General features: G+C 55.8%; 46 protein-coding genes (2 of these 46 only partly in view). 18 read left to right on the forward strand and 28 right to left on the reverse strand.

The features are described 5' to 3' along the window. From mgtE to OGX84_RS11220, 6 genes are all read right to left on the reverse strand, one after another. On the reverse strand, positions 1 to 741 hold the 5' portion of the coding sequence (gene mgtE / locus OGX84_RS11195) for a magnesium transporter (RefSeq protein ID WP_049009135.1). The gene continues 696 nt to the left of window position 1, outside the view; only the first 741 of its 1,437 coding nucleotides appear in the window; the start codon lies at positions 739 to 741; the stop codon falls past the left edge of the window. Between the two features lie 179 nt (positions 742 to 920). Further along, a complete protein-coding gene (locus OGX84_RS11200; protein WP_104868425.1) occupies positions 921 to 2,564 on the reverse strand; it encodes a multidrug ABC transporter permease/ATP-binding protein in 1,644 nt (547 codons plus the stop codon). 75 nt (positions 2,565 to 2,639) lie between these two features. Then, the gene (gene alkB, locus OGX84_RS11205; protein ID WP_112001895.1) at positions 2,640 to 3,290 is read right to left on the reverse strand and encodes a DNA oxidative demethylase AlkB; all 651 of its coding nucleotides are present in this window, start codon (positions 3,288 to 3,290) and stop codon (positions 2,640 to 2,642) included. Beyond that, positions 3,290 to 4,354 carry a bifunctional DNA-binding transcriptional regulator/O6-methylguanine-DNA methyltransferase Ada gene (gene ada, locus OGX84_RS11210; RefSeq protein WP_101744033.1) on the reverse strand — a complete coding sequence of 355 codons (1,065 nt, stop codon included), beginning with the start codon at positions 4,352 to 4,354 and terminating at the stop codon, positions 3,290 to 3,292. The genes alkB and ada overlap by 1 nt, the downstream gene beginning before the upstream one ends. Before the next feature lie 79 nt (positions 4,355 to 4,433). Further along, a complete protein-coding gene (gene apbE, locus OGX84_RS11215; RefSeq protein WP_112001894.1) occupies positions 4,434 to 5,489 on the reverse strand; it encodes an FAD:protein FMN transferase ApbE in 1,056 nt (351 codons plus the stop codon). Positions 5,490 to 5,604: 115 nt separating this feature from the next. Further along, entirely contained in the window at positions 5,605 to 6,732 is a 1,128-nt protein-coding gene (locus OGX84_RS11220; protein ID WP_012131537.1) for a porin OmpC, read from the reverse strand. A gap of 740 nt (positions 6,733 to 7,472) precedes the next feature. Here OGX84_RS11220 and rcsD point away from each other — a divergent pair. Together rcsD and rcsB are read left to right on the forward strand one after the other, a co-directional pair. Then, on the forward strand, positions 7,473 to 10,142 hold the full coding sequence (rcsD, locus tag OGX84_RS11225) for a phosphotransferase RcsD (protein WP_112001893.1): 2,670 nt from the start codon (positions 7,473 to 7,475) through the stop codon (positions 10,140 to 10,142). A gap of 16 nt (positions 10,143 to 10,158) precedes the next feature. Further along, positions 10,159 to 10,809 carry a response regulator transcription factor RcsB gene (rcsB, locus tag OGX84_RS11230; RefSeq protein ID WP_001061917.1) on the forward strand — a complete coding sequence of 217 codons (651 nt, stop codon included), beginning with the start codon at positions 10,159 to 10,161 and terminating at the stop codon, positions 10,807 to 10,809. A 93-nt stretch (positions 10,810 to 10,902) separates the two neighbouring features. On the opposite strand, the gene rcsC is transcribed toward rcsB, so the two are convergent. Then, on the reverse strand, positions 10,903 to 13,749 hold the full coding sequence (gene rcsC / locus OGX84_RS11235; protein ID WP_200073644.1) for a two-component system sensor histidine kinase RcsC: 2,847 nt from the start codon (positions 13,747 to 13,749) through the stop codon (positions 10,903 to 10,905). Positions 13,750 to 13,917: 168 nt separating this feature from the next. On the opposite strand from rcsC, the gene atoS reads away from it, so the two are divergent. The 6 genes from atoS (at position 13,918) to OGX84_RS11265 (ending at position 21,170) form a co-directional block, all read left to right on the forward strand. Further along, positions 13,918 to 15,744, forward strand: coding sequence for a two-component system sensor histidine kinase AtoS (atoS, locus tag OGX84_RS11240; protein ID WP_112001891.1), 1,827 nt, complete (start codon positions 13,918 to 13,920; stop codon positions 15,742 to 15,744). Beyond that, positions 15,741 to 17,126: an acetoacetate metabolism transcriptional regulator AtoC gene (gene atoC / locus OGX84_RS11245; RefSeq protein WP_012131530.1), complete on the forward strand. Its 1,386-nt coding sequence runs from the start codon at positions 15,741 to 15,743 to the stop codon at positions 17,124 to 17,126. The genes atoS and atoC overlap by 4 nt, the downstream gene beginning before the upstream one ends. Positions 17,127 to 17,323: 197 nt before the next feature. Beyond that, positions 17,324 to 17,986, forward strand: a complete 663-nt coding sequence (gene atoD / locus OGX84_RS11250; protein ID WP_024130160.1) for an acetate CoA-transferase subunit alpha — start codon at positions 17,324 to 17,326, stop codon at positions 17,984 to 17,986. Further along, on the forward strand, positions 17,986 to 18,636 hold the full coding sequence (locus OGX84_RS11255; protein ID WP_012131528.1) for a 3-oxoacid CoA-transferase subunit B: 651 nt from the start codon (positions 17,986 to 17,988) through the stop codon (positions 18,634 to 18,636). The genes atoD and OGX84_RS11255 overlap by 1 nt, the downstream gene beginning before the upstream one ends. Then, positions 18,633 to 19,955 carry a TIGR00366 family protein gene (locus OGX84_RS11260; protein WP_012131527.1) on the forward strand — a complete coding sequence of 441 codons (1,323 nt, stop codon included), beginning with the start codon at positions 18,633 to 18,635 and terminating at the stop codon, positions 19,953 to 19,955. The genes OGX84_RS11255 and OGX84_RS11260 overlap by 4 nt, the downstream gene beginning before the upstream one ends. Positions 19,956 to 19,985: 30 nt before the next feature. Then, positions 19,986 to 21,170, forward strand: a complete 1,185-nt coding sequence (locus OGX84_RS11265) for an acetyl-CoA C-acetyltransferase (RefSeq protein ID WP_012131525.1) — start codon at positions 19,986 to 19,988, stop codon at positions 21,168 to 21,170. Positions 21,171 to 21,278: 108 nt separating this feature from the next. On the opposite strand, the gene gyrA is transcribed toward OGX84_RS11265, so the two are convergent. Continuing rightward, positions 21,279 to 23,915, reverse strand: a complete 2,637-nt coding sequence (gyrA, locus tag OGX84_RS11270; protein WP_058667737.1) for a DNA topoisomerase (ATP-hydrolyzing) subunit A — start codon at positions 23,913 to 23,915, stop codon at positions 21,279 to 21,281. 159 nt (positions 23,916 to 24,074) lie between these two features. On the opposite strand from gyrA, the gene ubiG reads away from it, so the two are divergent. The 4 genes from ubiG (at position 24,075) to yfaE (ending at position 29,169) form a co-directional block, all read left to right on the forward strand. Further along, positions 24,075 to 24,803 carry a bifunctional 2-polyprenyl-6-hydroxyphenol methylase/3-demethylubiquinol 3-O-methyltransferase UbiG gene (ubiG, locus tag OGX84_RS11275; RefSeq protein ID WP_275374823.1) on the forward strand — a complete coding sequence of 243 codons (729 nt, stop codon included), beginning with the start codon at positions 24,075 to 24,077 and terminating at the stop codon, positions 24,801 to 24,803. 593 nt (positions 24,804 to 25,396) lie between these two features. Further along, the gene (gene nrdA, locus OGX84_RS11280; RefSeq protein ID WP_012131522.1) at positions 25,397 to 27,682 is read left to right on the forward strand and encodes a class 1a ribonucleoside-diphosphate reductase subunit alpha; all 2,286 of its coding nucleotides are present in this window, start codon (positions 25,397 to 25,399) and stop codon (positions 27,680 to 27,682) included. A gap of 102 nt (positions 27,683 to 27,784) precedes the next feature. Further along, a complete protein-coding gene (nrdB, locus tag OGX84_RS11285; protein WP_012131521.1) occupies positions 27,785 to 28,915 on the forward strand; it encodes a class Ia ribonucleoside-diphosphate reductase subunit beta in 1,131 nt (376 codons plus the stop codon). After that, a complete protein-coding gene (gene yfaE, locus OGX84_RS11290; protein WP_012131520.1) occupies positions 28,915 to 29,169 on the forward strand; it encodes a class I ribonucleotide reductase maintenance protein YfaE in 255 nt (84 codons plus the stop codon). The genes nrdB and yfaE overlap by 1 nt, the downstream gene beginning before the upstream one ends. A gap of 83 nt (positions 29,170 to 29,252) precedes the next feature. Here yfaE and glpQ read toward each other — a convergent pair whose 3' ends face one another. Both glpQ and glpT read right to left on the reverse strand, forming a co-directional pair. Further along, positions 29,253 to 30,323, reverse strand: coding sequence for a glycerophosphodiester phosphodiesterase (gene glpQ / locus OGX84_RS11295; RefSeq protein ID WP_286458009.1), 1,071 nt, complete (start codon positions 30,321 to 30,323; stop codon positions 29,253 to 29,255). Positions 30,324 to 30,327: 4 nt separating this feature from the next. Beyond that, positions 30,328 to 31,686: a glycerol-3-phosphate transporter gene (glpT, locus tag OGX84_RS11300; RefSeq protein ID WP_047462375.1), complete on the reverse strand. Its 1,359-nt coding sequence runs from the start codon at positions 31,684 to 31,686 to the stop codon at positions 30,328 to 30,330. Positions 31,687 to 31,959: 273 nt separating this feature from the next. Between glpT and glpA the strand changes: the two genes are divergently transcribed. The 3 genes from glpA to glpC are packed head-to-tail and all read left to right on the forward strand — an operon-like array spanning position 31,960 to position 36,024. After that, the gene (gene glpA / locus OGX84_RS11305) at positions 31,960 to 33,588 is read left to right on the forward strand and encodes an anaerobic glycerol-3-phosphate dehydrogenase subunit A (protein WP_286458010.1); all 1,629 of its coding nucleotides are present in this window, start codon (positions 31,960 to 31,962) and stop codon (positions 33,586 to 33,588) included. Further along, the gene (glpB, locus tag OGX84_RS11310; protein ID WP_047462373.1) at positions 33,578 to 34,837 is read left to right on the forward strand and encodes a glycerol-3-phosphate dehydrogenase subunit GlpB; all 1,260 of its coding nucleotides are present in this window, start codon (positions 33,578 to 33,580) and stop codon (positions 34,835 to 34,837) included. Before glpA ends, glpB begins: the two co-directional genes overlap by 11 nt. Next, a complete protein-coding gene (gene glpC, locus OGX84_RS11315) occupies positions 34,834 to 36,024 on the forward strand; it encodes an anaerobic glycerol-3-phosphate dehydrogenase subunit GlpC (RefSeq protein ID WP_058667751.1) in 1,191 nt (396 codons plus the stop codon). The genes glpB and glpC overlap by 4 nt, the downstream gene beginning before the upstream one ends. 63 nt (positions 36,025 to 36,087) lie before the next feature. On the opposite strand, the gene OGX84_RS11320 is transcribed toward glpC, so the two are convergent. Together OGX84_RS11320 and OGX84_RS11325 are read right to left on the reverse strand one after the other, a co-directional pair. Continuing rightward, complete coding sequence (locus tag OGX84_RS11320; protein ID WP_012131514.1) at positions 36,088 to 37,284, reverse strand: nicotinamide mononucleotide deamidase-related protein YfaY; 1,197 nt, start codon at positions 37,282 to 37,284, stop codon at positions 36,088 to 36,090. Positions 37,285 to 37,420: 136 nt separating this feature from the next. After that, positions 37,421 to 37,963 carry a YfaZ family protein gene (locus OGX84_RS11325; protein WP_286458011.1) on the reverse strand — a complete coding sequence of 181 codons (543 nt, stop codon included), beginning with the start codon at positions 37,961 to 37,963 and terminating at the stop codon, positions 37,421 to 37,423. Positions 37,964 to 38,235: 272 nt separating this feature from the next. On the opposite strand from OGX84_RS11325, the gene OGX84_RS11330 reads away from it, so the two are divergent. Beyond that, the gene (locus OGX84_RS11330; protein WP_286458012.1) at positions 38,236 to 39,684 is read left to right on the forward strand and encodes a catalase; all 1,449 of its coding nucleotides are present in this window, start codon (positions 38,236 to 38,238) and stop codon (positions 39,682 to 39,684) included. Positions 39,685 to 39,722: 38 nt separating this feature from the next. Here the strand turns inward: OGX84_RS11330 and menE are convergent, their stop codons facing one another. From menE to OGX84_RS11370, 8 genes are all read right to left on the reverse strand, one after another. Further along, positions 39,723 to 41,138, reverse strand: a complete 1,416-nt coding sequence (gene menE / locus OGX84_RS11335) for an o-succinylbenzoate--CoA ligase (RefSeq protein WP_286458013.1) — start codon at positions 41,136 to 41,138, stop codon at positions 39,723 to 39,725. Then, positions 41,135 to 42,097, reverse strand: coding sequence for an o-succinylbenzoate synthase (menC, locus tag OGX84_RS11340; protein ID WP_012131510.1), 963 nt, complete (start codon positions 42,095 to 42,097; stop codon positions 41,135 to 41,137). The genes menE and menC overlap by 4 nt, the downstream gene beginning before the upstream one ends. Then, the gene (gene menB, locus OGX84_RS11345) at positions 42,097 to 42,954 is read right to left on the reverse strand and encodes a 1,4-dihydroxy-2-naphthoyl-CoA synthase (RefSeq protein WP_012131509.1); all 858 of its coding nucleotides are present in this window, start codon (positions 42,952 to 42,954) and stop codon (positions 42,097 to 42,099) included. The genes menC and menB overlap by 1 nt, the downstream gene beginning before the upstream one ends. Before the next feature lie 14 nt (positions 42,955 to 42,968). Continuing rightward, positions 42,969 to 43,727 (reverse strand): 2-succinyl-6-hydroxy-2,4-cyclohexadiene-1-carboxylate synthase, encoded by a 759-nt coding sequence (gene menH / locus OGX84_RS11350; protein WP_114848249.1) that lies wholly within the window; start codon positions 43,725 to 43,727, stop codon positions 42,969 to 42,971. Continuing rightward, complete coding sequence (gene menD / locus OGX84_RS11355; RefSeq protein WP_130028618.1) at positions 43,724 to 45,394, reverse strand: 2-succinyl-5-enolpyruvyl-6-hydroxy-3-cyclohexene-1-carboxylic-acid synthase; 1,671 nt, start codon at positions 45,392 to 45,394, stop codon at positions 43,724 to 43,726. The genes menH and menD overlap by 4 nt, the downstream gene beginning before the upstream one ends. Positions 45,395 to 45,522: 128 nt before the next feature. Further along, positions 45,523 to 46,821 carry an isochorismate synthase MenF gene (menF, locus tag OGX84_RS11360; protein WP_199976240.1) on the reverse strand — a complete coding sequence of 433 codons (1,299 nt, stop codon included), beginning with the start codon at positions 46,819 to 46,821 and terminating at the stop codon, positions 45,523 to 45,525. A 95-nt stretch (positions 46,822 to 46,916) separates the two neighbouring features. Beyond that, on the reverse strand, positions 46,917 to 47,222 hold the full coding sequence (gene elaB, locus OGX84_RS11365; RefSeq protein ID WP_012131505.1) for a stress response protein ElaB: 306 nt from the start codon (positions 47,220 to 47,222) through the stop codon (positions 46,917 to 46,919). A gap of 53 nt (positions 47,223 to 47,275) precedes the next feature. Then, positions 47,276 to 47,737: a GNAT family N-acetyltransferase gene (locus OGX84_RS11370; RefSeq protein ID WP_012131504.1), complete on the reverse strand. Its 462-nt coding sequence runs from the start codon at positions 47,735 to 47,737 to the stop codon at positions 47,276 to 47,278. Between the two features lie 65 nt (positions 47,738 to 47,802). Between OGX84_RS11370 and rbn the strand changes: the two genes are divergently transcribed. After that, positions 47,803 to 48,720 (forward strand): ribonuclease BN, encoded by a 918-nt coding sequence (gene rbn / locus OGX84_RS11375; RefSeq protein ID WP_275165853.1) that lies wholly within the window; start codon positions 47,803 to 47,805, stop codon positions 48,718 to 48,720. A 64-nt stretch (positions 48,721 to 48,784) separates the two neighbouring features. Next, complete coding sequence (locus OGX84_RS11380) at positions 48,785 to 49,789, forward strand: chemotaxis protein (RefSeq protein ID WP_012131502.1); 1,005 nt, start codon at positions 48,785 to 48,787, stop codon at positions 49,787 to 49,789. A gap of 62 nt (positions 49,790 to 49,851) precedes the next feature. Here the strand turns inward: OGX84_RS11380 and nuoN are convergent, their stop codons facing one another. The 8 genes from nuoN to nuoG form a co-directional block, all read right to left on the reverse strand. Then, positions 49,852 to 51,309 carry an NADH-quinone oxidoreductase subunit NuoN gene (gene nuoN, locus OGX84_RS11385; protein WP_012131501.1) on the reverse strand — a complete coding sequence of 486 codons (1,458 nt, stop codon included), beginning with the start codon at positions 51,307 to 51,309 and terminating at the stop codon, positions 49,852 to 49,854. A gap of 6 nt (positions 51,310 to 51,315) precedes the next feature. Continuing rightward, complete coding sequence (gene nuoM / locus OGX84_RS11390; RefSeq protein WP_012131500.1) at positions 51,316 to 52,845, reverse strand: NADH-quinone oxidoreductase subunit M; 1,530 nt, start codon at positions 52,843 to 52,845, stop codon at positions 51,316 to 51,318. Between the two features lie 184 nt (positions 52,846 to 53,029). Next, positions 53,030 to 54,871, reverse strand: coding sequence for an NADH-quinone oxidoreductase subunit L (gene nuoL, locus OGX84_RS11395; RefSeq protein WP_012131499.1), 1,842 nt, complete (start codon positions 54,869 to 54,871; stop codon positions 53,030 to 53,032). Beyond that, entirely contained in the window at positions 54,868 to 55,170 is a 303-nt protein-coding gene (gene nuoK / locus OGX84_RS11400) for an NADH-quinone oxidoreductase subunit NuoK (protein WP_000612644.1), read from the reverse strand. The genes nuoL and nuoK overlap by 4 nt, the downstream gene beginning before the upstream one ends. Next, positions 55,167 to 55,721: an NADH-quinone oxidoreductase subunit J gene (nuoJ, locus tag OGX84_RS11405; protein ID WP_012131498.1), complete on the reverse strand. Its 555-nt coding sequence runs from the start codon at positions 55,719 to 55,721 to the stop codon at positions 55,167 to 55,169. Before nuoJ ends, nuoK begins: the two co-directional genes overlap by 4 nt. Before the next feature lie 11 nt (positions 55,722 to 55,732). Further along, positions 55,733 to 56,275: an NADH-quinone oxidoreductase subunit NuoI gene (nuoI, locus tag OGX84_RS11410; RefSeq protein WP_012131497.1), complete on the reverse strand. Its 543-nt coding sequence runs from the start codon at positions 56,273 to 56,275 to the stop codon at positions 55,733 to 55,735. Positions 56,276 to 56,289: 14 nt separating this feature from the next. Next, complete coding sequence (gene nuoH / locus OGX84_RS11415) at positions 56,290 to 57,267, reverse strand: NADH-quinone oxidoreductase subunit NuoH (RefSeq protein WP_012131496.1); 978 nt, start codon at positions 57,265 to 57,267, stop codon at positions 56,290 to 56,292. Beyond that, positions 57,264 to 57,671, reverse strand: the final stretch of a protein-coding gene (gene nuoG / locus OGX84_RS11420) for an NADH-quinone oxidoreductase subunit NuoG (RefSeq protein ID WP_112002097.1). Its footprint extends 2,319 nt past the window's final position; the window shows 408 of its 2,727 coding nt (coding positions 2,320-2,727); the start codon falls outside the window, past its right edge; its stop codon occupies positions 57,264 to 57,266. Before nuoG ends, nuoH begins: the two co-directional genes overlap by 4 nt.

Here is a 57,671-nt window from a genome sequence, read left to right on the forward strand (position 1 = left end):
CTCAGAGATATCTTCCGGGGCAAAGGTCAGCGGATCGTCATCCATCACGTCGCTGACTTTACGCTGCGCGTCACTGAGCAGAATACGCGTCAGAGACAGCTCGCCGACCAGTATTTTATTCCGGTTCGTTACAAAGAGTTTGTCGGTGTTTTCCGGCATTTTTCCCAGACGGCGTAAATAGCGCTGCACCACCTCCAGCGTCACGTCCGGGCGCACGGTGATGACCTCGAACTCCATGATCGCCCCGACGCGATTCTTCTCGTAGTGCATAACCTGACGGACGCGGGCGCGCTCCTCCGGCGGCAGCGTCGCCAGCAGTCGCCCGGTGAGGTTACGCGGCAGGTGCTGAACGAGATAAATCTGTTCGTCAATGTCGAGGTATTGCAGCGCGTCCAACAGCGCGCGGTCGGTCATTTCATCAATCAGGTCATCCCAGACGTTTTCGGACGCTTCCAGCAGCACTTTGCCGCGTTTTTCATTCTCGACCAGCCGCCATAAGGCATGACGTTCTTCGGAAGGCAGCGCTTCAAGGGTATCCGCCAGGTCCGGCGGCGGCAGGTGAGCCACCAGCGCCCCTACCTCAGCAATATCGTCGGCCAGCGTACCGACATCATATTGCTCAGCCAGGGTGAGCTTGCCTGACAGGGCGGAAATAATCGCTTTATCGGTGGTGAGCAGCCAGATAAGACGCGCACGCTCTTCATCGCGCAGTCTGGCGCTGTTTTTGGTCATTGCGGACATTAATTATAAATCCATGAAATGAGATGCCATTAAGCATGGCGTGAGGTTATATAAATAACAATAAACGGCGCCGCGAATGGACAAAAAATCAGCATCATGCAGGGAATGGCAGGCCCGATAAGCGTCGCGCCATCGGGCAACCAGGCCGGATGCGGCTACGCCTTATCCGGCCTACAGGATCAGGCGGTACGCGCAACCGCATCGCGGGAGGCGGCGTCGCGTTCATCGCCGACCAGCTCACTCAACTGCCCGTTACGCATCTCCAGCAGGCGATCGGCGTGAATAAAGTAATGATCGTCATGACTGATCGCAAAGATGGTTTTGCCCATCTCCTGCATCAGCGGCAGCAGCACCTGATAAAATTCACGGCGGAAATGCGGGTCCTGATCGGCGGCCCATTCATCCAGCAGAATGATGTCACGCTCCTCCGCCAGCGCCAGCAGCAACGCCACGCGCTTTTTCTGCCCTTTCGACAGCTTCAGGTTCAGAATCCGGCCATCGCGCAGCTCCAGCTTGTGCGCCATTTTCAGTTGCTCAAGCCACTTTTCCACCAGTTCCGCTTTGGCCGGTTTGCCTTCCGGCCCCAGCAGTTGATCAAACAGCCAGACATCGGTAAACACAGCGGAAAAGAGTTTCCGGTAGTCCTCAGGACGCTCTGCGGAAAGCGTTTTGCCATCCAGTAAAATTTCGCCTGACTGAGGCTGGTACAGCCCCGTCAGCAGCATCGCCAGCGTCGATTTCCCGCTGCCATTGCCGCCAATCAGAAACAGCAGTTCCCCGCGCTGGATGGTCAGGTTGATCGGCCCGACTGAAAACGCATTATCCTGATAATGGAAAACGACATTGCGTAACTCCAGCGTTTTCCAGTCAGGAAAGGCGTCAGGACGAGGAAATTCCGCTTTAAACGGCGCCAGCGAAAATTTATTCAGCTTGTTGAAAGCCACCTGCGCGGTGAGCAGCGTCGGCAACGCGCCAACCGCAGAGAGCAGCGGCGTGCGCAGGAACAGCAGCGTCAGCGAATAGGTCGCCGCCACGTTGGTATCCGCCCAGCCCAGGCTGTTCGCCATCCAGAACACCAGACCAATCGCGCCCAGCATCATAATGTTTGACCAGTTAACGGCGCTCAGGTGGAACGTATCGGCGCGAATAATATGGTGGCGATACTCTTTCGCATCCGGGATATACGAATGGTTAAAGATATGTTCCGCGCGCTCACGGTTCAGGGTCAGCTCTTTGCGCCCTTCCAGCACCGTCTGAAAATCCTGATACAGCTTATCTTCCGTTTCGCGCAGCGTCGCCATGTGCTTATACACGCGCGCCACCAGCACAAACCCGCCCCAGATGGTGATTGCCATCCAGATTGCCGTCACCAGCAGCATTTTGGTGGATAACATCGCCAGATACGCGGCGGAACCCACCGTCAGGATGATCCCCTGAACCAGCTCCGGCAGGCGCACGAACGCGATCGTGATGTTGCGGATATCACTGGTTAACCCTGCCAGCAGCGAGGCGCTGCCCAGTTGTTCGATGCGCTCAACCTGCGTGTCCAGAATACGTTTGATAAATTCGCTGCGCAGGCGATAGACAAAATGGTGCCCTAACGCGGTTAAGGCCAGTTGGGAGCCCAGCGTCACCGCCATCAGTAAAAGCAGCAGCGCGAGAAATTCCGGCAGCACCATCAGCGTGGTATCCACCGTTTCGATGAGGCGCTGATTGATAAAGGCAATCAGGCCAATCCCCAGCGCAGCGCTGGCGAGGCTGAGCGCCATCACGCTGATAAATGGCCAGCGATACTGCCGCCAGACAAGAAGAAGTAGTTCCATTCATACAACCCGGGCAAGGAATAACAGCCCGCAGTTTAAACATCTCAACGCCGACAGCAATAATAATTCTTATTTTTATTCTTTTTTACCCGCCTGGCGAAACGTCAGGTTGTAACGACAGTCCGCCGTCAGCGGATGAAAGCCCGCTTTAAGCGGTTGTATGCCGTGGTAAAACAGCCGCGATTCACCGCCCCAGACCACCACATCGCCGTGCTCCAGCAAAAGGCGTTTTAACGGATCGTTACGACGCAGGCCGCCAAACTGAAAAATGGCCGGAAGGCCCAAAGAAACCGACACAATCGGCGCGCGCAGATCCGGTTCGTCTTTATCCTGATGCAACGACAACTTTGAGCCGGGCGCATAGCGATTGATAAGACAGGCATCCGGCTGAAAATCAGCATAGCCCGCCGCGATCGCCGCGCGATGACACAGGCTGGTAAAGACCTCAGGCAGCGGCGGCCAGCGCCGCCCGGTTAACGGATCGACGGGAGAATAGAGATATCCGTGTTGATCCGTCGTCCAGCCGAGCTGACCGCAATTTGTCATCGCCACCGACATGGTATAGCCGCCGGGCGTCACCATCTGGCGAAATGGCGACTGCGCGGCGACCACCGCGATGGCCTCAATCAGCGATGGCGCCTCGCGAAAGGCGAAACGGCGCAAGATAACCGCGCCGGACGCCAGCGGCTCTTGCCAGGGTTCAGCATCCGCAAATAAGTCCAGCATCATTTATCCTCATGTCGCGCCTCTCGTTGCAGAAGCTGCGCCTTGCGCGCCACGCCCCAACGATAACCCGATAGCGCGCCGTCGCCGCGCACCACCCGATGGCACGGGATCACAATCGCCAGTTTATTTGCCCCGCAGGCGCTGGCAACGGCACGAACCGCCTTCGGCTTGCCGATTGCGCTGGCTATCTGCTGATAGCTGACGGTTTCCCCACAGGGAATCGTGCGCAGCGCCTGCCAGACCTGCTGCTGGAACGCGGTGCCCTGAATATCTAACGGCAGTGACAGCGGCATATCGCGTGCATTAATACTGGCGATAACCTGGCGCACGCGCTGCTGGAAAGGGCGATCAGCGGGTTCATCCTGCGCGGCGGGAAACAGTTCATGCAGGCTGGCAATAAGCCCGGCATCATCATCGCCCAGCAAAATCGCACAGATTCCTCGCTCGCTCTCCGCAACCAGGCAGCGTCCCAGCGCACAATCCGCGAGGGCATAGCGAACGGGGAGATTATCGCCGCCCTTACGAAACTGCTTCGCCGTCATGCCGAGCGTCTCATCCGCTTTGCGATAGTAACTGCCGCTGTCGGGAAAACCGGCGTTCAGGATCGCCTGCGTTACCGTCTCTCCTTTCGCCAGCGCATCGCGCAGACGGCGGGCGCGCCAGGATTGCTGCCAGGCTTTTGGCGTCATTCCCGTCGTGGCTTTGAACAACCGGTGCAGATGAAATGGGCTCATTGCCACCTGCTGCGCCAGGGCGTCCAGCGTGATGGGGGCATCCTGTTCCAGTAAACGGCAGGCGTGCGTGATTTTATCCAGCTGATGCTGTCGGGCGTTGTCTTTGTCTGGCTGGCAGCGTTTGCAGGGGCGGAATCCTGCGGCCAGCGCCTGCTCCGCACTGGCAAAGAAACGAACGTTTTGCCGCAACGCGTGTTTTGCCCGACAGGACGGTCGGCAAAAGATGCCGGTGGTCTGTACCGCAAAAACAAACTGACCATCGGCGTCAGGATCGCGATCCAGCACCGACTGCCAGCGTGCATCGTCGTTTATGCGTGAGAGATTTTTCATCATGGACTCCTTCATTAAGCATAGTGCTTAGTCTCAGTGTGTCCGTAAGTCAGCGCACGAAAACCCGAAATCTTGCTTTTTAATTTTTATCACTCACGAGGAAGCTTTTGAACTGCGGCGACATCCAGGTTTTAAACCCCTCGCCCTCTTTCATGATCATGTACACCGCCAGCCCTTCCCGGCGCACCACCTCTTTGGCCTTTTCCGTGCCGAGCACCATCAACCCGGTATCCCAGCCGTCCGCTTCCAGCGCCGTCGGGGCGATAACCGTCACGGAGACCAGATTGTGTTCTATGGGACGCCCGGTCTGCGGATCAATGACGTGAGACAGGCGCTTCCCGTCCAGTTCGTAATAGTTACGGTAGCTGCCGGAGGTGCTGATGCCATGCCCGTTAATATCGACAATTGCCTGCACCGCGTTTTCTTGATCGGTCGGTTTTTGGATCGCCACACGCCAGGGTTGCCCCTGCGCATTCATGCCGCGACTGTTCAGGGCGCCGCCGACGGAGACCAGATAGCGGGCAATGCCTTCCTGTTCCATCAAGCGCGCCAGATGATCGGCCGCATACCCTTCCCCCACGGTTGAGAGATCGACGAACAGATCCGGCAGATCTTTTTGCAGATATTGCTGTCGCTCCTGATTGATGACCCGCAGATGTTGCAGCCCGGTCTTTGCTTTTGCGCTGTCAATCTGCGGCTGTGTGGGAACATGTAGCGGCTGTTGCTCCGGGCCGAACCCCCACAGATTCACCAGCGGCCCCACGGTAATATCCATCGCGCCATCGGTTTTCGCGCCAATGCGCAGCGCCGAGGTAATGATATCGGCCATTGCTTCGCTAACTGGCCAGGGAGAAAGACTTTGCGAATGGTTGAAGCGCATCAGCGCCGAGTCATTTTTGTACGTGGACAACAGCTGATCGTCGGCATCAAGCTGCGTCTGAATTCTGTTACGTAATTCCTCAGCACGGCTGGCGTCCACATCCACCACGCTGACCCGCCAGAAAGTGCCCATCGTTTTCCCTTCCAGTACGGTTGCAGCGGGTGACGCTGTATCAGCCGGTTTTGGGGCATCATCGCACCCCACAAAAAAGATCGTCGCGGCCAGCAGCGCTGCCCGACAAAAGGTCATTTCCATACGTGATTATCCTCATGCGAACGCGCGCAAGAGTACACCAAAAATCGCTATTTGTACGCCGTAAAAAACGCATTAAAAAAGGGCCCGCAGGCCCTTTAGTTGACATTGTCCGCAATCAGAACTGGTAAACCAGGCCCAGAGCAACGATGTCATCAGTGCTGATACCCGCGTTACGGGTAAAGGTGTTGTCATCCAGCAGGTTGATTTTGTAATCAACGTAGGTAGACATGTTTTTGTTGAAGTAGTAGGTCGCGCCAACATCAACGTATTTCAGGATATCCTGATCGCCGTAGTTGGTGGTGCCGTTGGAGATGTCCTTACCTTTAGATTGCAGGTAAGCCACGGACGGACGCAGACCGAAGTCGAACTGGTACTGTGCAACCACTTCGAAGTTTTGCGCTTTATCAGCGAAGCCATAAGAGTCGCTACGGCTGTTCTGGGAAGAACCAAAGCGGGTTGCGTTGTAAGTCTGAGAGTACTGCGCTGCCAGGTAAACGTTGTTAGCGTCGTATTTCAGACCACCGGTATAAACAGTCGCACGATCGCCGCTGCCGTATACGCCAGCCGAATTCTGGTCAGCAGTACGTTTGGAAGAGGTGATTGCACCACCAACGCTGAAGCCTTCGCCGATATCATAGGTCAGAGATCCGCCGAAGCCGTCGCCGTTCTGTTTCAGCAGGCTACGACCATCCGCAACGTCGTTTTCACCGCTGGCGCTGCCGTTTTTACCCTGATACTGCAACGCAAAATTCAGACCTTCAACCAGACCGAAGAAGTCAGTATTACGGTAGGTTGCCAGGCCGTTAGCACGCTGCTGCATGAAGTTATCCGCGCCGTAGGTGTCGCCGCCGAATTCCGGCAGAACGTCGGTCCAGGCCGTTACATCGTAGATTACGCCGTAGTTACGACCGTAGTCGAAGGAACCTGCATCGCCAAATTTCACACCAGCAAACGCCACACGGGTCCAGGAGTTGTTAGTGGTTTCAGCGTCGTTACCCTGAATCTGATATTCCCACTGACCGTAGCCGGTGATCTGATCGTTAACCTGGGTTTCGCCTTTGAAGCCGAGACGCATATAGGTCTGATCGCCGTCGTTGCCATCGTCATCAGAGAAATAGTGCAGACCGTCGACTTTACCGAACAGGTCCAATTTGTTGCCGTCTTTGTTATAAACTTCAGCCGCATTTGCTGCGCCTGCTACCAGCAGAGCCGGTACCAGGAGGGACAGTACTTTAACTTTCATGTTATTAACCCTCTGTTATATGCCTTTATTTGCTTTTTTATTGCCACTGCATACTGATTAACCCTCTTAACCAGTCGGCAATTTCATTCTCCGCAAAAATGCAGAATAATCCAACACGGATATGATACTAAAATCTTTAAAATGTTTCATTTATCGCCATAGGTGTTTCAAATTATTAATGGCATGGAACTTTTTTAAAAGCAAAAAATGGGACAAATAAGCACGAATCATCAAAACATATTTATTTTTCATTATAATTCAATGCATTATATTCATGAAAATCATAGCACTGAATGATAAAACAAAATCTTCACTCGCAACTAAAATAGTCAGCGCTATCATCATTAACTTTATTTATTACCGTCATTCATTTCTGAATGTCTGTTTACCCCTATTTCAACCGGATGCCTCGCATTCGGTTTTTTTTTACCCTTCTTTACACAAATTTTATCTTCTTGTGCTACCGGATTTAAATAATCACAACGGTTTACTACCCCCCTCGTGATAATCACCAGTCATGCCAACAAATAATTTCTTGTTATTTAGTGCTAAATTTTATTTCATTGTGTTTATATTTATACATCTGCGCCAACGCTGTACACGTTTTGCTTAGGGAAACGCCTTCACGGCTCGGGCGGAAAAATGCAGTGTGTCTGATGAGCGAGAGTATGGAAATTCACACAGTACCCTTTATACTGCCCTTTCCTCTTTAGCGTTGTTTTAACAGGTCATAAACACGAATGAGTCAGTCTGATACAACGGTTTCTACCCGATTCTCCCTTCTGCCGGGAAGCATTACCCGTTTCTTCTTATTACTGATCATTGTGTTACTTGTAACGATGGGCGTGATGGTGCAAAGCGCGGTCAACGCCTGGCTGAAAGACAAGAGCTATCAGATTGTCGATATCACCCATGCTATTCATAAGCGCGTAGACACCTGGCGCTACGTGACCTGGCAAATCTATGACAACATTGCCGCAACGGCTAGCCCATCCACGAGCGAGGGCTTGCAGGAAACGCGTCTGAAACAAGACGTCTACTACCTTGAAAAACCGCGCCGTAAGACCGAAGCGCTTATTTTTGGCTCGCATGACAGCTCAACGCTGGAAATGACCCAGCGGATTTCCACCTATCTTGATACGCTGTGGGGCGCGGAGAACGTGCCCTGGTCGATGTATTATCTGAACGGGCAGGACAACAGCCTGATTCTCATCTCCACCCTGCCGCTCAAGGATCTCTCCTCCGGCTTTAAAGAGTCTGCGATTGGCAATATTGTCGATTCCCGTCGGGCGGAGATGCTGCAACAGGCGAATGCGCTGGATGAACGCGAAAGCTTCTCTTCGTTACGTCGTCTGGCGTGGCAAAACGGCCATTACTTTACGCTGCGCACCACTTTTAATCAGCCGGGGCATCTGGCAACGGTTGTGGCGTTCGATTTGCCGATCAACGACCTGATCCCGCCGGGAATGCCGCTGGACAGCTTCCGCCTGGAACCCGACTCCTCAACCACGACGGTACGTAATACGGAGAAAGAGTCTCCAGACAGCGTCAGCATCAGCTTCAACAGCGCCAAAATTGAGATTTCTTCCGCGCTGAACTCAACCGATATGCGGCTGGTCTGGCAGGTTCCTTTCGGCACGCTATTGCTTGATACGCTGCAAAATATCCTGCTGCCGTTACTGTTGAATATCGGCCTGCTTGCGCTGGCGCTGTTTGGCTACACCACCTTCCGCCACCAGCCTGGCCGTTCAACGGAAGTGGCGACAAGCAATACCGCAAATAATGAACTGCGTATTCTGCGCGCGATTAATGAAGAGATCGTTTCCCTGCTGCCGCTGGGGCTGCTGGTGCATGACCAGGAGGCCAATCGCACCGTCATCAGCAATAAAATCGCCGACCATTTGCTGCCGCATTTAAATCTGCAAAACATCACCAGCATGGCAGAGCAGCATCAGGGCATCATTCAGGCGACGATCAATAACGAGCTGTATGAAATTCGCCTGTTCCGCAGCCAGGTCGCCCCTCGCACGCAGATCTTTATTATTCGCGATCAGGACCGGGAAGTGCTGGTGAACAAAAAGCTCAGGCAGGCGCAGCGTCTGTATGAGAAAAACCAGCAGGGCCGCGCCGCGTTTATGCAAAATATTGGCAATGCCCTGAAAGAACCCGTGCGGATACTGGCGATCAACGCCGCTGCCGCAGACACGCCGGAAAGCCAGAAGCTGGCGAACCAGGCGGATGTTCTGGTGCGTATGATAGATGAAATTCAGTTGGCGAATATTCTGGAGAATGATACCTGGAAAAGCGAGCCGACGCTGTTCTCCATTCAGGATCTGATTGACGAAGTGGTGCCGGACGTTCTGCCTGCGATTAAGCGCAAGGGTCTGCAACTGCTGATCAAAAACCACCTTAGCGCCAACGATGAACGCCGTGGCGACCGTGACGCCCTACGCCGCATTCTGCTGTTGCTGATCCAGTACGCGGTCACAACCACGCAGATTGGGAAAATCACGCTGGAAGTCGATCAGGATGAGTCGGCTGAAGAACGCCTGACCTTCCGCATTCTGGATACCGGCGAAGGCGTGACGCTCAATGAGATCGACAATCTCCATTTCCCGTATATCAATGAAACGCAAAGCGACCGCTACGGGAAAGCGAATCCGTTAACCTTCTGGTTGTGCGATCAGCTGGCGCGTAAGCTCGGCGGGCATCTGAATATTAAAGCACGCGATGCGCTGGGGACGCGCTATACCGTACATGTTAAAATGACCCCGCATGACCAACATGTAAATGATGAAGAGCGCTTGCTGGATGACGTTTGCGTAATGGTTGACGTCACCTCTAATGACGTGCGCAATATTGTGTTGCGTCAACTGGAAAACTGGGGAGCCACCTGCATCACGCCGGATGATCGGCAAATAAGTCAAGAATATGATCTCTTTTTAACTGATAATCCGTCTAATCTTACTGCCTCCGGCTTGCTTTTAAGCGATGATGAGTCAGGCGTGCGGAAAATGGGTCCTGGCCAACTGCGCGTCAACTTTAATATGAGCAACGCTATGCAGGAAGCTGTACTACAACTGATAGAAGAGCAACTGGCGCAGGAAGAGATTCCAGAGTCGCCCCTCGGCGGAGATGAAAACGCCGAACTTCATGCCAGCGGTTATTACGCACTCTTTGTAGACACAGTACCGGATGATGTTAAGAGGTTGTATACTGAGGCAGCGACCAGTGATTTCACTGCGCTGGCGCAGACAGCCCACCGCCTGAAAGGCGTGTTTGCTATGCTTAATCTGGTACCCGGCAAGCAGTTATGTGAAACGCTGGAACATCTTATTCGTGAGAAAGATGCTCCAGGTATAGAAAAATACATCAGCGACATTGACAGCTACGTCAAGAGCTTGCTGTAGCAAGGTAGCCCAATACATGAACAATATGAACGTAATTATTGCCGATGACCATCCGATTGTACTGTTCGGTATTCGCAAATCACTTGAACAAATCGAGTGGGTGAATGTTGTCGGCGAGTTTGAAGATTCCACAGCACTGATCAACAACCTGCCTAAATTAGATGCGCATGTGTTGATTACCGACCTCTCCATGCCGGGAGATAAATACGGTGACGGGATTACCCTCATCAAATACATTAAACGTCATTTCCCGAGCCTGTCGATCATCGTTCTGACGATGAACAACAACCCGGCAATTCTGAGCGCGGTGCTGGATCTCGACATTGAGGGGATTGTGCTGAAACAAGGCGCGCCGACTGACTTGCCTAAAGCGCTGGCCGCGCTGCAAAAGGGCAAGAAGTTTACCCCGGAAAGCGTCTCCCGCCTGCTGGAGAAAATCAGCGCGGGCGGTTATGGCGACAAACGTCTGTCCCCGAAAGAGAGTGAAGTCCTGCGTCTGTTCGCAGAAGGTTTCCTGGTGACGGAAATCGCCAAGAAACTGAACCGCAGCATTAAGACCATCAGTAGCCAGAAAAAATCGGCGATGATGAAGCTGGGCGTCGAAAACGATATCGCGCTGCTGAATTACCTCTCTTCCGTCACGCTGAGCCCGGCGGACAAAGACTGATCAAACGTCAGGTGCCTGATGGCGTTGCGCTTATCAGGCCGACGTTGATGCCCGCAGTAGGCCGGAGAAGGCGAAATCGCCATCCGGCCTTTTTTATGCCCGCGTCTTTCTCACTCGCTCCGCATACACCGCCAGCGTCTGCTTAAGCACATCTAACGTCACCGGCTTGGACAGGCAGCTATCCATACCGGACTCCAGACAACGCTGTTTCTCTTCCGCCAGCGCGTTAGCCGTGACGCCGACCACCGGCAACGTCAACCCCAGCTGGCGAATACGCTGCGTCAGGCGGTAGCCGTCCATATTCGGCATGTTGACGTCGCTCAGCACGATATCAATATGGTTTTTACTCAGCACGTTCAACGCATCGACACCATCATTCGCGGTCTTGCATTGATACCCCAGCGATCCCAACTGATCGGCCAGCAAACGACGGTTGATCGGATGATCGTCCACCACGAGAATCATCATGTCGTCATTCGTCGCGTCGGTTTTATCCGGCGCAGGCAGCGCCGTTGCAAGCGCGTCGTTATCAAGCTCAATACTGTAAATCCGCGCCAGCAGCGCAGGCAATTCATGCGGCGACGCCACGCTGTGTACCCACTCGCCCGGCGCTCTTTCCTGCGGAATACCAATATGGCGGCGGCTGAAAACAACCGCCGCACGCCCCTGCCATGCCAGCTCCAGCACATCGTCCGTAATCAGAATATCCTCTGGCGCCGGTTTTTGCCCTTCGTAACGAAGCACATCGACACCGCTTCGCGCCAGGCTGGACTCAATAAAATGACACAGCGACGCGTTGCGTACCGCCAGCCAGCAACGCGTTTGAGCCAGCCCTTCGACGCCTTTTTTCTGCGGGTACTGCGCGCCATAAAGTGGAATGCGTAACGTAAACTGGCTGCCCATCCCGGGCTCTGAATCGACGGAGATATCCCCATCCATCATGCTGATCAGTTTTTCACAAATCGCCAGCCCCAGGCCGGTTCCCTGGAAATTACGCTGCACGCCGGTTCCCACCTGGAAGAAAGGATCGAACAAACGCACAACCTCTTTCGCCGGAATCCCCACGCCGGTATCGCGTACCTGAATACTGAGATAATCGCCATCACACTGCACATGCAGCACAATACAACCGGTATCGGTAAATTTGATGGCGTTACTCAGCAGGTTAGAAATCACCTGTTGCAGACGCATCGGGTCGCCGTTCAGCGCAACCGGTACATCCGGTTCAATAAAGCAGTACAGGCCAAGCTGTTTTCTCACCACCAGCGGTAAATAGTTGGCCGTAATATGGTTCATCACCTCACGCGGCGAGAACTCACGTGGTTCAATCTTCAACTGCTCGGATTCGATTTTTGAGAAGTCGAGAATATCGCTGATGATTTTCAGCAGCAGGCTGGAGGAGTTGTTCATCGCCGTAACCAGCCTGTCGACCCCCTTCGGCAGCGCTTTGGTTTGCAGCAGATCGAGGTTACCGATAATCCCGTACAGCGGCGTGCGCAGTTCGTGGCTCACGGTCGCAAGGAACATTGATTTGGACTGGCTCGCCTGCTCCGCCGCCTGCGCCATCTCCTGCAACGACTCTTCCATTTTGACGCGCGCGCTCACATCCACCAGCACGCAAATCGCCACGTTTTCATTACGATAGCGCGAATGGACAAAGCTGATTTGCAGATTGGTATTGTTGCTGGTCAACACATCGACGAAGTTAACCTGCTGACCACAGATAATTTGCGTCAGCCTTTGCCGGTCCTCATGGGTGAGCATATTGAGGTAGGTATGCGCCAGTTCATTACTGAGAATATTAACCCCGTCAATGGTACGCAGGATGCAGATCCCCACCGGCGCGGAAGCGACGATTTTCCGGTTAAACTGCTCATGCTCTTCCAGCCGCTGAGCATCGCTTTCCGCCGGAATAAAGATACGCCGTTCATACATGCGCGCTAGCGTGAACAAGGCGGCGCCCACCAGCACATTCAGCAGAATAGCATTCAGAATCAGCATTCGAATATGCTCCAGCACCAGATCGACCGGTACGGAGTAGACAATGCTGAGCGACGATGGCGGCAGGCTTTTCTTCAGAACCAGATCACGGAACCCTGGCGTGTAGCCAAACCAGGAGCGCTCCTGCATCCAGCGGGGTTCCGGCCTGATGTTGCTTTCCGGCCCGGTCAGCGAAATCAGCGGATGACCATTTTCATCGAGGATCGTCACCCCCATAGGCAAACTTCCCGGCGTGAAAAAGTTCTCCATCCGAATGGACTGCTCGACGCCCAGCAGCGCCTGCAAGCGGTTGGCCAGATAAACCGGCGTCAGGGCATAAAAATAGCCGATGCCGGGGCGCGGCCCCTGGCTAATCCAGAAAAGGTTATTCCCGCTCTCTTCCTGCGGGGCATTGCGGTACTTAACAATGCGCTCATGCAGCGTTTTCAGCGCATTATCACGTTCGACCGGCATATCGCGCAGGCCGAAATTCGCCATACAGAGATTGTCGCTGCCAATCAGGAAAACACGATTCAGATCGTAGGCCGCAGAAAAATTGTCGCGCCAGTAGCGCATAAACCAGGCCAGCGACTCCAGCGACCCGCGCCAGGCATTCCCCATCGCCGCACAGTCGGAGTCGGCAAACAGCGGCTCAAAATTGGGCACCACGGTTTTATCGTCGCGCGCCCGGCTGGACATCACGCCGTTTTCCGCCGTTAAGCGATTCTCGGCAATGTATTTGAGTTCTTTCATTACGTCAGACGTGCGCTGAATATAGCGCTGCGCCTGGTCGGAACTGAGATTGAATTCCTGACGGATTTCAGACTCTCTCTGATGCAACGCATTGACGATGTAAAACACCGAAGCAAAAGCGATCAGCAGCCAGATCAGTAACGCCAACGCTCTGAACAGGTAGCGCGAAACTTTCAGGGTTGTACGAAAGGAAGCAAGGTATTTCAAAGGGGCGAAGCTCCGCCTCAGGCGATAAATAGAGTGTGGTTAAGGTAGCGGTAAATGCCCGGCGTCGCAATGCCCTCTCTTTGCGGGAATATGATATACCGCTGAGAAACCTGCGCCTCAACCCCCGATAATTGGCGTTTGCCTGATAAAGACCACACGGATGTCAGCATGCGCTACCTGAGACGGCTTTACCCGCGACGCTTACGCAATCAAATGATACTGATGGCTATCCTGATGGTCATCGTGCCGACGCTCTCTATTGGTTATATCGTAGAAACCGAAGGTCGATCAGCGGTCTTATCTGAAAAAGAGAAAAAATTATCGGCTGTCGTGCATCTGCTTGATGAAGCGCTGGGCGACAGCTTCACCCAGCAGGAAAATCTGCCGCGCGATGAGCGTATCCGCGCGCTGAATGCGCAGTTATCACCGGTCACTGAACGTATCACTCGCGCGTTTCCGGGAATTGGCGCGGGCTATTACAATAAGGCGCTGGACGCCATTATCACCTACGCCCCTTCGGCACTGTATCAAAACAACGTCGGGGTCACTATCGCTCCCGACCATCCTGGCCGGGAGGTCATGAGTACCAACGCCCCGGTGGTATTTTCAGGCCGGCAGGTGCGCGGCGATATCCTCAACTCAATGATTCCGATAGCGCGGCATGGCGAGGTCATTGGTTATATCTGGGCGAATGAGTTGACCGAAGATATTCGCCGACAGGCCTGGAAAATGGATGTTCGTATTATTGCCGTTCTGGCGGCGGGGCTTATCAGCAGCCTGTTACTGATCATTCTCTTCTCACGCCGCCTGAGCGCCAATATCGATATCATTACTGAAGGCTTGCCTACTCTTGCGCAGAAAACGCCGGCCCAGTTACCCGATCTCCCCGGTGAACTGGGGCAAATCAGCCGCAGCGTCAACGCTCTGGCGCAGACACTGCGGGAAACCAAGACGCTGAACGATCTGATTATTGAGAACGCCGCCGATGGGGTTATCGCGATCGACAGACAAGGTAATGTCACCACGATGAATCCTGCCGCAGAGACCATCACGGGTTATACGCTGCATGAACTGGCCGGGCGCCCCTACTCAACGCTGTTCGCCGATCCTCATTTTTCCAGCCCTGTGCTTGACACTCTGGAGAACGGCACCGAACATCTGGCTCAGGAAGTCAGCTTCCCCGCGCGTGACCGGACAATTGAACTCAGCGTCACCACCAGTCGCATTCATAACGCTGACGGTGAGTTGATTGGCGCGCTGGTGATGTTTTCCGATTTAACCGCCCGTAAAGATGCGCAGCGCCGTCTGGCGCAAACGGAGAGACTCGCCACGCTGGGTGAACTGATGGCAGGCGTGGCGCATGAAGTGCGCAACCCGCTCACCGCCATCCGGGGTTATGTGCAGATTATTCGCCAGCAAATCAATCTGCCTGTACATCAGGAATATCTGTCCGTTGTACTGAAAGAAATTGATTCTATTAATAAAGTCATCCAGCAACTGCTGGACTTCTCCCGACCGCGACAAAGTCAGTGGCAGCAGGTATCCATTAATACGCTGATCGAGGAGGCGTTGATCCTGGTGCAGACTTCCGGGGTGCAGGCGCGAATTAACTTCAATACGGAATTCAACGCCGCATTGCCCACGATCGTCGCCGATCGCGAACTGCTCAAACAGGTGCTCCTGAACATGCTTATCAACGCGGTGCAGGCGATAGGCGCGCGCGGCGAAATTCGTATCCGAACCTGGCGCTACACGACCACGCATCTGGCGATCGCCATTGAAGATAATGGCTGCGGTATTGACGTCGCTTTGCAGAAAAAAATCTTTGATCCGTTCTTCACCACCAAAGCGTCAGGAACCGGCCTCGGGCTGGCGTTAAGTCAGCGCATCATCAATGCGCATCAGGGCGACATATACGTTACCAGTATGCCCGGATGCGGCGCGACCTTTACCCTTATTTTACCGATTAACCCGCAGGAAACCTCGTCAGAATGAAAACTCGCTACCGTATTCTCATCGTTGATGACGAAGATAATGTTCGCCGTATGCTCGCCACCGCGTTTTCGCTGCAAGGCCATGAAACCCAGTGCGCCAGTAACGGTCAGACAGCGCTGCAACATTTTGCCGACGCGCCGCCCGACGTGGTGCTGATGGACATCCGCATGCCGGAGATGAACGGCATTGAAGCGCTGAAAGTGATGCGCGCACAGCATCCACGGGTTCCCATTATTCTGATGACAGCCTACGCTGAAGTGGAAACCGCCGTAGAAGCACTGCGCAGCGGCGCATTTGATTATGTGATTAAACCGTTCGACCTCGATGAACTGAACTTATTGATTCAGCGGGCCTTGCAGCTCCAGGCCATGAAGCAGGAGATCCGCAGCCTGCATCAGGCGCTGAGTACCAGCTGGCAATGGGGACATATTCTGACCAACAGTCCGGGGATGATGGATATCTGCAAAGATACCGCAAAAATCGCGCTTTCCCAGGCCAACGTGCTCATTAGCGGCGAAAGCGGCACTGGAAAAGAGTTGATCGCCCGCGCCATTCACTATAACTCACGCCGGGCAAACGGCCCCTTCATCAAGATTAACTGTGCGGCGCTGCCGGAATCACTGCTGGAAAGCGAACTGTTCGGCCACGAAAAAGGGGCGTTTACCGGCGCACAAACGCGACGTCAGGGGCTGTTTGAGCGCGCTCATCAGGGAACGCTGCTGCTGGACGAAATAGGCGAAATGCCGCTGGTGTTACAGGCTAAGCTGCTGCGAATCCTCCAGGAGAGGGAGTTTGAACGCATTGGCGGGCATCAAACCATTCAGGTTGATATCCGCATTGTCGCCGCCACCAACCGGAATTTGCAGGAAATGGTGAAAGAAGGCACCTTCCGTGAAGATCTGTTTTATCGGCTAAATGTGATTCATCTGACGCTTCCTCCTTTGCGTGAGCGGCGGGAAGATATCCCCCTGTTGGCCAACCACTTTTTGCAGAAATTCAGCTCAGAAAACCAGCGGGATATTATTGAAATCGACCCTTCCGCTATGTCACTTCTCACCGCCTGGCCGTGGCCCGGTAATATCCGCGAATTATCCAATGTGATTGAGCGCGCGGTGGTAATGAACACCGGGGCGGTGATTTTTGCCGAAGACCTCCCTACCCAGTTCCGCCAGTCGGTGAGTCACGCCAGCGGAATAAAACCAGCCCAACCCGGTGAACGGAACCTGAAAGAAGAGATTAAACGCGAAGAACGCCGAATCATTATGGAAGTTCTGGAGCAGCAGGAGGGAAACCGCACGCGCACCGCGTTAATGCTGGGCATCAGCCGACGCGCGTTGATGTACAAATTACAGGAGTACGGCATCGATCCGGCAGGCCTCTGATACCAGAAGTTGCTATGCAGAATTTTGCGCACTGTGCAAAATTCTGCATAGCGCCTCACGCCCTCTCATCCCCCTTCCGTGAAAATTAATTTTTATATTCATCAGGTTAAGCCTTCTCTTTTCGGTTTATCAATCCTGGCATCCCGCTTGCTATTCCCTTTGCGTACCCAAAATGGAGTATGCAAAAGGGAAACATAATGAAAACAAAACTGATTACCTTACAGAACGCCTCAGGCTTCTTTCGTGACGGCATGACCATCATGGTCGGCGGTTTTATGGGGGTAGGCACCCCGCCCCGCCTTGTTGAAGCCTTACTTGAATCCGGTGTCAGGGACCTGACGTTGATCGCCAACGATACCGCATTTGTCGATACCGGCATCGGCCCGCTTATTGTAAATGGCCGGGTGCGCAAGGTCATCGCCTCCCATATCGGCACCAACCCGGAAACGGGTCGGCGAATGATTGCCAAAGAGATGGAGGTTCAACTGGTTCCGCAAGGCACCCTGATTGAACAAATCCGCTGCGGCGGCGCCGGGCTGGGCGGTTTTCTGACCCCGACTGGCGTCGGCACCGTGGTTGAAGAGGGAAAGCAAACGCTTCAGCTCGATGGCAGAACCTGGCTGCTGGAGCGTCCACTGCGTGCAGATCTGGCGCTTATTCGAGCCCACTGCGCCGACCCGCTTGGCAACCTGACCTACCAGCTCAGTGCCCGTAATTTTAACCCCCTCATTGCTCTCGCCGCAGACATCACCCTGGTTGAGCCTGACGAAATGGTTGAAACAGGCGATCTACTGCCTGACCAGATTGTCACCCCCGGCGCCGTTATCGACCACATCGTTATTCCACAGGAGAGCAAATAATGGATGCTAAACAACGTATTGCGCGCCGCGTGGCGCAAGAGCTGCATGATGGCGACGTGGTTAACCTGGGAATTGGTTTGCCGACGATGGTCGCAAACTACCTGCCGGATGACATTCACATCACCCTGCAATCTGAGAACGGCTTTCTGGGACTGGGGCCGGTCACGACGGCCCACCCGGATCTGGTGAACGCTGGCGGTCAACCCTGTGGCATTTTGCCCGGCGCGGCAATGTTCGACAGCGCCATGTCGTTCGCATTGATTCGCGGGGGCCATGTTGACGCCTGCGTACTCGGCGGGCTACAGGTGGATGAGCAGGCAAACCTCGCCAACTGGGTGGTTCCCGGCAAAATGGTTCCCGGCATGGGGGGCGCAATGGATCTGGTCACCGGCGCGCGCAAAGTGATCATTGCAATGGAACATTGCGCGAAAGACGGCTCGGCGAAAATTCTGCGCCAGTGCACCATGCCGCTCACCGCCCAGCACGCGGTGCATATGCTGGTTACCGAACTGGCTGTATTTCGCTTTATCGACGGCAAGATGTGGCTGACAGAAATCGCCGAAGGGTGTGATTTGGAAACCCTGCGGGCAAAAACTGAAGCGCACTTTGAGGTTGCGGCCGATCTGGTCATTCAGAGAGGTGACGCATGATTGGGCGTATTTCACGCTTTATGACGCGGGTCGTCAGCCGCTGGCTTCCTGATCCGCTGATCTTCGCAATGCTGTTAACCCTGCTGACGTTCGGGATCGCTCTCTGGCTGACGCCGCAAACGCCGGTCAGTATGGTGAGGTTCTGGGGCGACGGCTTCTGGAACCTGCTGGCTTTCGGTATGCAAATGGCGCTGATTATCGTGACGGGCCACGCCCTGGCCAGTTCCGGCCCGGTTAAAAGCCTGTTGCGTACCGCCGCTTCAGCCGCTAAGACGCCCGCCCAGGGCGTCATGCTGGTGACCTTCTTTGGCTCGGTCGCCTGCGTGATCAACTGGGGCTTTGGTCTGGTGGTCGGCGCAATGTTTGCCCGTGAAGTGGCCCGTCGCGTGCCGGGTTCCGATTATCCGCTGCTTATCGCCTGCGCCTATATCGGTTTTCTCACCTGGGGCGGCGGCTTCTCTGGCTCTATGCCCCTGCTGGCCGCAACGCCAGGCAACCCGGTAGAACACGTCGCGGGGTTGATTCCGGTTAGCGATACTCTGTTCACCGGGTTCAATATTTTCATCACGCTCGGCCTCATCGTGGTAATGCCGTTTATTACCCGGATGATGACGCCAAAACCCTCCGACGTGGTCAGCATCGATCCGAAGTTGCTGCTGGAAGAGGCTGATTTTCAGAAGAAACTGCCGGCTGACGCGCCACCGTCGGAAAAACTGGAAGAGAGCCGCATTCTCGCGCTGATCATTGGCGCATTAGGGATTGCCTATCTGGGGCTCTACTTCGCCGAGAAGGGATTCAACATCACCATCAATACCGTCAATCTGATGTTTATGATCGCCGGTCTGCTGCTGCACAAAACGCCAATGGCCTACATGCGCGCCATCAGCGCCGCAGCGCGCAGTACCGCCGGTATTCTGGTGCAGTTCCCCTTCTACGCCGGGATCCAACTGATGATGGAACACTCCGGCCTCGGTGGCCTTATCACTGAATTCTTCATCAACGTCGCCAACAAAGACACCTTCCCGGTGATGACCTTTTTCAGCTCTGCGCTGATTAACTTTGCCGTGCCATCAGGCGGCGGCCACTGGGTTATCCAGGGGCCATTCGTCATGCCTGCGGCTCAGGCGCTGGGGGCGGATCTCGGCAAGTCAGTCATGGCAATCGCCTACGGTGAGCAGTGGATGAATATGGCGCAGCCATTCTGGGCGCTGCCCGCCCTGGCAATCGCCGGACTCGGGGTACGCGACATTATGGGCTACTGCATCACCGCCCTGCTCTTCTCCGGGATCATTTTTGTCATCGGTTTGACCTTTTTCTGACGGCAACCACGCACTTTTAAGGAACAGAAGATGAAAAACTGTGTCATCGTCAGCGCGGCGCGTACCGCAATCGGCAGTTTTAACGGCGCACTGGCAACCACCAGCGCCATCGACCTTGGCGCCACCGTAATTAAGGCGGCGCTTGAACGCGCGCAGCTCGACCCACAACGGGTGGATGAAGTGATTATGGGCAATGTGCTACAGGCTGGTCTTGGGCAAAACCCGGCGCGTCAGGCACTGCTCAAAAGCGGCCTCGCAGAGACGGTCTGCGGCTTTACAGTTAACAAAGTATGCGGCTCCGGCCTCAAAAGCGTGGCGCTTGCCGCGCAGGCGATTCAGGCCGGACAGGCACAGGCGATTGTCGCAGGCGGTATGGAAAATATGAGCCAGGCGCCGTATCTGCTGGATGCCAAAGCCCGCTGGGGCTATCGTCTTGGCGACGGACAGCTCTCCGATGTGATCCTGCGCGACGGTCTGATCTGCGCCACTCACGGCTACCATATGGGGATCACGGCAGAAAACGTCGCCCGGGAATACGGCATCAGCCGGGAGATGCAGGATGAGCTGGCGCTGCTCTCACAGCGTAAAGCCGTTGCCGCTATTGATTCCGGCGCATTCCAGGCCGAAATTGTGCCGGTTAGCGTCACATCCCGTAAGAAAACCGTGGTGTTTGAGCGCGACGAGTTTCCGAAAGCCGATTCAACGGCGGAAGGTCTTGCTGCATTACGCCCGGCCTTCGACAAGGCGGGTACGGTAACGGCAGGAAACGCCTCTGGGATCAATGACGGCGCGGCAGCGCTGGTAGTGATGGAAGAATCCGCAGCGCTGGCGGCGGGCCTGACCCCACTGGCTCGTATCAAAGCCTATGCCAGCGGCGGCGTCGCCCCGGCGTTAATGGGGATGGGGCCGGTTCCCGCCACGCAGAAGGCGCTGCAACTGAGCGGTTTAACGCTTTCGGATATCGATCTGATCGAAGCCAACGAGGCGTTTGCCGCACAGTTCCTTGCCGTAGGTAAGACGCTCGGTTTTGATCCGCAGAAGGTGAACGTCAACGGTGGGGCTATCGCCCTGGGACACCCCATCGGCGCCAGCGGCGCGCGTATTCTGGTGACGCTGCTGCACGCCCTCTCTGCACACGATAAAACGCTCGGGCTGGCCACGCTCTGCATCGGCGGCGGTCAGGGTATTGCGATGATAGTGGAAAGGATGAATTAAGGATTTGCGCCTTTGCCGGGTGGCGGCCTGATAAGGCGTTTACGCCGCCATCCGGCAAAAAAAAGGAGGCGCAATGGCCTCCTTTCACACACGATTTACAACGCCGAATTACTCGTCAGCGTCATCCGCTGCGTCGTCATCGGTTTCCGCTTCCGGGGCGATATCCTCGTCCCCTTCCGCTACGCTGCCGTCGATGGAGTCGAGTTCCTCATCATCCACCGGCTCAGCAACACGTTGCAGACCCACCACGTTTTCATCTTCCGCCGTGCGGATGAGGATTACGCCCTGGGTGTTACGGCCAACGACGCTGATTTCCGATACGCGGGTACGAACCAGCGTACCGGCATCGGTGATCATCATGATCTGGTCGGCATCATCCACCTGTACCGCGCCAACAACGGAACCGTTGCGCTCGGTGACTTTAATGGAGATAACGCCCTGCGTGCCACGAGACTTGGTTGGGTATTCGCCTTCCGCCGTACGTTTACCGTAACCATTCTGCGTCACGGTCAGGATAGCGCCTTCACCACGCGGAATAATCAGGGAAACGACGCTGTCTTCGCCCGCCAGTTTGATGCCACGTACGCCGGTCGCGGTACGACCCATCGCACGAACGGCATCTTCTTTGAAGCGCACCACTTTACCGGCAGCGGAGAACAGCATGACTTCGTCGGAACCGGAGGTCAGATCCACGCCGATCAGCTCGTCGCCTTCGTTCAGGTTCACCGCGATGATACCGGCGGAACGCGGACGGCTGAACTCGGTCAGCGCCGTTTTCTTCACCGTACCGCTGGCGGTCGCCATAAAGACGTTAACGCCCTCTTCGTACTCGCGTACCGGCAGAATGGCGGTGATACGTTCGTCGGCTTCCAGCGGCAGCAGGTTGACGATCGGACGGCCACGCGCGCCACGGCTCGCTTCCGGCAGCTGATAGACCTTCATCCAGTACAGACGGCCACGGCTGGAGAAGCAGAGGATCGTGTCGTGGGTGTTAGCCACCAGCAGACGGTCGATAAAGTCTTCTTCTTTTATACGCGCGGCAGATTTACCTTTCCCGCCACGACGTTGCGCTTCGTAATCGGTCAGCGGCTGATATTTGACGTAACCCTGGTGAGACAGCGTTACAACCACATCTTCCTGGCTGATCAGATCTTCGATATTAATATCGGCGCTGTTAGCGGTGATTTCAGTGCGACGCTCATCGCCAAACTGATCGCGGATCAGTTCCATCTCTTCGCGGATCACTTCCATCAGACGATCGGCGCTGCCCAGAATGTGCAGCAGTTCTGCGATCTGTTCCAGCAGCTCTTTGTACTCGTCGAGCAGTTTTTCATGCTCCAGGCCGGTCAGTTTCTGCAAGCGCAGATCCAGAATCGCCTGTGCCTGTTGTTCAGTCAGGTAATACTGACCATCACGCACGCCAAACTCCGGCTCCAGCCACTCAGGACGGGCAGCATCATCACCGGCGCGTTCCAGCATAGACGCCACGTTGCCCAGATCCCATGAACGGGAGATTAACGCCGCTTTTGCCTCTGCCGGCGTTGGCGCACGGCGGATCATCTCGATGATCGGATCGATGTTCGCCAGCGCAATCGCCAGCGCTTCAAGGATATGCGCGCGATCGCGGGCTTTACGCAGTTCGAAAATAGTACGACGCGTCACCACTTCGCGACGGTGACGCACGAACGCGGAAATGATCTCTTTCAGGTTCATGATCTTCGGCTGGCCGTGGTGCAGCGCAACCATGTTGATACCGAAAGAAACCTGCAACTGGGTCTGGGAATAAAGGTTGTTAAGCACCACTTCCCCGACGGCATCGCGTTTCACTTCAATCACGATGCGCATCCCGTCTTTATCAGACTCGTCGCGCAGCGCGCTGATGCCTTCAACGCGTTTGTCTTTCACCAGTTCAGCGATTTTCTCGATCAGGCGCGCTTTGTTCACCTGGTACGGAATTTCATGAACGATGATGGTTTCGCGGCCGGTTTTCGCGTCGGCTTCCACTTCCGCGCGAGCGCGAATGTACACTTTCCCGCGACCGGTACGATAGGCTTCTTCAATACCGCGACGACCGTTGATGATCGCGGCGGTCGGGAAGTCCGGGCCAGGAATGTGTTCCATCAGCCCTTCAATGCTGATGTCTTCATCATCGATATACGCCAGGCAACCGTTGATCACTTCCTTCAGGTTGTGCGGCGGGATGTTGGTGGCCATACCTACCGCGATACCGGACGAGCCGTTTACCAGCAGGTTAGGAATTTTGGTCGGCATGACGTCAGGAATTTTTTCCGTGCCGTCATAGTTGTCAACGAAATCCACCGTCTCTTTTTCGAGATCGGCCATCAGTTCATGGGCAATCTTCGCCAGACGGATTTCCGTATAACGCATTGCCGCGGCAGAGTCGCCGTCGATAGAACCAAAGTTGCCCTGACCATCCACCAGCATGTAACGCAGCGAGAAAGGCTGCGCCATACGGACGATAGTGTCGTACACCGCGGAATCACCATGAGGATGGTATTTACCGATTACGTCACCAACAACACGGGCAGATTTTTTATAGGCTTTATTCCAGTCATTGCCCAATACGTTCATGGCGTATAGTACGCGACGGTGTACCGGCTTCAGGCCATCTCGGACATCCGGCAGCGCACGGCCAACAATGACCGACATCGCATAATCCAGATAAGAGCTCTTCAGCTCTTCCTCAATGTTGACCGGTGTAATTTCTCTCGCAAGGTCGCTCATCTAACCGCTATCCCTCTACTGTATCCCGGATTCAAAGGTCGCAAATTATAACACAATCGCAATGAGACAGGTAAATGGAATGGTCTTCTACGGAGGCTTTATTCATCCCGTCGTGCTGATATACTCAGGCGACTTGCCAAATAAGGAGTAAAAGCGCCAATGAATGCCGAAAAACCCCCGGTGACGCATAACGTTGATCACGAAGAAATCGCCAAATTTGAAGCTGTCGCGTCACGCTGGTGGGATCTTGAGGGTGAATTTAAGCCTCTGCACCGCATTAACCCGCTGCGCCTGGGCTACATTGCCGAGCGTTCCGGCGGCCTGTTCGGCAAAAAGGTGCTCGACGTTGGCTGCGGCGGCGGCATTCTGGCTGAGAGCATGGCGCGTGAAGGTGCGACGGTAACGGGCCTGGATATGGGCTTTGAGCCTTTGCAGGTCGCGAAACTGCACGCGCTGGAAAGCGGTATTCAGGTTGATTACGTGCAGGAGACGGTTGAAGAGCATGCGGCGAAACATGCGCACCAGTACGACGTCGTGACCTGTATGGAGATGCTGGAGCACGTACCGAACCCGCAATCGGTCGTCAGGGCCTGTGCGCAATTAGTTAAACCGGGCGGTGAAGTCTTTTTCTCGACCCTTAATCGCAACGGCAAGTCGTGGCTGATGGCCGTGGTGGGGGCGGAGTATATTTTACGCATGGTGCCGAAAGGCACGCACGATGTGAAAAAATTTATTAAGCCTGCGGAGTTGCTGAACTGGGTCGATCAGACCGTGTTGAAAGAGCGTCACATGACCGGGCTGCACTACAACCCGATTACCAACACCTTCAAGCTCGGGCCGGGCGTTGATGTTAACTATATGGTTCACACTACCGCACAAGTTGACTAACTGCGTCTGTAGGCCGGATAAGGCGTTTATGCCGCTATCCGGCAATTTGCCCGGGGCGCTGCGCTTGCCGGGCCTACAAACCATCACAGGCCGGGTAAGGCGTTTACGCCGCCATCCGGCAATTTGCCCGGGGCGCTGCGCTTGCCGGGCCTACAAACCATCGTAGGCCGGATAAGGCGTTTACGCCGCCATCCGGCAATTTGCCCGGGGTGCTGCGCTTGCCGGGCCTACGCATCGCCTACCAATCCTGAGTAGGATCGTCAGGGCAATTTTTGCGCCAGATCATAGGAACTTTTCCTGCCTTAGATGAAGAAATCAGCACTCGATCAAATTTTCATTTTTTTTTATGAATTATTGACATGCCCTCCAGGCCTTATAAGACGCGCACTTAGCGATTATCACCCTTTTGCAACCTCAATTTAACCTCAAAATCAACTCTTGTACTGAAAAGAATCCCTACTAGAATACTCACCATATAGCGTTTCATTTATCAGTTACCCCCTATATATAGTATTTATCCACAGACTTAGTCACAACGTGGCATTGTGGATAAACGGGGGATATTTTTTCTTTCACGGACAGGTAAAACCCACATGAATCAGAGTCTGCTGGTGACAAAGCGTGATGGTCGTACTGAACGCATCAATCTCGACAAAATCCATCGAGTTCTGGATTGGGCGGCAGAAGGACTGAATAACGTATCCATCTCCCAGGTTGAACTGCGTTCTCATATCCAGTTCTACGACGGTATCAAGACGTCCGATATCCATGAGACCATCATTAAGGCCGCTGCCGACCTGATCTCCCGCGATGCGCCGGATTATCAGTACCTGGCCGCGCGCCTGGCGATTTTCCACCTGCGTAAAAAGGCTTACGGCGAGTTCGAACCGCCAGCGCTTTACGATCATGTGGTGAAAATGGTTGAGCTGGGTAAATACGACAATCATCTGCTGGAAGACTACACGGAAGAAGAGTTCAAGCAGATGGATTCGTTCATCGTACACGACCGTGATATGACCTTCTCCTACGCTGCCGTTAAGCAGCTGGAAGGTAAATACCTGGTACAGAACCGTGTAACCGGCGAGATTTATGAAAGCGCGCAGTTCCTTTATATTCTGGTTGCCGCTTGCCTGTTCTCTAACTATCCGCGTGAAACCCGTCTCGACTACGTGAAACGTTTCTACGATGCGGTTTCTACATTCAAAATTTCTCTGCCGACGCCAATCATGTCCGGCGTGCGCACCCCAACTCGTCAGTTCAGCTCCTGCGTGCTGATCGAGTGCGGCGACAGCCTGGACTCCATTAACGCCACCTCCAGCGCGATCGTGAAATATGTTTCTCAGCGTGCCGGTATCGGCATCAACGCCGGTCGTATTCGCGCGCTGGGCAGCCCGATTCGCGGCGGCGAAGCATTCCACACCGGCTGTATTCCGTTCTACAAACACTTCCAGACGGCGGTGAAATCCTGCTCTCAGGGCGGCGTGCGCGGCGGTGCGGCGACGCTGTTCTACCCGATGTGGCATCTGGAAGTGGAAAGCCTGCTGGTACTGAAGAACAACCGCGGCGTGGAAGGCAACCGCGTGCGTCACATGGACTACGGCGTACAGATCAACAAGCTGATGTACACCCGCCTGCTGAAAGGTGAAGACATCACCCTGTTCAGCCCGTCCGACGTTCCGGGTCTGTACGACGCTTTCTTCGCCGATCAGGACGAGTTTGAGCGTCTGTACACCAAATACGAAAAAGACGACAGCATTCGTAAGCAGCGCGTGAAAGCCGTGGATCTGTTCTCGCTGATGATGCAGGAACGCGCATCAACTGGCCGTATCTACATTCAGAACGTGGATCACTGCAACACCCACAGCCCGTTTGATGCGCAGGTTGCGCCGGTACGCCAGTCCAACCTGTGCCTGGAAATCGCCCTGCCGACCAAGCCGCTGATGGACGTTAACGACGAAAACGGTGAAATCGCGCTGTGTACGCTTTCCGCCTTCAACCTGGGCGCAATTAACAGCCTGGATGAGCTGGAAGAGCTGGCGGTGCTGGCGGTACGCGCGCTGGATGCGCTGCTGGATTACCAGGATTACCCTATTCCGGCGGCTAAACGCGGCGCAATGGGTCGCCGTACGCTGGGTATCGGCGTAATTAACTACGCTTACTATCTGGCGAAACACGGCGTGCGTTACTCTGACGGCAGCGCGAACAACCTGACGCACAAAACGTTTGAAGCCATTCAGTACTATCTGCTGAAGGCCTCTAACGAGCTGGCGAAAGAGCAAGGCGCATGCCCGTGGTTTAATGAAACCACTTACGCTCAGGGCATTCTGCCGATCGACACCTACAAAAAAGATCTGGATGCGATCGCCAACGAAGCGCTGCACTACAACTGGGAAGCGCTTCGTGAGTCCATCAAAACGCACGGTCTGCGTAACTCCACGCTTTCCGCCCTGATGCCGTCTGAGACCTCTTCGCAGATCTCCAACGCCACTAACGGTATTGAACCGCCGCGTGGCCATGTCAGCATCAAAGCGTCGAAAGATGGCGTACTGCGCCAGGTGGTGCCGGATTACGAAGGGCTGAAAGACCGCTATGAGCTGCTGTGGGAAATGCCGAGCAACGACGGCTACCTGCAACTGGTCGGTATCATGCAGAAATTCATCGATCAGGCGATTTCCGCTAACACCAACTACGATCCGACGCGCTTCCCGTCTGGTAAAGTACCGATGCAGCAATTGCTGAAAGATCTGCTCACCGCCTATAAATTTGGCGTGAAAACCCTGTACTATCACAACACCCGTGACGGTGCGGAAGATGCGCAGGACGATCTGGTGCCGTCTATTCAGGACGATGGCTGCGAAAGCGGCGCATGTAAGATCTAAGTTATTTTTGCCGGGTAGCGCTACGCTTACCCGGCCTACGGTTTTGTAGGCCCGGCAAACGAAGTACCGCCGGGCGATACAATCTCAACAGGACTCACTTCAATGGCATACACCACTTTTTCACAGACGAAAAACGACCAACTCAAAGAGCCGATGTTCTTTGGCCAGCCGGTCAACGTGGCACGCTACGACCAGCAAAAATATGACATCTTCGAAAAACTGATCGAAAAACAACTCTCCTTCTTCTGGCGCCCGGAAGAAGTTGACGTTTCACGCGATCGTATCGATTTCCAGTCATTGCCGGAACACGAAAAACATATTTTCATCAGCAACCTGAAGTACCAGACGCTGCTGGACTCCATTCAGGGACGTAGCCCGAACGTGGCATTACTGCCGCTGATCTCCATCCCGGAGCTGGAAACCTGGGTAGAAACCTGGGCGTTTTCTGAGACGATCCACTCGCGCTCGTATACCCATATCATCCGCAACATCGTTAACGATCCGGCGGTGGTATTTGACGACATCGTCACCAACGAACAAATTCAGAAGCGCGCGGAAGGCATTTCTCACTACTACGATGAGCTGATTGAAATGACCAGCTACTGGCATCTGCTGGGGGAAGGTACGCACAACGTGAACGGCAAAACCGTCACCGTAAACCTGCGTGCGCTGAAAAAACAGCTCTACCTGTGCCTGATGAGCGTTAACGCGCTGGAAGCGATTCGTTTCTACGTCAGCTTCGCCTGCTCCTTCGCTTTCGCGGAACGTAAGCTGATGGAAGGTAACGCCAAAATCATCCGTCTGATTGCCCGCGACGAAGCGCTGCACCTGACCGGCACGCAGCATATGCTGAACCTGCTGCGTAGCGGCATAGACGATCCAGAAATGGCGGAAATCGCCGAAGAGAGCAAGCAGGCGTGCTATGACCTGTTTGTACAGGCCGCGCAGCAAGAAAAAGAGTGGGCGGATTACCTGTTCCGCGACGGTTCCATGATCGGCCTGAACAAAGATATTCTGTGCCAGTACGTCGAGTACATCACCAATATCCGTATGCAGGCGGTCGGCCTGGAGCTGCCGTTCCAGACGCGCTCCAACCCGATCCCGTGGATCAACACCTGGCTGGTTTCCGATAACGTCCAGGTGGCGCCGCAGGAAGTGGAAGTCAGTTCTTACCTGGTCGGCCAGATTGACTCGGAAGTTGATACCGACGATCTGAGTAATTTCCAGCTCTGATGGGACGCGTGACGCTACGTCTTTCCGGCACCGAAGTGCTGTGTCGGGAAGAACACCCTTCTCTGCTGGTGGCGCTTGAGGCGCATCAGGTTGAAGTGGAGTACCAGTGTCGTGCGGGCTATTGCGGCTCCTGCCGCTGCCGTCTGGTCGCAGGCCAGGTTGACTGGCTGACCGAACCGCTGGCTTTTATCAGCGAAGGGGAAATTTTGCCCTGCTGTTGCAGGGCAAAAGGCGATATTGAGATCGAGATGTAACCTTGTCGGGTGGCGCTTACGCTTACCCGACCTACAAAACCGCAGTTCACAGGCCGGGTAAGGCGAAGCCGCCACCCGGCTTTTTAGTGCTTATCCTTCAAAAACACCACCGCTTTATCCGGGAAATCGGTGAACAATCCATCCACACCCGCCTTGTTATACAGGATGTCATAAAGCTGATTAACATCCGTGGCGTAGTCAGGAAGCTGATCGGCGCGTACGGTGTAAGGGTGTACCACCATCTTGTTCTGCTGCGCCTCTTTCACCATGCCGGTCAGCGTGATATGCCCGACCTTAGATTTTTCATCAATCAGCATATGGTAGTCCGGGCCGATCCCGTCAGCATAGCTGGCGATTTCTTTCATCGCGCCAGGCTTGAACATCCAGTCGTAGTTATAGTTAACCCAACTGCCGTCCGGCTGTTTTTGCTGAGTTTCATTCCAGTCGGTGTACGCAATCAACTGCACCAGATTGAGATCCATCCCCCTCTTCGGTTCCAGCTCATTCTTAATGCGCTTCAGCTCCGCGGCATCGAAACACTGCAAATAAACGTTATCTTTTTTACCGGTATAACCATACTTTTTCAGCACATCCAGCGTCTTAGCCGCAATATCCTTCCCTTCCTGATGATGGAACCACGGCGCTTTGATTTCTGGATAAATACCGATATTTTTTCCGGTCGAATGATTCAGCCCCTGAACAAACTCAATCTCTTCCTCAAAGGTATGCACGCGGAAATCTGATTTTCCCATCGGGAAACGGCCAGGGTAAGTCTGTACTTTCTTGCCGTTCTCAATATCAAAACCTTCGGTGAACTTCAGGGATTTAATTTCATCCAGTGTGAAATCAATGGCGTAGTAACGCCCGTCCTTGCGGGCGCGATTCGGAAAACGTTCGGCAACGTCGGTAACCCGGTCAAGGTAGTGGTCATGCAGGACGACCAGATGGTCGTCCTTCGTCATCACCAAATCCTGCTCCAGATAATCGGCGCCCTGCGCATACGCCATCGCTTTCGCTGGCAGTGTGTGCTCCGGCAGATAGCCGCTGGCGCCACGGTGCGCAATCACGATTTTATTCGCAGCGACTGCCGCGCTGCTCACGACCATACCCGCCAGCATTAATGCCACGCTGAGATTTTTCAGTGTCGTCTTCATTCACTTAAGCTCCGTTGCGTTTCAACATCAGCTCTTCATGGTGGCGTTTTTCGCCAATCATCACGATAATCAGCAGGATAACCGCCAGAACGCTGCCGCCGATCATCACCATGAAGCCGCCGTCCCAGCCGAAGAAGTCAACGGTATAGCCGACAATAGCGCTCGCCGCGACGGAACCGCCGAGATAACCAAACAGGCCGGTGAAGCCCGCCGCCGTACCTGCCGCTTTTTTCGGCGCCAGTTCCAGCGCGTGCAGACCAATCAGCATGACCGGGCCATAAATCAGGAAGCCGATAACGATCATACAAGCCATATCCACGGTCGGATTTCCCGGAGGGTTCAGCCAGTAAACAACTGTGGCAATGGTCACCAGCGTCATAAAGAACACGCCCGTTGCGCCACGGTTGCCACGGAACACTTTATCCGACATCCAGCCGCACAGCAGCGTACCCGGGATACCGGCATATTCGTACAAGAAATACGCCCAGGACGATTTATCCAGCGCAAAGTGTTTCACTTCTCTCAGGTAGGTCGGCGACCAGTCGAGGATGCCGTAACGCAGCAGGTAAACGAACACGTTAGCAATCGCGATGTACCACAACAGTTTGTTCGGCAGCACGTACTGCATAAAGATCTGTTTTGCAGTCAGCTCTTCTTCCGCTTTTTCGTTGTAATCATCCGGGTAGTCGTTTTTGTACTCTTCAATCGGCGGCAGACCGCAGGACTGCGGCGTATCGCGCATCAGCGCGAAAGCGAAAATCGCCACCAGGATCGCACCAAACGCCGGCATGTAGAGCGCGGCTTTCCAGTCATTAAACCAGGCCATCCCCAGCAGGAACAGCAGCGGAGGAATACCGCCGCCAACGTTATGCGCGCAGTTCCAGACGGAGACGATACCGCCACGTTCTTTCTGTGACCACCAGTGCACCATTGTACGACCGCACGGCGGCCACCCCATTCCCTGGAACCAGCCGCAGAGGAACAGCAGCACGAACATCACGGCAATGCTGGACGTGGCCCACGGCACAAAGCCCATAAACAACATCACGGCCGCCGCCAGAATCAACCCTGCGGGCAGGAAAACGCGCGGATTCGAGCGGTCAGAGACCGACCCCATGATAAATTTCGAAAAACCATAGGCGATGGAGATCCCGGACAGCGCAAAACCCAGATCGCCACGCGAGAATCCCTGCTCTACCAGGTAAGGCATCGCCAGCGCAAAGTTCTTACGCACCAGATAGTAAGCGGCATAACCAAAGAAAATCCCCAGGAAAATCTGCCAGCGCAGCCGACGATATGTCGGATCAATCTCCGCTGCTGGCAAGCGCGTTTTATGTTGCGCAGGTTTAAAAATACTTAACATATGTAGCCTCCGTGGCCGTGTCTTATTAGAGGTAAACACCGCAGTTCGTTTAACTAACCAACCTCGCTGCTCCCAGTGTGGGCGCGATGTTAAGTAAAGATACCTGTCGTTAATGTGAATTACAGCACAGATTGTTACACATTTATGACAAATGTTCAGAAAAGCGCACGAAATCACGTTTCATTTTCGAATCATGAGCGATTATGCGCGAAATCAAACAAACCATGCTTTTTATGTGGCTAAATGATAAAAAACGAACTGTGAGGGATAACCATGAAAACTCGCGACTCGCAAACAAGTGACGTGATTATCATTGGTGGGGGAGCCACAGGCGCAGGGATCGCCCGAGACTGTGCGCTACGCGGATTGCGCGTTATCTTAGTTGAGCGCCACGATATCGCGACCGGCGCAACCGGCCGTAACCACGGCCTGCTGCATAGCGGCGCCCGCTATGCCGTTACCGACGCAGAGTCTGCCCGCGAATGCATCAGCGAAAACCAGATTCTGAAACGGATCGCCCGCCACTGCGTTGAGCCAACGGACGGTCTGTTCATTACCTTGCCGGAAGACGAATTATCCTTCCAGGCCACCTTTATTCGCGCCTGCGAAGAGGCGGGCATTCGCGCCGAAGCAATTGATCCGCAACAGGCGCGGCTGATCGAACCAGCCGTCAATCCGCAGCTGATTGGCGCGGTGAAAGTGCCTGACGGCACTGTCGATCCCTTCCGGCTGACCGCCGCGAATATGCTGGATGCCAGAGAACATGGCGCAATCATTTTAACGGCGCATGAAGTCACCGGACTTATTCGCGAAGGCGCGACCATTTGCGGTGTGAACGTGCATAACCATCTCACAGGGGAAAGCCAATCGCTGCATGCGCCGGTCGTGGTGAATGCCGCAGGCATCTGGGGTCAGCGCATTGCGGAATACGCCGATCTGAGCATCCGCATGTTCCCGGCGAAAGGGTCGCTGCTGATTATGGATCATCGCATTAACCAGCATGTGATTAACCGCTGCCGCAAGCCATCCGACGCCGATATTCTGGTGCCCGGCGATACCATCTCGCTCATCGGCACCACATCGACCCACATTGACTACAACGAGATCGACAGCAACCACGTCACTGCGGAAGAGGTTGATATTCTGCTGCGTGAAGGGGAAAAACTGGCGCCGGTGATGGCGAAAACGCGCATTTTGCGCGCCTACTCGGGCGTGCGTCCGCTGGTCGCCAGCGATGACGATCCGAGCGGTCGTAATGTCAGCCGCGGCATTGTGCTGTTTGACCATGCTGCACGCGACGGGCTGGACGGGTTTATCACCATTACGGGCGGTAAGCTGATGACCTACCGCCTGATGGCGGAATGGGCAACCGACGCGGTATGCCGAAAACTGGGCAACACTCGCCCCTGCGTCACCGCGCAAACCGCCCTTCCCGGCTCGCAGGAACCCACGGAAAACACGCTTAAACGCGTGATCTCGCTGCCCGCCCCGCTACGCGGTTCCGCCGTCTATCGTCACGGCGATCGTACTCCGGCCTGGCTCAGCGAAGGTCGCCAGCACCGCAGCCTGGTCTGTGAATGCGAAGCGGTCACCGCAGGCGAAGTGCAGTACGCCGTCGAAAATTTAACCGTCAACAGCCTGCTGGATCTGCGCCGCCGTACCCGCGTAGGCATGGGCACATGTCAGGGAGAACTGTGCGCCTGCCGCGCCGCCGGGCTGCTGCAACGTTTTAATGTCACTACCGCCGCTCAGTCCATCACTCAGCTTTCTGCGTTCCTCAATGAACGCTGGAAAGGCGTACAGCCTGTCGCCTGGGGAGACGCGCTGCGCGAAAGCGAGTTCACGCGCTGGGTTTATCAGGGATTGTGCGGTCTGGAGAAGGAGCACCAGGATGAAATTTGATACGGTCATTATGGGTGGCGGTCTCGCCGGATTACTGTGTGGCCTGGAACTGCAAAAACACGGTTTGCGCTGTGCGATCGTCACTCGCGGCCAAAGCGCGCTGCACTTCTCCTCCGGCTCGCTGGATCTACTCAGCACCCTGCCGGACGGTCAGCCCGTCACAAATATCACTGAAGGTCTGAATGCGTTACGCGAACAAGCGCCGACGCACCCTTACACCACAATTGGCGCGTCAACCGTTCTGGAACTGGCGCAGCAGGCGCAAGCGTTGCTGGAAGCGTCTGGCGCGCATTTACAAGGCGATGTACAACAGTCGCATCTGCGCGTCACGCCGTTGGGAACATTGCGCGCCACCTGGCTAAGCTCGCCAGAAGTGCCCGTCTGGCCGCTGGCCGCGCAACGCATTTGCGTCGTCGGCATCAGCGGTTTACTGGACTTTCAGGCGCACCTCGCAGCGGCGTCGCTGCGTCAGCACCATCTCACGGTAGAGACGGCAGAGATCGACCTGCCTGAACTGGACGTATTACGCGATAACCCGACGGAGTTTCGTGCGGTGAATATTGCGCGTTTGCTCGATAACGAAGAAAAATGGCCGTTGCTCCACGACGCGCTCTTACCGATAGCAAAAACCTGCGACATGATCATCATGCCCGCCTGTTTCGGCCTGGCGGATGACAGCCTCTGGCGCTGGCTCAATGAACGTCTGCCCTGCTCGCTGAATTTGCTGCCGACGCTGCCGCCTTCCGTGCCGGGCATTCGCCTGCACAATCGCTTGCAGCGCCAGTTTGTTCGTCAGGGCGGGATCTGGATGCCGGGCGACGAGGTGAAAAAAGTGACCTGCCGTAACGGCGTCGTGAGCGAAGTCTGGACCCGCAACCATGCCGACATTCCTCTGCGCCCGCGCTTTGCGGTACTCGCCAGCGGCAGCTTCTTCAGCAGCGGCCTGGTCGCCGAACGCGACGGCATTCGCGAACCCATTATGGGACTGGACGTTCAGCAAACGGCCACCCGCGCCGAATGGTATCAGCGTGATTTCTTTGATGCGCAACCCTGGCAGCAGTTTGGCGTCACGACCGATGATGCGCTGCGCCCCTCACTGGCGGGGCAGACCGTAGAAAATCTGTTTGCCATCGGCTCGGTGCTCGGCGGATTCGATCCGATAGCCCAGGGATGCGGAGGCGGCGTATGCGCAGTCAGCGCCTTACACGCCGCACGTCACATTGCAGAACGTGCAGGAGGTCAGCAATGAGCGATACGAGTTTCGAGAGTTGTATCAAATGCACGGTGTGCACCACCGCCTGCCCGGTCAGCCGGGTGAATCCTGGCTACCCAGGCCCCAAACAGGCAGGGCCGGACGGCGAGCGCCTGCGCCTGAAAGACGGCGCGCTGTACGACGATGCGCTGAAATACTGCATTAACTGCAAACGCTGCGAAGTGGCCTGCCCGTCAGACGTTAAAATTGGCGATATCATCCAGCGCGCGCGCGCCAGGTATGACACTTCGCGCCCGTCGCTGCGCAACTTTATCTTAAGCCACACCGATTTAATGGGCAGCGTCTCTACGCCGTTCGCCCCGGTCGTCAATACCGCGACGTCGCTGAAACCGGTTCGTCAGTTGCTCGATTATGCGTTGAAGATCGACCATCGCCGTACGCTGCCGAAATACTCCTTCGGCACCTTCCGCCGCTGGTATCGCAGCGTTGCGGCACAGCAGGCGCAGTACAAAGATCAGGTCGCCTTCTTCCACGGCTGCTTCGTCAATTACAACCATCCGCAGCTTGGTAAGGATTTAATTAACGTCCTGAACGCAATGGGCACCGGCGTGCAGTTGTTAAGTAAAGAGAAGTGTTGTGGCGTGCCGCTGATCGCCAACGGTTTTACCGATAAAGCGCGCAAGCAGGCGGTGAGCAATGTGGCGTCGCTCAGAGAAGCGATTGGCGTAAAAGGCATTCCGGTTATCGCAACCTCATCAACCTGCACCTTTGCCCTGCGTGATGAATACCCGGAAGTGCTGGACGTGGATAACAGCGGGCTGCGTGAGCATATCGAACTCGCGACCCGCTGGCTGTGGCGTAAGATCGATGCAGGCCAGACGCTGCCGCTGAAAAAATTACCGCTGAAGGTGGTTTACCATACGCCGTGTCATATGGAGAAGATGGGCTGGACGCTCTATACGCTGGAGTTGCTGCGCCAGATCCCAGGTCTGGAACTGACCGTGCTGGACTCCCAGTGCTGTGGGATTGCCGGAACCTACGGTTTTAAAAAGGAAAACTACCCCACCTCGCAATCCATCGGCGCCCCGCTGTTCCGCCAGATTGAAGAGAGCGGCGCGGATATTGTGGTGACCGACTGTGAAACCTGTAAGTGGCAAATTGAGATGTCGACAAGCAAACGCTGCGAACATCCGATTACCCTGCTTGCCCAGGCATTAGGTTAAGCGCGTTAACGTCTTATCGGGCCTGCAAACCACGGCAGGCCCGATAAGCGCAGCGCCATCAGGCTACAGGGTTAACGACTCCACCACCTCAATCCAGCCATGTTCACTGGCAATATCCTGACCGTTTAACCACCGACGCACCATATTCAGCGCCATCATGGCGCAAACTTCCTGCCGAACCGCCAGACTGTAGCGGCTGGCGCTGAAATGCACGCGCAGGGCAAATGTCCCATCCGGCGTCGCCAGCGCGAAATTAAGGTGGTCGTTTTCCAGCCCGGATACCGCCAGCGCCAGTCCGGCGTAGTGGTTGCTCCGTCGCTCTGTCGTCCAGTGCGCGGTCTGAGCCAGCGTCTCTTCCTGGGAAGGCACCACTTCGCTGGCAAGAATCGGCGCATTCGCACGGGAAAGCTGCAAAGCCAGCAGCCCGCTGGTGAACTGTTCGCTGAGCGTCAGGCTGAGCTGGCGCGTCTGCAAACAACGGGCGATTTGCGCAGGCAGTCCTTCCGTCCCTTCAAAAATCAGGTTCTGCCCTGCCACCCGCTTCACCTCCGGCCATAGCGCCAGCATCGCGTCCCGCTGCGCATCCGGGCCGGTGAGTTTCAGTTCAATAATCGGCATTGAAGAGCGATATCCCATCGTCACGCCCGCCGGTAGCGGCAGCGAATCGAGGCTCTGCGCCAGATCGCTTTCCGAACGTCCAAACGTGGTGAGTCGCAGACAAACCGGCGGTTCAGGAAGCGCAAAACGCGCACGCAGACGCGGCATAATTTCATGCTCGACCATCACCTTAAATTCAGACGGAACGCCCGGGGTAAAGAACATCAGGCAGCGATTTAGCTTCACCGCAAACCCACAGGCGGTGCCAACCGGGTTATTAATAAACTCGGCGCTGGCGGGCAGTTCTGCCTGCTTGCGGTTACTCGGCGCCATAACCCGCCCGCGCTCATGGAAAAAACGCTCCATCTCAGCCAGCCACGCGTCATGAAGCACCAGACCTTCACCTTTCGCCGTGGCGGCGGCCAGCGCGCTTAAATCATCGCTGGTCGGCCCCAGGCCGCCATTCACAATCAGCACGTCAGCATGTTCGCTACGTTCGCGTAAAATGGCGACCAGCGCATCCAGATTATCTCCCACCGTATTTCGGCGTGATAACGGCAACCCCTGATTAAAGAAAAAATCGGCCAGCCAGGCGGCATTCGTGTCGACGATTTGCCCGTGCAACACTTCATCCCCGGTGGATAACATCTCCACGTTTAACATCGTGTTCTCCTGCTTCTATGATGAAAACACTATAACGCAAAGCCCGCTGGGGCGGAGTAAGAAACTCAGAGGAAACAAACCGGGAAAGAAGGCTATAGCATACAGGAAACGGCGCGACGGATGCCGCGCCCGAAAATCAGAAGCTGGCGTTAACGCCGACGTACGGGCCATCGGCAATCGCGTTGTCACGGTTGCCGTCTTTACCCGCCAGGTTCAGATAGCGATAGCCCGCTTCAATGCTCAGCGGGCGCATAATGGTAAGGCGCGCTCCGGCATTGGCTTCTTCATAGCTATCAATGCCGCTGGACAGTGAATCTGGAGAGTAATAATACTCGCCAAACAGACGGAAGCTGTCGCCGATTTTCCACTGTAACCCGCCGCCTACCGCCGCCGCATAGCCTTCATCGCCGTCGTTCGGATTGGTATAAACGCCTTTCCCACCGACCGTTGCCAGCAGCGGCCCAAGCGGAATATTCAGGCCTAGCCCCACGCCGGCAGCGTCGCCGTCGTCGTCGTTATGCATCCAGTTGCCGCTCAACGCCAGCCCGGTGGATTCAGTACCGAAACCTACGCCAACGTTGGTGTAATCTTTACCCGCCTGGCCGCTAATGCTCATCGCATTCGCCGATGCAGAAGCGAACAACAGTCCGGCAACGCCTAATAAAATGCTTTTTTTCATTTTTACCCTTTCCAGCAAAGAAATAAACAAAAGACCCCAAAACCGCAGGATTGTACTGCCAGGCGCAACAGAATCAATGAGCTAAAAAAGCGATCTAATAACATATTGTAACTAAACACTACCTTTCAGGTTTATTAAACGTTACAAGAAGAGGCGTTTAGCGCAGCAGTCATTGCCCGAGATCAATATTTCATTCACAAATATTTTCTACATTAGTTTCCGAAATTAAACGGAAATTAAACATTTTTTCTAACGATCGTCGGGAGATAAAGATGAGCAAAAAAGGACTCACCACCGCAGCAGGCGTGCCTGTCGCCCATAATAACAACGTTGCAACCGCAGGCCCACGCGGCCCCATGCTGCTACAGGACATCTGGTTCCTGGAAAAACTGGCCCACTTCGATCGTGAAGTGATCCCTGAGCGCCGTATGCATGCCAAAGGCTCAGGCGCGTACGGCACCTTCACCGTCACGCACGATATTTCACGTTACACTCGCGCAAAAATCTTTTCGGAGCCCGGTAAAAAAACGGACCTGTTCCTGCGTTTTTCCACCGTGGCGGGAGAGCGCGGCGCGGCGGATGCCGAGCGCGATATTCGCGGGTTTGCGATCAAGTTTTACACTGAAGAGGGCAACTGGGATCTGGTGGGTAACAACACGCCCGTTTTCTATCTGCGCGATCCGCTGAAATTCCCGGATCTGAACCATGTCGTGAAGCGCGACCCACGCACCAACTTGCGCAATCCGACCTACAAATGGGACTTTTTCTCCCATCTGCCGGAATCGCTGCACCAGTTGACTATCGACTTTAGCGACCGGGGTTTGCCTTTCTCTTACCGTACGATGCACGGTTTCGGTAGCCACACATTCAGCTTTATCAACAGCGACAACGAACGTTTCTGGGTGAAATTCCACCTGAAATCGCAGCAGGGCATCGCCAACCTGATGGATGACGAAGCGAAACGCCTGGTGGCGGACGATCGCGAAAGTTCTCAGCGCGACCTGTACAACGCCATTGAACAGGGCAACTTCCCCCGCTGGAAATTCTACGTGCAGATCATGCCGGAAGCCGAAGCCTCACAGGTGCCGTACAACCCGTTTGATCTGACCAAAGTATGGCCGCACGGCGATTACCCGCTGATTGAAGTCGGCGTGCTGGAACTGAACCGCAACCCGGAAAACTATTTCTCCGAAGTGGAACAGGTGGCGATGAATCCGGCGAACGTCGTGCCGGGGATTAGCTTCTCCCCTGACCGTATGTTGCAGGGGCGTCTCTTCTCCTATGGCGATGCGCACCGCTATCGTCTGGGCGTTAACCATCAGCAGATCCCGGTCAACGCCCCGCGCTGCCCGTTCCATAACTACCATCGTGACGGCGCGATGCGGGTGGACGGCAACAGCGGCAACGGCCCAACCTATGAGCCAAACAGCTTTGGCGTCTTCCAGGAACAGCCTGATTTCAGCGAACCGCCGCTCTCTGTCGAAGGCGCTGCCGCGCACTGGGATCATCGGGAAGATACGGACTACTTCAGCCAGCCGCGTAAGCTGTATGAGTTGCTGAGTGATGAAGAACATCAGCGTATGTTCGCGCGCATCGCCGACGACATGAAAGATGTGCCGGAATTTATTCAGCAGCGTCAGATTGGCTTGTTTAGCGAAGTTCATCCTGACTATGGCGCGGGCGTCGCCGCTGCCCTGCGGGCGTTAAAAGAAGCGAAATAACCGTTTCCACGGGAGCTGCGGCTCCCGTGTTGCTTACATTACGGACGGTTAGCGCGCACCCACTCCTGCAATGCCCGGCGCGAAACTTTGATCCCGCCGTTTTTCAGCGCTGATGGCAACGTCAACCAGCGTACCGGCTGCTGAAAACGCGCCAGCTTGTCTTTCACCCATTCCGCGAGATCGACGTTCCCGGCCTGCGCATCATATTCCACCACCGCCACCGGACGATGGCCGAACTCCCTGTCCTCTACCGGCACCACGAACGCCTGTAGAACATGTGGATGCGCCGAGATAACGCGTTCCACCTCTTCCGGCTGAATGCCTTCTCCGCCACTGAAGAACAGATTATCCAGCCGACCGGCAATCGTCAGCTTACCGTCGTTCAGTTCGCCGCGATCGCGGGTGGCGAACCAGCCTTCGCCGTTCACCAGCGGGATCAGCTTACCGTCGCGCCAGTAGCCTTCCGCCATGCTGGCGGCGCGCAGCCAGACTTCGTCATTCACGATTCGGACTTCCCGCCCCGGTAACGCCGCGCCGACATCGCCCAGGCCGTCGGCCTCTTTCGCGCACACCGTCGAGGCAAATTCCGTCAGGCCATAACCGCACCAGCAGCGAATACCCTGCGCGCGAGCCTGCTCCGTCAGTTCAACCGGGATAGCCGCGCCGCCCAGCAGTACCACTTTCAACGTTACCGATGCCGGATTCTCCAGCAGCCGCCACAGCTGAGTGGGAACCAGAGACGCATGCGTACACCCTTGCAGCATTGCTTCCAGCGGCTGCTTCTCACGCACGGTCATTCGGGCGCCCGCAAACAACCAGCGCCACATAATGCCCTGGCCGGAAACATGAAACAGCGGCAGCGATAACAGCCAGTCATCCCCATCGGCAAACGGCATCAGGGACAGCACCCCTTCCGCGCTGGCCAGATGCGCCTGGCAGGTATGCACTGCGGCTTTGGGTAATCCGGTTGAGCCAGAGGTCAGCGTCATTGAACTCAGCCGCGTCGGCTGCCAGCCTGCGGCATGTTCGCCTGACTCTTGCTGCATTTGCAGCGGTTGCAACGCCGGGAAGGTATTCTCCCCCTCCAGCAGCAAAGCAAACCGGAGCGTTAAGTCCGGCAGCAGCGCGTCGAGCAGCGGTTGCGGAAGCTGCGGGTTAATCGGCAGGACTCTTGCCCCGCATTGCAGTAAAGCCAGCCAGGCCAGCAGCGTTTGCGGATGATTCCAGGCGCGCAGCATCACGCCGCAGCCTTCAGAGACGCCCTGAGCGGCAAAACCGCTCGCCAGCGCGTCAATACGGGTACAGAGTGTGCGCCAGCTTAGCACTTCATCATTAAGGCGTAAGGCAGGCGCATCTCCCCGTACCTGCCGCCAGTGACGCCACGGCCAGTCATTAAAAGATGACGGCTGGAGGCCCGATACGCTTGCGCTATCGGGCATTTCCCGGAGGCTCATAGCAGCCGTTCCAGCGCATCGTCGCTAACACACGGCAAAGCGCTGCCCGGCCAGCGGCGCACCTGCTGGGTTTGCATCAGGCTTAGCGTATCCAGACCCGGAATGGTCTGCGGCGTCAGCCACGCGGCAATACGCGCCAGCTGCGTTAAGCCGAGGCTCGACTCGATGGAAGAGCTGATCACCGCCGTCAGTCCCAGCGTATGCGCGGCCTGTACCTGCTCGCGAACCTTTTCCAGGCTTCCGGTGAGCGTCGGTTTGATGACCACCGCGCTGACGCCCGCTTCCGCCGCAAAGACAAAATCGTCTTCACGCAGACTTTCATCCCAGGCAATCGCAATCCCGGTTTCACGCGCAAAAGCGCGGGAGTCGTCGCGGGTTTTACACGGTTCTTCGAGGAAGGCGATGCGGGCACGGTAGTCCGGGTTGACGTATTTCGCGAACTGCTGCGCTTTCAGCGGCGTCCAGGCGCGATTGGCATCCAGACGCAGATGCAGATCGGGAACCGCCTCCAGCAGCAGGTTGACCACCATTCCATCGCGTACTGCTTCGTACAGACCGACTTTGATCTTGGCGACTTTCTCGCCAGGCATATCAGCCAGTTGCAGCACCAGATCGTCTGGATCGCCCGTACACAGCGGCGCAGCGCGGTAATCCGCCGCCTCTGGCAACGTCCCCGCCGCCTCCGCCAGCGCGCAGCTAACGCCAAACGCCACGGAGGGCACTTCAGGCAACGTTGACTGGCCTTGCAGCCAGCCGTTAACCCAGTCCAGCAGCGCGGCCTGCGCCTCCTCCAGGGTTTCCTGGCTGAAACCCGGAAGCGGGGAGATCTCCCCCCACCCTTCGCGCTCGCCGTCGCACAGACGGACATACAGCCCGTCGCGAGTTTTTAACCGCCTGTCGCGCAGAACCACCCCCGCGTCCATGGGGATCTGCCAGCGGTACACCTGCGCGCTACGCATTACGGATTCCGTTTGAATTTGCTGAAATCAGGCTGACGTTTCTGGTTGAAAGCGTTGCGGCCCTCCTGACCTTCTTCCGTCATGTAGAACAGCATCGTGGCGTTGCCCGCCAGCTCCTGTAGACCCGCCTGACCGTCGCAGTCGGCGTTCAGCGCCGCTTTCAGGCAGCGCAGCGCCATCGGGCTGTTCTGCAACATTTCGCGGCACCAGCGCACGGTCTCTTTTTCAAGGGAGTCCAGCGGTACGACGGTGTTGACCAGCCCCATATCCAGCGCCTGTTTAGCGTCGTACTGACGGCACAGGAACCAGATTTCACGCGCTTTTTTCTGCCCGACGATACGCGCCATATAGGAAGCGCCCCAGCCGCCGTCGAAGGAGCCGACTTTCGGGCCCGTCTGGCCGAAGATGGCGTTTTCCGCCGCGATGGTCAGGTCACACATCATGTGCAGTACGTGACCGCCGCCGATAGAGTACCCTGCAACCATCGCCACGACCGGTTTCGGGCAGGTACGGATCTGGCGCTGGAAATCCAGTACGTTCAGGTGATGCACGCCGGAATCATCCTGGTATCCGCCGTAGTCGCCGCGTACCTTCTGGTCGCCGCCCGCACAGAAAGCTTTCTCGCCTTCGCCGGTCAGAATAATGACGCCCACGTTGTCGTCATACCGGGCATCCGCCAGCGCCTGGATCATCTCTTTGACGGTCAAAGGACGGAATGCGTTGCGCACCTGTGGACGGTTAATGGTGATTTTTGCAATACCATCGGTGGATTTTTCATAACGAATGTCCGTGTAACCTTCGGAGCAGTCGTGCCATTCAACCGGTGCGTAAAGCATTGTTTCATCAGGATAGATCATAGTGTGTCCTTTAGTCAGAGACGCAGAATCTGAGCCAGACTGTCCACCACGCCTGCGGGGTTTTCCCGATGCGCGTTGTGTCCGGCGTTACGAATCATATGGCAAGGTACAGACAACTCCGCCGCCAGCGCGCGGAATTTGCTGTCGCGTTCACCACATAAATAATAAAACGGAAATGTGCGCGCATTTAGCCGCGCGCGTAAATCAGGCTGTACGGCAAGCGAGGTTGCCTCCAGCATCGCCGCCAGCGTTTCGCCATTGTTCTGGCTGCGCAGCGTGACTAATGCCTCTCTTTGCGAAGCATCCAGCGAAGCGAAAACCGGCTGCTGATACCAGTCAGTAAACACGTCGCGCAGCGGTTCACGGCGAAAGCGCGCCGCCCAACGACCGTCAGACAGTCGGCGCGCGTCACGCTCGGCCTCGCGTTGCAGTCCCGGGTGGCCGCCTTCAACCACCAGCCCGCAAAGACCCGGCAGAGTCTGGCACGCCGCCATCATCGCCACTCTGCCGCCGAGCGAGTAGCCGACCAGCCAGTATTTAAGTATGTTGTAACTAAATAATGTGTTACGCAATAAGTCGCACACATCAGCAAAGCCGCTGACACGAATATCGGCAGAATCGCCGTGACCAGGCAAGTCGATATACAGGCGCGAAAAGTCGGGAAACTGCTCACCGATCTGCTGCCATTCCCGGCAATCACCGGAAAATCCATGCAGAAAAACCAGCCAGGGAGACCCCGGCTGACCACCGTTCGCCTGCGCGCGCAGGATCATAGATGGCTCACCTGCGCCAGCAGCTGTTGCAGGGTTTGCGCCCCGTCGGTATCGTTCACGACCAGCTCAATCACCGTGGTTGTCGGCGTTCGCCAGGCGCCAGCCAGCGCCGCATCCAGCTCATCCCAGCTTTGCGGGCGGTGATATTTGAGGTTAAACATGGCCGCCGCGTGTTCAAAGTGGACGTTTTGCGGCATCAGGTAAAACCGCTCGCGCTCGCTCTGCGGCGTCGGCAGCAGAGAGAAAATTTGCCCGCCGTTGTTATTCACCACAATCAGCACAAACGGCGCGGACACCTGGCGCAATAGCGCCAGTGCGTTGAGATCGTAGAGCGCAGACAGATCGCCGACGATAGCCAGCGTCGATTTCGCGCTGGCGCGCTGAACGCCCGCCGCCGTCGAGAGCAAACCATCAATACCGCTGGCTCCCCGGTTGCTGTACACAGGGTAGCCCGCCGGTAGCTGCGACAGCGCGTCAATCAGGCGCACCACCAGGCTGTTGCCGACAAACAGTTGCCCTTGTTCCGGCAGATAGTCGCGAATGCGGTGCGCCAGTTGCGCTTCGCCGAACATATCGCGACGCGCGACAACCGCCTGCCACGCCTGCTCTGCCAGGCGCGGGATATCGACGCACCAGGGATGGCGTTTCTCCGCCGGATGCAGCTCCAGCCAGTCGGCGATTTTCGCCACCAGCCTGCGTCCGCGATGATGCGCCGGGTCCAGGCGACCTTCGATATTATCAATAATCCAGTACTCTTCCGGCTCGCAGGCGGCCTGCCATTGCAGCAGGCGCTTTCCGGTCAGGCTGCTGCCGAGTTGTACCACAATTTGCGCCTGCTGAAGCTCAGTGACGGCCTTCGCATTGCCCAGCCAGAGATCGGCGCACGGCAGCGGCTGCCCGGTTTGCGACAGCACGTCGCCAATCAGCGGCCAGCCCAGCGTCTGCGCCCAAAGCGCGACTTTCTTGCCCTCTTCCGCGCTCATGCGCCCGGCCACCACTACGCCGCGTTTTTGCCGCCAGAAGAACCAGTCGCGCTGTTTGTCACTTTCCAGCCGACGCGCTTCGCGCAGCCAGGGTTTGTCATCCTGCCACCAGTCGCCAAGGCTCTGCTGCCAGGCAAGCCCCGTGTCGTCCATATCGCCATACAGCGGTTCCGCAAACGGGCAGTTGATGTGTACCGCGCCGGCATGCAGCGTCGCCAGGACGTTATCAAGGGTGGAGACCAGCCAGCGCGCGGAAATATCCTGCGTCGGGCGCGGCAAAGAGAGCGTTTGAGAAGGATGAGAAGCGAACATCCCGGCCTGACGAATCGCCTGATTCGCGCCGCAGTCAATCAGTTCCGGCGGACGGTCCGCAGTCAATAAAATCAGTTTTTCACCGGTAAGCCCCGCTTCAATCAGCGCCGGATAGAGATTTGCCACCGCCGTACCGGAAGTAACAATAACGGCAACGGGCTGCTTACTGACTTTCGCCAGCCCTAATGCCAGATGACCAAGACCACGCTCATCAAAGTGCGTGTGATGAATAAAGGCTGAATTTTCCGCTGCCGCCAGGGTTAAAGGCGTAGAGCGGGAGCCAGGGGCAATGCAAACATGCCTGACGCCGTGGCGAGTGAGTGCTTCCAGAATGACCGCCGCCCAGCGTCGGTTAAATGCGCTTACTGACATGAGATTGTCCGGTATCAATATTGCGACTCAGTATAAGGATCAGAAAAAATGGATTATTGATATGAGTCGGGAATATACACAAAATCATTCAGCAGACCGCCTGAAGGATGAGGTGTATGTGCGACTCATTAGCTTTCCATCTGTAATAACGTGCGTAGCCCGGCTGCTTTGTTGTCGATCTCTTGCCATTCCTGTTCCGGGTCAGACCCGCGCACAATGCCTGCCCCGGCATACAGACGAACAACGTTCGCCGCGACTTTCGCCGAGCGCAGCGTCACGCAGAATTCGCTTTGCTGTAAAGACAGATAACCCGCCGACCCGGCATACCACTCACGTTCAAACGGTTCATGTTGCTGAATAAACGCGCGCGCCCGTTCACGCGGAATCCCCGCGACGGCTGCCGTGGGCTGTAGCTGTAGCAAACAGAGCGTGTCGTCAGCCTGATTGAGCGCCGTCCAGATACAGCGGCGCAGATGCTGTACTTTGCGTAATCTGAGCACCTGCGGCGGCAAAACATCGAGCGAGTGGGTGCAGCTTTGCAGGCGCTGACAAATATCTTCCACCACCAGCATGTTTTCACGCTGGTTTTTATCATCCTTCATCAACCATTCGCCCAGTTGCCAGGCCTGATGGTCGTCGGGATGATTCGCCACCGTGCCGGCCAGCGCCTCGGTGCGCAATGCCGTTTCACGTCGCCGCCAAAGGCGTTCCGGCGACGAGCCAAGAAAGGCGCTTCCGGCGGAGAACGCCATAAAAAAATGGTAGCAGTTAAGGTTTAAACGGCGACTGGATGCCATCACGGCGGCGGCATTCACCGAATGGGAAAACTGCAAATCCGTCGCCCGCGCCAGCACCACTTTGTCGAGATCGTCTTCAGCGATAGTCTGCGTGGCAAGCTGAATCAGGCTGGTCCAGCCCGCTTTATCCGGCCAGTGCTGCTCGCCCGTCAGGTGCAGGCGCAGCGCCGGAATCGGCTTCACGCCCCTTAATGAAGAGAGAAACGCGATCGCCCGCCCGGCGTCTTCACGCAGTGAAACCGGGCTGTAGAGATACAGCCGCAGCGTTGCCACTGCGCCAGCGCGTCGCCATTCAAGACGCGGCAGCAGCAAATGCCCCTGCTGCGGTTCAAACGCATTCAGTCCCCAGATACGCAAATCGGATTGTGATTCATGCTGGCGGAGAAAGTGTTGCGCCTGTTCGAGAGAGGGGAACGTTTCAACGGCGCCAAGCACCGCGGCTTCTTCATCGCCGTTACGCTGTTGCCAGTAAAATTGCGGCCAGATGGCCTGACTGGCCAGCCAGCTTAATGCGTCAAACGCATCATTCAGAGGGAAAGGCACATCAACAATACGCATTCCTGGCGCCGCCGGTATCTCCTGCGATAACTGGCGCCGCAGATTTTCCAGCGCAGTAGTGATTGAATGCACGCGGACCTCTCCCTGTTAAAAACCTCACATTATACGGGGTACAGCGGAGAAAAAGCAGTACCCCCGTTTAGGGAGGAAATGCGATCCCGGTTACATTACCGCCGCGCCAGCAGTAATCCCAGCACCAGGCCGACCGCCGCGCCTGCGCCAATCCCTTGCCAGGGTTTTTCATGCACGTAATCATCCGCTTTATAAACCGCCTGTTTTGCGCGGTAATAGTAGCTGTCAGACGCATGGCTGACGCGATTTTTTACCTCTTCAAGCGCCCGTTCTGCGCGTGCTTTTAACTCAACATATTTTTGATCGGCAGGATCGCCGGAGGAACGCAGCACCTCTTCCAGCGTTTCGCTCAGAAGTTCCAGGTCGTCATCAATACGTGAACCATAAGAATGAAAAGACATTATATTCTCCCTTTCGATTAACGTTCCCACTAACTATAGACAAAACCGGAACATCACACCTGGCTAACCTCGCGCGCCATACCCATGTGCGGGATACCGTCTTCGTCATAAACGTCCGTCACCGGAACAAAGCCGAATCGCGCATAGAAGGATTGCAGATGCGCCTGCGCGCCGAGGTAAAGCGCCTTCTCCGGCCAGTGTTGCTCACAGGATGCCAGAGTCTGCGCCATAAGCTGTTGCCCCAGTTTTTCGCCGCGCAGCGCTTCGCTGACGATCACGCGCCCAATCACCACCGGCTCCAGTTCGTCGTCGCTTTTCAGAATCCTCGCATACGCTACCAGCTCATCGTTATGCCAGCCCAGGATATGACGGTTCTCCCCCACCAGGTCATCGCCGTCCACATCCAGATACGGACACCGTTGTTCAACCACAAATACCGCGCAGCGCAATTTCAGTAACGCATAGAGTTGCGGGACGGATAATTCAGAATGATGCAGGTCTTGCCAGTGAATCATGGTGCGCTCCTTTTACGTATTCGCTTTATACTAGCCAGAATATTTTTTAAACGTGTAATGAAATAATGGAATTAATTTTTTTAGGTACTTCTGCCGGCGTTCCTACCCGCACGCGTAATGTCACGGCCATATTACTGAATTTACAGCACCCGACGCAGGCGGGGCTATGGTTATTCGACTGCGGTGAAGGCACCCAGCACCAGATGCTCAACACCGCGTTTAACCCAGGTAAGCTCGATCGCATTTTCATCAGCCATCTGCATGGCGATCACCTTTTCGGTTTGCCCGGTCTGCTGTGCAGCCGTTCGATGGCGGGAAACGCACAGCCGCTGACGATTTACGGCCCCAAAGGCATTCGCGAGTTCACCGAAACCGCATTGCGCCTTAGCGGCTCCTGGACTGATTATCCGCTAGAGATCGTTGAAATTACCGCCGGCGAAATTCTGGACGACGGCCTGCGCAAAGTAACCGCCTTTGCGCTTGAGCATCCACTCGAATGCTATGGCTATCGGATTGAAGAGCATGACAAGCCCGGCGCGCTGGATGCCAGTGCGCTAAAAGCGGCAGGCGTGAAGCCCGGCCCGCTGTTTCAGGATCTGAAAGCGGGTAAAACCGTCACCCTGAACGATGGTCGCGTTATTAACGGCGCCGATTTTCTCGCACCAGCCACGCCCGGGAAATCGGTGGCGATATTTGGCGACACCGCGCCATGCGCGTCGGCCATCACACTGGCAAAAGGCGTGGACGTAATGGTACACGAAGCAACGCTGGATACCTCAATGGAAGAAAAAGCCAACAGCCGTGGGCACAGCTCCACCAGGCAGGCCGCGCAGCTGGCGCACAATGCCGAGGTAGGCCAGCTCATCATTACTCACGTCAGCTCGCGTTACGACGACAGAGGCAGTCAACGCCTGCTGGCAGAATGTCAGGCGATCTTCCCCGCAACTGCGCTGGCTCACGATTTCGCCGTTTTCACGGTTTAACGCTCCATTTTTCTTCCTCAGTGCCGATAACAGAGAAAAGGCTGGCTTTCATATTGAGGATGCGATGGATAATTTCCAGAAAGATATTGATGACAGGGCTAACTTAACCCTGTCTAACCGCTTTGAACTGCTGTTATTCCGTCTCGGCACATCGCTGCATGAGCAGAAATCGGAGCTATTTGGCATCAACGTATTCAAACTGCGCGAAATTGTGCCAATGCCCACATTTACGCGCCCTGCCGGAATGAAAGCCCCGCTTTTAGGTATGGTCAACATCCGCGATCAGGTGATCCCGGTCATCGACCTGCCCGCCGTGGCCGGGTGTAAACCGGAGAATGGGCTTAACATCCTGCTGATCACCGAATATGCGCGCAGCGTACAGGCATTTGCGGTGGAGTCCGTCGAGAATATTATGCGTCTGGACTGGCAGCAGGTGCATACCGCCGAGAAAGCGGTTAACGGCCGCTATATCACCAGCATTGCCTGTCTGGATGAAGACAAAGAGACCAACAACCTGGCGCTGGTACTCGACGTAGAGCAAATTCTCTATGATATCGTGCCGTCAAATCACGACTTGCGCGCCACCAATTTGAAAACCAGCAAGTTCAACATCACGCCGGGGGCGGTGGCGATTGTGGCAGAAGATTCTAAAGTTGCCCGCGCCATGCTGGAGAAAGGGCTGAATGCGATGGAGATCCCGCATCAGATGCACGTCACCGGTCAGGATGCCTGGGAGAAAATCCAGCAACTGGCGAAAGAAGCGGAGGCGGAAGGCAAACCGATTAGCGAGAAAATCGCTCTGGTGCTAACCGACCTCGAAATGCCGGAGATGGACGGTTTCACCCTGACGCGTAAGATCAAAACCGACGAGCGCCTGAAGAAGATTCCGGTGGTGATCCACTCTTCCCTTTCCGGCAGCGCCAACGAAGATCATGTGCGTAAAGTTAAAGCGGATGGTTATGTCGCGAAGTTTGAAGTCAACGAACTGTCGTCGGTGATTCAGGAAGTAATGGAACGCGCCGCGCAAAACGTCAGCGGGCCGCTGGTCAGCCGTCAGTTGCTGAGTTAACGTCCTGACGTTCAGGGCATAAAAAAACCCGCCGCAGCGGGTTTTTTCGTTTCTGCTTTCGCTTACATCAGCGGCGTAGCTAACTGCACGATGCTAATCAGCGGTTGCGGGTAGATACCCAGCACCAGAACCAGCAGCGCGGAGATCAGAACCACAATACCGCCCGCGCTGTACTGCCAGTTAGACGGCGCATCGCGGTTAAGCTGCTGCGGCGCGCTCAGATAGAGGCTTACCGCAACACGCAGGTAGTAGTAGAGACCAATCGCGGAACCGACCACCACCGCGGCAACCAGCCACCACAGGCTGGCCTGTACACCGACCGCCAGGACGTAGAATTTGCCGATAAAGCCCAGCGTCATCGGGATACCCGCCAGAGAGAGCATCATCACGGTCATCACCGCCGCGAGGATCGGACGATGCCAGAACAGACCACGGTAGGAGAACAGCGAATCGGCATCCGGGCCACGGAACGGGCTGGACATCAGGCTGACCACGCCGAACGCGCCGAGGCTGCTGAACAGATAACCGGCCAGATAAACGCCAACGGCTTCCATCGACATCTCGCCGCTTTGCAGGGCGATCAACGCCACCAGCAGATAGCCGAGGTGAGAAATAGAGGAGTAACCGAGCAGACGCTTAATGTTGGTCTGGCTCAGCGCCATCAGGTTACCGAAGATGATGGAGGCAAAGGCAATCACGCCCAGCACGATACGTACCGCTTCGCTGTCACCTACCGGCGCGTACAGGAACAGACGCATCACCACGCCGAAGATAGCGATTTTGCTCGCCGTCGCCAGGAAGGTGGAAACCGGCGCAGGCGCGCCCTGGTATACGTCTGGCGTCCACAGGTGGAACGGCACCAGCGAGAGTTTAAAGCCGAGACCAACAATCATCAGACCGAAGCCCGCCAGCAGCAGCGGTTCGTGCAGCATGCCGTCGCCGAGGCTCTTACCGAGCGCGACAAACGACAGGTTGCCAGACTGCGCGTACACCAGCGCCATACCGAACAGCAGGAAGGAAGACGCTGCGGCAGACAGAATGGTGTATTTGATACTGGCTTCCAGCGAGCGTTTCTGACGGAAGGCGTAACCAATCAGGCCAAACAGCGGCAGAGAGATCAGCTCAATACCGAGGAACAGCGCCGCCAGGTGGTTGGCGTTCGCCAGCAGAATACCGCCCAATGCGGCAATCAGCACCAGCAGGTAGAACTCTTCCTGGTTATCGTTATAGCCTTCAAGCCACGGATAGGCAAAGGTACAGGTGGCAAGACTCGCCAGCAGAACCAGCCCGGTGTAAAGCATGGCGAAACCGTCAACGCGCATCAGCGGGGTGACGTCCATCGCGCCCGCCTGGCCAACAAACCAGAGCGAAACCAGCGCGGCGTTAAGCCCAATGACCGACAGCGTGGCATTGAGGAAGTGATTGCGTCGCCACGCAATGGAGAGCATCACAACCACCACCGTCAAGCCGACGATCAGCAGCGGTAGCAGCGCAATCAGGTGTTGTGGAGTTATTGTCATGGCGATTTACGGCCTTGTAGTAGTAACGGAATTAACAAACCACTGCTGGATGTTGCTCATCGCAGAATGCGAGGTATCCAGAATCGGCTGCGGATAGAAGCCAAGCAGTACCAGAAGCACGACCAGCAACAGGATGATAAACAGCTCTCGCAGCGACATCCCTGGCATGTCCTGGCTGGCAATCTGGCTCTTCGCTTTACCGAAGTAAGCGCGATGCAGCATCGCCAGCGAGTAAACGGAAGCAAACACCAGACCAAAGGTTGAGATCACGGTAATGACCGGAACCACCTGGTAGCTACCGAACAGAATCATAAATTCGCCAACGAAGTTACCGGTGCCCGGCATACCGAGCGTCGCCACCGCGAAGAACATCGACAGCGCAGGCAACCATTTAATTTTGCTCCACAGACCGCCCATCATACGCATATCACGCGTATGCAGACGTTCGTACAGCTGACCACACAGGATGAACAGACCCGCTGCCGACAGACCGTGCGCAATCATCTGGATTACAGCGCCCTGGTACGCCAGCTGGCTGCCGGTGTAGATAGCAATCAGTACGAAGCCCATGTGCGAAACGGAAGTGTACGCAATCAGACGTTTAATGTCGTACTGGGTGAAGGCCATCCACGCGCCGTAGAAGATGCCAATCACACCCAGCCACATCGCAATCGGCGCAAACTCGGCGGAGGCGTTCGGGAACAGCGGCAGCGAGAAGCGCAGCAGACCGTAAGCCGCCGTTTTCAGCAAAATACCGGCGAGGTCAACGGAACCTGCGGTCGGCGCCTGGGAGTGCGCGTCTGGCAGCCAGCCGTGTAGCGGAACCACCGGCATTTTCACCGCAAACGCGATGAAAAAGCCCAGCATCAGCAGGTATTCCACCCCGTGCGACATCGGCGTTTTCAGCAGGTCTTCGTAGTTGAAGGTCCAGACGCCGGTCGCATTGTGGTGTACAAACACCAGCGCCAGGATGGCAATCAACATCACCAGACCGCTCGCCTGGGTATAGATGAAGAACTTGGTAGCCGCCGTGATACGCGTTTTACCGTCAGAGGCTTTGTGCCCCCACAGCGCGATCAGGAAGTACATCGGCACCAGCATCATTTCCCAGAAGAAGAAGAACAGGAACATGTCGATGGCAAGGAACACGCCGATAACGCCGCCCAGAATCCACATCAGGTTCAGGTGGAAGAAGCCCTGATATTTTTCGATTTCATTCCAGGAGCAGAGTACCGCCAGAACTCCCAGCAGACCGGTCAGCACCACCATCAGCAGCGACAAACCGTCGATAGCCAGATGGATAGAGATGCCGAAGCGCGGGATCCACGGCAGAATGAACTCAGACTGCCACTGCGGAATGCCAGCGGCTTGCGTCAGTGAATAGCCGCCCTGCAACCACAGTTGCAGGCCAAGCGCCAGCGTCAGTCCCATGGTGATCAGCGCAATCCAGCGCGGCACCTTCACGCCGAAGCGTTCGGTCTGCCAGCACAGAAAGCCACCGATAAAGGGAATTAATATTAGCCAGGGTAGTAACATGGCGATCTTTATTCCTTGTTAAAGTCCCATCAGGACCTGATTTTCAACGAATTCTCACAACAGAAAATTCACTTCGGATTGCGGCCTTTTTTGCCCGGTGGCGCTAACGCTTACCGGGCCTACAGATTCCCGTAGGTCGGATAAGCGCCAGCGCCATCCGACATCAACCCCACAATCCTCAAACTCAACGCAGTACCATCAACAGCGCCAGCACAACGACCGCACCGATGCTCATGGATGCCACATACCAGCGCAGATATCCGTTCTCGCTGAGCAGCAGGCCTTTACCTGCAAAGCGGGAAAGGATAGCCGGAACGTTCATCAACGCATTGAGCGGGTCGCGTTTCAGCAGCCAGGCGACGCCGAGGAACGGCTTCACGAACACTTTGTCGTACAGCCAGTCGAAGCCCCAGGCGTTATACCACCAGGTGCCCAGCAGACGGCCCGGCGCACTGTTGGCGACAGAAGTCACCAGAGTACGTTTACCCAGCCACAGCCATGCGGCAATCAGGATGCCGACAATCGCAACCACGCCGGAGGCAATTTCCAGGGTCATCACGCGGCTATGCTCAAGCTCGGTCGTCTGCGGCAGCACACCCTGCAACGGCGGCACAATCAGCGCGCCAACAAAGGTGGACAGTACCATCAGCACAATCAGCGGCAGGTGATGCGTAATCCCCTTCCCTGCATGAGCGTGAATTTGTTCTTTACCGTGGAACACGATGAAAATCATACGGAAGGTGTACAAGGAGGTCATGAACGCACCGACCAGACCTGCAACCATCAGATTGATATGACCATTCGCCATCGCGCCAGCCAGAATCTCATCCTTACTGAAGAAGCCGGCGGTAATCAGCGGCAGAGCCGACAGCGCCGCGCCACCCACCAGGAAGCAGAGATACACCAGCGGAATGGATTTACGCAGACCGCCCATCTTGAAGATGTTCTGTTCGTGGTGGCAGGCCAGAATCACCGAGCCGGACGCCAGGAACAGCAGCGCTTTAAAGAAGGCGTGCGTCATCAGGTGGAAAATCGCCGCATCCCACGCCTGGACGCCCAGCGCCAGGAACATGTAGCCAATCTGGCTCATGGTGGAGTAAGCGAGAACACGTTTGATGTCGGTCTGCACCAACGCGGCGAAACCGGCCAGCACCAGCGTAATCGCCCCAACGATCCCCACCAGATGCAGCACTTCCGGCGTCATCAGGAACAGGCCGTGGGTACGGGCAATCAGGTAAACACCGGCGGTAACCATCGTCGCGGCGTGGATCAGCGCGGAGACAGGCGTCGGGCCCGCCATCGCGTCTGCAAGCCAGGTCTGCAACGGCAGCTGCGCAGATTTACCTACCGCACCGCCCAGCAGCATCAGCGTCGCCCACATCAGCATGTTGTTGCCGTCGGCGAAGTGCGCTGGCGCCAGTTCCACCATTTCGCGGAAGTTCAGGGTGCCCAGTTCGTTGTACAGAATGAACAGCGCAAACGCGAGGAACACGTCGCCCACACGGGTCACAACAAACGCTTTCATTGCCGCTGCGCCATTCTTCGGATCGGTGTAGTAGAAACCGATCAGCAGATAGGAGCACAGACCCACGCCTTCCCAGCCGAGGTACATCAACAGCAGGTTATCGGACAGCACCAGAATAACCATGCTGGCGATAAACAGGTTGGTGTAGGCGAAGAAGCGGGAGTATCCCTCTTCACCGCGCATATACCAGGAGGCGAACATGTGGATCAGGAAACCCACGCCGGTCACTACCGAGAGCATGGTCAGCGACAGGCCGTCCAGCACCAGGTTGAAACCGATGTTGAAATCACCCACCGACATCCACGTCCACAGCGGCTGGCTGAACGCCTGCTTGCCGTTAGCGAAGAAGTCAACGCCGACAAACGCCGTCACCAGCGCCGCCAGGCCAATGGAGCCGACGCCCACAGTCGCGGAGAGGTTTTCCGACCAGCGACCGCGAGAGAACGCCAGTAATACAAAGCCAATCAATGGCAGAATAATGGTTAAGGCAAGCATGTTCATCCACGCATCTCACTTACTGAATCGATGTTCAGGTTCTGGCGACGGCGATGAAGTTGCAGTAACAGCGCCAGGCCAATACTCGCCTCCGCAGCCGCAAGGCTGATGGCGAGAATGTACATCACCTGACCATCCGTCTGGCCCCAGTAGCTCCCGGCGACCACGAAGGCCAGCGCGGAGGCGTTAATCATGATTTCCAGCCCAATCAGCATAAACAGCAGATTGCGGCGGATAACCAGACCGGTTAAGCCCAGCACGAATAAAATCGCCGCGAGGATCAGTCCATGTTGTAAGGGGATCATGCGTGCTCCTCCGTTTTTCTTTTCGCGCTGTCACCAGGACGGTTGCTCAGCACTTCGCCCACACGCTCTTCGCGACCGACGTGGAAGGCGACAACCAGACCGGCCAGCAGCAGCATAGAGGCCAGTTCGACCGCCAGAACGTAAGGCCCAAACAGCGAGATACCGACCGCTTTGGCGCTAATTGGCGTACCGTCGATACCCTGGTCGTTGACGCCCAGAATGGCGTACACGATCACCACCAGCATGATGGCCGACAAAATCGCCGGGCCAATCCACACCTGCGGTTTCAGCCACTGGCGTTCCTGTTCGATTTCCGAACCGCCGAGGTTGAGCATCATGACCACGAACACGAACAGCACCATGATGGCGCCCGCATAAACGATAATTTCCAGCGCACCGGCAAAGTAAGCACCCAGCGAGAAAAACACCCCGGAAATCGCCAACAGCGAAATAATCAGATACAGCAGCGCGTGTACCGGATTGGTATGGGTGATGACTCGCAAGGTTGCGAGAATGGCGATCAGGCCACAGATATAAAAAGCGAACTCCATTGCCCCTCTCCTTACGGTAACAGGCTCTTGACGTCGATAGGCTTGGCTTCGTTCTCTGCTTCGCCCTTATCTTTGCCGTCGATTGCCATACCTGCCATCCGGTAGAAGTTATATTCCGGGTATTTGCCCGGACCGGAGATCAGCAGATCCTCTTTCTCATAAACCAGGTCCTGGCGCTTGTACTCACCCATTTCAAAATCGGGGGTGAGCTGAATGGCCGTCGTCGGACAGGCTTCTTCGCACAGGCCGCAGAAAATGCAGCGTGAGAAGTTGATACGGAAAAACTCAGGATACCAGCGACCATCTTTCATCTCTGCTTTTTGCAGCGAGATACAGCCTACCGGGCAGGCTACCGCACACAGGTTACAGGCAACGCAACGCTCCTCGCCGTCCGGGTCGCGCGTCAGCACGATACGGCCACGGTAACGAGGCGGTAGATAGACCGGCTCTTCCGGGTACATCTGCGTTTCGCGTTTCGCGAACGCATGCAGGCCGATCATCCAGATACTGCGTACCTGGGTGCCGAAGCCTACTAACAATTCTTTTAAGGTCATGGTCTTTGTGCCCCTTATTGCGCCTGCCAGAGAATGACAGCCGCCGTTACCAGCAAGTTGATGAGCGTCAACGGCAGGCAGACTTTCCAGCCGAAGGACATTACCTGGTCATAACGAGGACGCGGTAACGACGCACGAATCAAAATGAACATCATCATAAAGAACGCGGTTTTCAGCGCGAACCAGATGAATGGCGGTAAGAACGGGCCATGCCAGCCACCGAAGAACAGCGTCACCATCAGCGCGGAGATAGTAACGATACCGATGTATTCCCCCACGAAGAACAGACCGAATTTCATACCGGAATATTCAATGTGGTAACCATCGGCCAGTTCCTGTTCGGCTTCCGGCTGGTCAAACGGATGACGGTGACACACCGCCACGCCCGCGATGGCAAAGGTGACAAAACCAAAGAACTGCGGAATAACGTTCCAGATATCAGCCTGGTTGTTGACGATGTCGGTCATATTAAATGAACCGGCCTGCGCCACCACGCCCATCAGGGAAAGCCCGAGGAACACTTCGTAGCTGAGCGTCTGTGCTGATGCACGCATCGCCCCCAGCAGCGAGTATTTGTTGTTGCTCGACCAACCGGCGAACAGCACCGCATACACCGCCAGACCCGCCATCATCAGGAAGAACAGAATCCCGATGTTCAGGTCAGCGACAACCCAGGTCGGGCTAACCGGAACGATAGCGAACGCCAGCAGCAGCGAGGTAAAAGCGATCATCGGCGCCAGGGTAAAGATGACGCGATCCGAGAATTTCGGGATCCAGTCCTCTTTAAAGAACATTTTGATCATGTCCGCGACCAGCTGGAGCGAACCGCCCCAGCCAACGCGGTTTGGCCCATAACGGTTCTGGAACAGACCCAGCAGACGACGTTCGCCAAAGCTCATGAATGCCCCGCAGGTGACCACCACCAGCAGGATCACCACCGCTTTGAGAATGCTCAGCAGGATCTCGATCAGATCCGGTGTAATCCAACTCATTGTTGCGCCTCCTGCAGATTCTCAAGACGACTGCCCGCCAGAACCGGCGCGATGCCAGGCATACCCATCGGCAATCCGACCTGCCCTGCCGTTAAGCCTTCAGCGATTTCAACCGGCAGCGTTACCGTATTGCCGTCGTAGCTGAAGGAAACGCGCGTTCCCGCATTCACGCCCAACTTCGCGGCATCAGCCGGGTTGAGTTTGATGTACGGTTGCGGCATACGGCTCTGGAAGACCGGAGAGCGCTGCGACATTTCGTCACTGCCAAACAGGTGATAGTACGGCGCGATACGCCACTGACCATCCTGTGCCTGGAAGCTGGCCGGAACGGTAGTGAAGTAATCAAGACCGTTTTCAGATGCTTCAATCAAACGCACGCCCGGATCGCCATGACGCAGTTTGCC

It is taken from the genome of Citrobacter sp. CK202, assembly GCF_030333225.1.
Classification (GTDB): Bacteria; Pseudomonadota; Gammaproteobacteria; order Enterobacterales; family Enterobacteriaceae; genus Citrobacter_B; species Citrobacter_B koseri.

Bases quoted from the DNA above. Each gene is read 5' to 3' on its own strand.
- OGX84_RS11200 (WP_104868425.1), bottom strand. From the start codon at position 2,564: ATGGAACTACTTCTTCTTGTCTGGCGGCAGTATCGCTGGCCATTTATC.
- alkB (WP_112001895.1), bottom strand. From the start codon at position 3,290: ATGCTGGACTTATTTGCGGATGCTGAACCCTGGCAAGAGCCGCTGGCG.
- ada (WP_101744033.1), bottom strand. From the start codon at position 4,354: ATGAAAAATCTCTCACGCATAAACGACGATGCACGCTGGCAGTCGGTG.
- apbE (WP_112001894.1), bottom strand. From the start codon at position 5,489: ATGGAAATGACCTTTTGTCGGGCAGCGCTGCTGGCCGCGACGATCTTT.
- OGX84_RS11220 (WP_012131537.1), bottom strand. From the start codon at position 6,732: ATGAAAGTTAAAGTACTGTCCCTCCTGGTACCGGCTCTGCTGGTAGCA.
- rcsD (WP_112001893.1), top strand. From the start codon at position 7,473: ATGAGTCAGTCTGATACAACGGTTTCTACCCGATTCTCCCTTCTGCCG.
- rcsB (WP_001061917.1), top strand. From the start codon at position 10,159: ATGAACAATATGAACGTAATTATTGCCGATGACCATCCGATTGTACTG.
- atoS (WP_112001891.1), top strand. From the start codon at position 13,918: ATGCGCTACCTGAGACGGCTTTACCCGCGACGCTTACGCAATCAAATG.
- atoC (WP_012131530.1), top strand. From the start codon at position 15,741: ATGAAAACTCGCTACCGTATTCTCATCGTTGATGACGAAGATAATGTT.
- atoD (WP_024130160.1), top strand. From the start codon at position 17,324: ATGAAAACAAAACTGATTACCTTACAGAACGCCTCAGGCTTCTTTCGT.
- OGX84_RS11255 (WP_012131528.1), top strand. From the start codon at position 17,986: ATGGATGCTAAACAACGTATTGCGCGCCGCGTGGCGCAAGAGCTGCAT.
- OGX84_RS11260 (WP_012131527.1), top strand. From the start codon at position 18,633: ATGATTGGGCGTATTTCACGCTTTATGACGCGGGTCGTCAGCCGCTGG.
- OGX84_RS11265 (WP_012131525.1), top strand. From the start codon at position 19,986: ATGAAAAACTGTGTCATCGTCAGCGCGGCGCGTACCGCAATCGGCAGT.
- gyrA (WP_058667737.1), bottom strand. From the start codon at position 23,915: ATGAGCGACCTTGCGAGAGAAATTACACCGGTCAACATTGAGGAAGAG.
- ubiG (WP_275374823.1), top strand. From the start codon at position 24,075: ATGAATGCCGAAAAACCCCCGGTGACGCATAACGTTGATCACGAAGAA.
- nrdA (WP_012131522.1), top strand. From the start codon at position 25,397: ATGAATCAGAGTCTGCTGGTGACAAAGCGTGATGGTCGTACTGAACGC.
- nrdB (WP_012131521.1), top strand. From the start codon at position 27,785: ATGGCATACACCACTTTTTCACAGACGAAAAACGACCAACTCAAAGAG.
- yfaE (WP_012131520.1), top strand. From the start codon at position 28,915: ATGGGACGCGTGACGCTACGTCTTTCCGGCACCGAAGTGCTGTGTCGG.
- glpQ (WP_286458009.1), bottom strand. From the start codon at position 30,323: ATGAAGACGACACTGAAAAATCTCAGCGTGGCATTAATGCTGGCGGGT.
- glpT (WP_047462375.1), bottom strand. From the start codon at position 31,686: ATGTTAAGTATTTTTAAACCTGCGCAACATAAAACGCGCTTGCCAGCA.
- glpA (WP_286458010.1), top strand. From the start codon at position 31,960: ATGAAAACTCGCGACTCGCAAACAAGTGACGTGATTATCATTGGTGGG.
- glpB (WP_047462373.1), top strand. From the start codon at position 33,578: ATGAAATTTGATACGGTCATTATGGGTGGCGGTCTCGCCGGATTACTG.
- glpC (WP_058667751.1), top strand. From the start codon at position 34,834: ATGAGCGATACGAGTTTCGAGAGTTGTATCAAATGCACGGTGTGCACC.
- OGX84_RS11320 (WP_012131514.1), bottom strand. From the start codon at position 37,284: ATGTTAAACGTGGAGATGTTATCCACCGGGGATGAAGTGTTGCACGGG.
- OGX84_RS11325 (WP_286458011.1), bottom strand. From the start codon at position 37,963: ATGAAAAAAAGCATTTTATTAGGCGTTGCCGGACTGTTGTTCGCTTCT.
- OGX84_RS11330 (WP_286458012.1), top strand. From the start codon at position 38,236: ATGAGCAAAAAAGGACTCACCACCGCAGCAGGCGTGCCTGTCGCCCAT.
- menE (WP_286458013.1), bottom strand. From the start codon at position 41,138: ATGAGCCTCCGGGAAATGCCCGATAGCGCAAGCGTATCGGGCCTCCAG.
- menC (WP_012131510.1), bottom strand. From the start codon at position 42,097: ATGCGTAGCGCGCAGGTGTACCGCTGGCAGATCCCCATGGACGCGGGG.
- menB (WP_012131509.1), bottom strand. From the start codon at position 42,954: ATGATCTATCCTGATGAAACAATGCTTTACGCACCGGTTGAATGGCAC.
- menH (WP_114848249.1), bottom strand. From the start codon at position 43,727: ATGATCCTGCGCGCGCAGGCGAACGGTGGTCAGCCGGGGTCTCCCTGG.
- menD (WP_130028618.1), bottom strand. From the start codon at position 45,394: ATGTCAGTAAGCGCATTTAACCGACGCTGGGCGGCGGTCATTCTGGAA.
- elaB (WP_012131505.1), bottom strand. From the start codon at position 47,222: ATGTCTTTTCATTCTTATGGTTCACGTATTGATGACGACCTGGAACTT.
- OGX84_RS11370 (WP_012131504.1), bottom strand. From the start codon at position 47,737: ATGATTCACTGGCAAGACCTGCATCATTCTGAATTATCCGTCCCGCAA.
- rbn (WP_275165853.1), top strand. From the start codon at position 47,803: ATGGAATTAATTTTTTTAGGTACTTCTGCCGGCGTTCCTACCCGCACG.
- OGX84_RS11380 (WP_012131502.1), top strand. From the start codon at position 48,785: ATGGATAATTTCCAGAAAGATATTGATGACAGGGCTAACTTAACCCTG.
- nuoN (WP_012131501.1), bottom strand. From the start codon at position 51,309: ATGACAATAACTCCACAACACCTGATTGCGCTGCTACCGCTGCTGATC.
- nuoM (WP_012131500.1), bottom strand. From the start codon at position 52,845: ATGTTACTACCCTGGCTAATATTAATTCCCTTTATCGGTGGCTTTCTG.
- nuoL (WP_012131499.1), bottom strand. From the start codon at position 54,871: ATGAACATGCTTGCCTTAACCATTATTCTGCCATTGATTGGCTTTGTA.
- nuoK (WP_000612644.1), bottom strand. From the start codon at position 55,170: ATGATCCCCTTACAACATGGACTGATCCTCGCGGCGATTTTATTCGTG.
- nuoJ (WP_012131498.1), bottom strand. From the start codon at position 55,721: ATGGAGTTCGCTTTTTATATCTGTGGCCTGATCGCCATTCTCGCAACC.
- nuoI (WP_012131497.1), bottom strand. From the start codon at position 56,275: ATGACCTTAAAAGAATTGTTAGTAGGCTTCGGCACCCAGGTACGCAGT.
- nuoH (WP_012131496.1), bottom strand. From the start codon at position 57,267: ATGAGTTGGATTACACCGGATCTGATCGAGATCCTGCTGAGCATTCTC.